The sequence below is a fragment of the Paenibacillus antarcticus genome, assembly GCF_001637225.1.
Lineage (GTDB): Bacteria > Bacillota > Bacilli > Paenibacillales > Paenibacillaceae > Paenibacillus_AQ > Paenibacillus_AQ antarcticus.
The window spans coordinates 115,343-173,013 of the sequence record NZ_LVJI01000015.1; the positions used below are offsets into that span (position 1 = coordinate 115,343).

At 41.9% G+C, this 57,671-nt stretch carries 56 protein-coding genes and 1 pseudogene (2 of these 57 running past the window's edge); 12 read left to right on the forward strand and 45 right to left on the reverse strand.

Annotation, left to right across the window (positions count from 1 at the left end; all coding sequences use genetic code 11):
* Nucleotides 1-160 carry the beginning of a Gfo/Idh/MocA family protein gene (locus PBAT_RS10510; protein ID WP_068649286.1) on the reverse strand. The gene continues 923 nt to the left of window position 1, outside the view, so only the first 160 of its 1,083 coding nucleotides appear in the window; it begins with the start codon at nt 158-160; the stop codon falls past the left edge of the window.
* The gene (locus PBAT_RS10515; RefSeq protein WP_068649289.1) at nt 153-923 is read right to left on the reverse strand and encodes a sugar phosphate isomerase/epimerase family protein; all 771 of its coding nucleotides are present in this window, start codon (nt 921-923) and stop codon (nt 153-155) included. The genes PBAT_RS10510 and PBAT_RS10515 overlap by 8 nt, the downstream gene beginning before the upstream one ends.
* Nucleotides 924-1,183: 260 nt before the next feature.
* Between PBAT_RS10515 and PBAT_RS10520 the strand changes: the two genes are divergently transcribed.
* Nucleotides 1,184-2,011, forward strand: coding sequence for an AraC family transcriptional regulator (locus PBAT_RS10520; RefSeq protein ID WP_068649291.1), 828 nt, complete (start codon nt 1,184-1,186; stop codon nt 2,009-2,011).
* Nucleotides 2,012-2,150: 139 nt separating this feature from the next.
* On the opposite strand, the gene PBAT_RS10525 is transcribed toward PBAT_RS10520, so the two are convergent.
* Nucleotides 2,151-2,468: a hypothetical protein gene (locus PBAT_RS10525; RefSeq protein WP_068649294.1), complete on the reverse strand. Its 318-nt coding sequence runs from the start codon at nt 2,466-2,468 to the stop codon at nt 2,151-2,153.
* Between the two features lie 152 nt (nt 2,469-2,620).
* Between PBAT_RS10525 and PBAT_RS10530 the strand changes: the two genes are divergently transcribed.
* Together PBAT_RS10530 and msrB are read left to right on the forward strand one after the other, a co-directional pair.
* On the forward strand, nt 2,621-3,235 hold the full coding sequence (locus PBAT_RS10530) for a TVP38/TMEM64 family protein (RefSeq protein WP_068649296.1): 615 nt from the start codon (nt 2,621-2,623) through the stop codon (nt 3,233-3,235).
* A 100-nt stretch (nt 3,236-3,335) separates the two neighbouring features.
* Nucleotides 3,336-4,304: a peptide-methionine (R)-S-oxide reductase MsrB gene (gene msrB, locus PBAT_RS10535; protein WP_068649297.1), complete on the forward strand. Its 969-nt coding sequence runs from the start codon at nt 3,336-3,338 to the stop codon at nt 4,302-4,304.
* A 99-nt stretch (nt 4,305-4,403) separates the two neighbouring features.
* On the opposite strand, the gene PBAT_RS10540 is transcribed toward msrB, so the two are convergent.
* Nucleotides 4,404-4,703, reverse strand: a complete 300-nt coding sequence (locus PBAT_RS10540; protein ID WP_068649299.1) for a hypothetical protein — start codon at nt 4,701-4,703, stop codon at nt 4,404-4,406.
* Nucleotides 4,704-4,880: 177 nt separating this feature from the next.
* On the reverse strand, nt 4,881-5,576 hold the full coding sequence (locus tag PBAT_RS10545) for a YitT family protein (RefSeq protein ID WP_068649301.1): 696 nt from the start codon (nt 5,574-5,576) through the stop codon (nt 4,881-4,883).
* A gap of 517 nt (nt 5,577-6,093) precedes the next feature.
* Here PBAT_RS10545 and hmpA point away from each other — a divergent pair.
* Nucleotides 6,094-7,299, forward strand: a complete 1,206-nt coding sequence (gene hmpA / locus PBAT_RS10550) for an NO-inducible flavohemoprotein (RefSeq protein ID WP_068649303.1) — start codon at nt 6,094-6,096, stop codon at nt 7,297-7,299.
* 100 nt (nt 7,300-7,399) lie between these two features.
* Here the strand turns inward: hmpA and PBAT_RS10555 are convergent, their stop codons facing one another.
* Nucleotides 7,400-7,897: a Crp/Fnr family transcriptional regulator gene (locus tag PBAT_RS10555; protein WP_068649305.1), complete on the reverse strand. Its 498-nt coding sequence runs from the start codon at nt 7,895-7,897 to the stop codon at nt 7,400-7,402.
* Nucleotides 7,898-8,180: 283 nt separating this feature from the next.
* Nucleotides 8,181-9,500: an NtaA/DmoA family FMN-dependent monooxygenase gene (locus tag PBAT_RS10560; RefSeq protein ID WP_068649307.1), complete on the reverse strand. Its 1,320-nt coding sequence runs from the start codon at nt 9,498-9,500 to the stop codon at nt 8,181-8,183.
* 311 nt (nt 9,501-9,811) lie between these two features.
* Here PBAT_RS10560 and PBAT_RS10565 point away from each other — a divergent pair, with 311 nt between their 5' ends.
* Genes PBAT_RS10565 through PBAT_RS10575 form a run of 3 tightly spaced genes read left to right on the forward strand, consistent with a single transcriptional unit; the run spans nt 9,812 to nt 11,947 of the window.
* Nucleotides 9,812-10,180: a YhjD family protein gene (locus PBAT_RS10565; RefSeq protein ID WP_068649309.1), complete on the forward strand. Its 369-nt coding sequence runs from the start codon at nt 9,812-9,814 to the stop codon at nt 10,178-10,180.
* A 1-nt stretch (nt 10,181) separates the two neighbouring features.
* Nucleotides 10,182-11,450, forward strand: coding sequence for a DNA polymerase IV (locus tag PBAT_RS10570; RefSeq protein ID WP_068649311.1), 1,269 nt, complete (start codon nt 10,182-10,184; stop codon nt 11,448-11,450).
* Entirely contained in the window at nt 11,447-11,947 is a 501-nt protein-coding gene (locus tag PBAT_RS10575; protein ID WP_068649313.1) for a YhjD family protein, read from the forward strand. The genes PBAT_RS10570 and PBAT_RS10575 overlap by 4 nt, the downstream gene beginning before the upstream one ends.
* 18 nt (nt 11,948-11,965) lie before the next feature.
* Here the strand turns inward: PBAT_RS10575 and PBAT_RS25950 are convergent, their stop codons facing one another.
* The 7 genes and pseudogenes from PBAT_RS25950 to PBAT_RS10610 all read right to left on the reverse strand — a co-directional run bounded on the left by PBAT_RS25950 (nt 11,966) and on the right by PBAT_RS10610 (nt 19,975).
* Nucleotides 11,966-12,928, reverse strand: a complete 963-nt coding sequence (locus PBAT_RS25950) for a HAMP domain-containing sensor histidine kinase (protein ID WP_420848760.1) — start codon at nt 12,926-12,928, stop codon at nt 11,966-11,968.
* A 117-nt stretch (nt 12,929-13,045) separates the two neighbouring features.
* A pseudogene (locus PBAT_RS10585) lies at nt 13,046-13,743 on the reverse strand (response regulator).
* 378 nt (nt 13,744-14,121) lie between these two features.
* A complete protein-coding gene (locus tag PBAT_RS10590; RefSeq protein ID WP_068649315.1) occupies nt 14,122-14,715 on the reverse strand; it encodes a class I SAM-dependent methyltransferase in 594 nt (197 codons plus the stop codon).
* Between the two features lie 167 nt (nt 14,716-14,882).
* A complete protein-coding gene (locus PBAT_RS10595) occupies nt 14,883-15,170 on the reverse strand; it encodes a stage VI sporulation protein F (protein ID WP_068649317.1) in 288 nt (95 codons plus the stop codon).
* Nucleotides 15,171-15,233: 63 nt separating this feature from the next.
* Complete coding sequence (recG, locus tag PBAT_RS10600; protein WP_068649627.1) at nt 15,234-17,285, reverse strand: ATP-dependent DNA helicase RecG; 2,052 nt, start codon at nt 17,283-17,285, stop codon at nt 15,234-15,236.
* Nucleotides 17,286-17,305: 20 nt separating this feature from the next.
* A complete protein-coding gene (locus tag PBAT_RS10605; protein ID WP_149466369.1) occupies nt 17,306-18,163 on the reverse strand; it encodes a DegV family protein in 858 nt (285 codons plus the stop codon).
* 36 nt (nt 18,164-18,199) lie between these two features.
* Nucleotides 18,200-19,975: a DAK2 domain-containing protein gene (locus PBAT_RS10610; RefSeq protein ID WP_149466370.1), complete on the reverse strand. Its 1,776-nt coding sequence runs from the start codon at nt 19,973-19,975 to the stop codon at nt 18,200-18,202.
* 354 nt (nt 19,976-20,329) lie between these two features.
* On the opposite strand from PBAT_RS10610, the gene rpmB reads away from it, so the two are divergent.
* On the forward strand, nt 20,330-20,518 hold the full coding sequence (gene rpmB / locus PBAT_RS10615) for a 50S ribosomal protein L28 (RefSeq protein ID WP_068537487.1): 189 nt from the start codon (nt 20,330-20,332) through the stop codon (nt 20,516-20,518).
* 144 nt (nt 20,519-20,662) lie between these two features.
* Here rpmB and spoVM read toward each other — a convergent pair whose 3' ends face one another.
* The 18 genes from spoVM to PBAT_RS10705 all read right to left on the reverse strand — a co-directional run bounded on the left by spoVM (nt 20,663) and on the right by PBAT_RS10705 (nt 41,547).
* On the reverse strand, nt 20,663-20,743 hold the full coding sequence (spoVM, locus tag PBAT_RS10620) for a stage V sporulation protein SpoVM (protein ID WP_068537489.1): 81 nt from the start codon (nt 20,741-20,743) through the stop codon (nt 20,663-20,665).
* Nucleotides 20,744-20,911: 168 nt separating this feature from the next.
* Nucleotides 20,912-21,574 (reverse strand): ribulose-phosphate 3-epimerase, encoded by a 663-nt coding sequence (gene rpe, locus PBAT_RS10625; RefSeq protein WP_068649321.1) that lies wholly within the window; start codon nt 21,572-21,574, stop codon nt 20,912-20,914.
* 5 nt (nt 21,575-21,579) lie between these two features.
* Nucleotides 21,580-22,503, reverse strand: a complete 924-nt coding sequence (rsgA, locus tag PBAT_RS10630) for a ribosome small subunit-dependent GTPase A (RefSeq protein ID WP_068649322.1) — start codon at nt 22,501-22,503, stop codon at nt 21,580-21,582.
* 49 nt (nt 22,504-22,552) lie between these two features.
* Complete coding sequence (pknB, locus tag PBAT_RS10635) at nt 22,553-24,781, reverse strand: Stk1 family PASTA domain-containing Ser/Thr kinase (protein ID WP_068649323.1); 2,229 nt, start codon at nt 24,779-24,781, stop codon at nt 22,553-22,555.
* Complete coding sequence (locus PBAT_RS10640) at nt 24,778-25,554, reverse strand: Stp1/IreP family PP2C-type Ser/Thr phosphatase (protein WP_068649324.1); 777 nt, start codon at nt 25,552-25,554, stop codon at nt 24,778-24,780. The genes pknB and PBAT_RS10640 overlap by 4 nt, the downstream gene beginning before the upstream one ends.
* 7 nt (nt 25,555-25,561) lie before the next feature.
* Complete coding sequence (rlmN, locus tag PBAT_RS10645; protein WP_068649325.1) at nt 25,562-26,602, reverse strand: dual-specificity RNA methyltransferase RlmN; 1,041 nt, start codon at nt 26,600-26,602, stop codon at nt 25,562-25,564.
* Between the two features lie 154 nt (nt 26,603-26,756).
* A complete protein-coding gene (gene rsmB, locus PBAT_RS10650) occupies nt 26,757-28,139 on the reverse strand; it encodes a 16S rRNA (cytosine(967)-C(5))-methyltransferase RsmB (RefSeq protein WP_084402963.1) in 1,383 nt (460 codons plus the stop codon).
* Nucleotides 28,136-29,074 carry a methionyl-tRNA formyltransferase gene (gene fmt / locus PBAT_RS10655; protein ID WP_068649326.1) on the reverse strand — a complete coding sequence of 313 codons (939 nt, stop codon included), beginning with the start codon at nt 29,072-29,074 and terminating at the stop codon, nt 28,136-28,138. The genes rsmB and fmt overlap by 4 nt, the downstream gene beginning before the upstream one ends.
* A 7-nt stretch (nt 29,075-29,081) precedes the next feature.
* On the reverse strand, nt 29,082-29,564 hold the full coding sequence (gene def, locus PBAT_RS10660) for a peptide deformylase (RefSeq protein WP_068649327.1): 483 nt from the start codon (nt 29,562-29,564) through the stop codon (nt 29,082-29,084).
* Nucleotides 29,565-29,632: 68 nt separating this feature from the next.
* Complete coding sequence (gene priA, locus PBAT_RS10665; protein ID WP_068649328.1) at nt 29,633-32,173, reverse strand: primosomal protein N'; 2,541 nt, start codon at nt 32,171-32,173, stop codon at nt 29,633-29,635.
* On the reverse strand, nt 32,173-33,393 hold the full coding sequence (coaBC, locus tag PBAT_RS10670; protein WP_068649329.1) for a bifunctional phosphopantothenoylcysteine decarboxylase/phosphopantothenate--cysteine ligase CoaBC: 1,221 nt from the start codon (nt 33,391-33,393) through the stop codon (nt 32,173-32,175). The genes priA and coaBC overlap by 1 nt, the downstream gene beginning before the upstream one ends.
* A 269-nt stretch (nt 33,394-33,662) precedes the next feature.
* Nucleotides 33,663-33,878: a DNA-directed RNA polymerase subunit omega gene (gene rpoZ, locus PBAT_RS10675; RefSeq protein ID WP_068589634.1), complete on the reverse strand. Its 216-nt coding sequence runs from the start codon at nt 33,876-33,878 to the stop codon at nt 33,663-33,665.
* 60 nt (nt 33,879-33,938) lie between these two features.
* Nucleotides 33,939-34,511 carry a guanylate kinase gene (gene gmk / locus PBAT_RS10680; protein WP_068649632.1) on the reverse strand — a complete coding sequence of 191 codons (573 nt, stop codon included), beginning with the start codon at nt 34,509-34,511 and terminating at the stop codon, nt 33,939-33,941.
* 13 nt (nt 34,512-34,524) lie between these two features.
* On the reverse strand, nt 34,525-34,785 hold the full coding sequence (remA, locus tag PBAT_RS10685) for an extracellular matrix/biofilm regulator RemA (RefSeq protein WP_006209218.1): 261 nt from the start codon (nt 34,783-34,785) through the stop codon (nt 34,525-34,527).
* Nucleotides 34,786-34,841: 56 nt separating this feature from the next.
* A complete protein-coding gene (locus tag PBAT_RS10690; protein ID WP_068649330.1) occupies nt 34,842-35,738 on the reverse strand; it encodes a YicC/YloC family endoribonuclease in 897 nt (298 codons plus the stop codon).
* Nucleotides 35,739-35,773: 35 nt separating this feature from the next.
* The gene (locus tag PBAT_RS10695) at nt 35,774-37,645 is read right to left on the reverse strand and encodes a bifunctional homocysteine S-methyltransferase/methylenetetrahydrofolate reductase (RefSeq protein ID WP_068649331.1); all 1,872 of its coding nucleotides are present in this window, start codon (nt 37,643-37,645) and stop codon (nt 35,774-35,776) included.
* Nucleotides 37,646-37,833: 188 nt separating this feature from the next.
* Entirely contained in the window at nt 37,834-38,670 is an 837-nt protein-coding gene (dapF, locus tag PBAT_RS10700; RefSeq protein ID WP_068649333.1) for a diaminopimelate epimerase, read from the reverse strand.
* A gap of 78 nt (nt 38,671-38,748) precedes the next feature.
* Complete coding sequence (locus PBAT_RS10705; protein WP_068649336.1) at nt 38,749-41,547, reverse strand: calcium-translocating P-type ATPase, SERCA-type; 2,799 nt, start codon at nt 41,545-41,547, stop codon at nt 38,749-38,751.
* Nucleotides 41,548-41,774: 227 nt separating this feature from the next.
* Here PBAT_RS10705 and PBAT_RS10710 point away from each other — a divergent pair, with 227 nt between their 5' ends.
* Complete coding sequence (locus tag PBAT_RS10710) at nt 41,775-43,541, forward strand: Rqc2 family fibronectin-binding protein (RefSeq protein WP_068649338.1); 1,767 nt, start codon at nt 41,775-41,777, stop codon at nt 43,539-43,541.
* A gap of 162 nt (nt 43,542-43,703) precedes the next feature.
* On the opposite strand, the gene PBAT_RS10715 is transcribed toward PBAT_RS10710, so the two are convergent.
* The 8 genes from PBAT_RS10715 to PBAT_RS10750 form a co-directional block, all read right to left on the reverse strand.
* A complete protein-coding gene (locus PBAT_RS10715) occupies nt 43,704-44,552 on the reverse strand; it encodes a PHP domain-containing protein (RefSeq protein WP_068649340.1) in 849 nt (282 codons plus the stop codon).
* Nucleotides 44,553-44,602: 50 nt separating this feature from the next.
* Complete coding sequence (locus PBAT_RS10720) at nt 44,603-45,493, reverse strand: selenium metabolism-associated LysR family transcriptional regulator (protein ID WP_068649342.1); 891 nt, start codon at nt 45,491-45,493, stop codon at nt 44,603-44,605.
* 125 nt (nt 45,494-45,618) lie between these two features.
* On the reverse strand, nt 45,619-46,056 hold the full coding sequence (locus PBAT_RS10725; RefSeq protein WP_068649344.1) for a hypothetical protein: 438 nt from the start codon (nt 46,054-46,056) through the stop codon (nt 45,619-45,621).
* Between the two features lie 284 nt (nt 46,057-46,340).
* Nucleotides 46,341-46,604, reverse strand: a complete 264-nt coding sequence (locus PBAT_RS10730; RefSeq protein WP_068589610.1) for a YlbG family protein — start codon at nt 46,602-46,604, stop codon at nt 46,341-46,343.
* Nucleotides 46,605-46,637: 33 nt separating this feature from the next.
* On the reverse strand, nt 46,638-47,072 hold the full coding sequence (locus PBAT_RS10735) for a YlbF/YmcA family competence regulator (protein ID WP_068649346.1): 435 nt from the start codon (nt 47,070-47,072) through the stop codon (nt 46,638-46,640).
* Nucleotides 47,073-47,185: 113 nt separating this feature from the next.
* Complete coding sequence (locus PBAT_RS10740; protein ID WP_068649347.1) at nt 47,186-48,889, reverse strand: helicase-associated domain-containing protein; 1,704 nt, start codon at nt 48,887-48,889, stop codon at nt 47,186-47,188.
* A complete protein-coding gene (locus PBAT_RS10745) occupies nt 48,886-50,619 on the reverse strand; it encodes a DNA repair helicase XPB (protein WP_068649349.1) in 1,734 nt (577 codons plus the stop codon). Before PBAT_RS10745 ends, PBAT_RS10740 begins: the two co-directional genes overlap by 4 nt.
* Before the next feature lie 155 nt (nt 50,620-50,774).
* Nucleotides 50,775-51,944, reverse strand: a complete 1,170-nt coding sequence (locus tag PBAT_RS10750) for an amidohydrolase (RefSeq protein ID WP_246168270.1) — start codon at nt 51,942-51,944, stop codon at nt 50,775-50,777.
* A gap of 182 nt (nt 51,945-52,126) precedes the next feature.
* Between PBAT_RS10750 and PBAT_RS10755 the strand changes: the two genes are divergently transcribed.
* Nucleotides 52,127-52,474: a YugN family protein gene (locus PBAT_RS10755; protein ID WP_068649353.1), complete on the forward strand. Its 348-nt coding sequence runs from the start codon at nt 52,127-52,129 to the stop codon at nt 52,472-52,474.
* Between the two features lie 15 nt (nt 52,475-52,489).
* Entirely contained in the window at nt 52,490-53,704 is a 1,215-nt protein-coding gene (ftsW, locus tag PBAT_RS10760) for a putative lipid II flippase FtsW (protein ID WP_068649355.1), read from the forward strand.
* A 27-nt stretch (nt 53,705-53,731) separates the two neighbouring features.
* Here ftsW and PBAT_RS10765 read toward each other — a convergent pair whose 3' ends face one another.
* The gene (locus PBAT_RS10765) at nt 53,732-54,118 is read right to left on the reverse strand and encodes an Asp23/Gls24 family envelope stress response protein (RefSeq protein WP_068589589.1); all 387 of its coding nucleotides are present in this window, start codon (nt 54,116-54,118) and stop codon (nt 53,732-53,734) included.
* 151 nt (nt 54,119-54,269) lie between these two features.
* Here PBAT_RS10765 and cax point away from each other — a divergent pair, with 151 nt between their 5' ends.
* Nucleotides 54,270-55,340 (forward strand): calcium/proton exchanger, encoded by a 1,071-nt coding sequence (cax, locus tag PBAT_RS10770; protein WP_068649357.1) that lies wholly within the window; start codon nt 54,270-54,272, stop codon nt 55,338-55,340.
* An 89-nt stretch (nt 55,341-55,429) separates the two neighbouring features.
* Here cax and PBAT_RS10775 read toward each other — a convergent pair whose 3' ends face one another.
* From PBAT_RS10775 to PBAT_RS10790, 4 genes are all read right to left on the reverse strand, one after another.
* A complete protein-coding gene (locus tag PBAT_RS10775) occupies nt 55,430-55,717 on the reverse strand; it encodes an Fpa/YlaN family protein (protein ID WP_068589585.1) in 288 nt (95 codons plus the stop codon).
* Nucleotides 55,718-55,848: 131 nt separating this feature from the next.
* Entirely contained in the window at nt 55,849-56,094 is a 246-nt protein-coding gene (locus tag PBAT_RS10780) for an HPr family phosphocarrier protein (RefSeq protein WP_068649359.1), read from the reverse strand.
* Nucleotides 56,095-56,183: 89 nt separating this feature from the next.
* Nucleotides 56,184-57,299 carry an aminopeptidase gene (locus PBAT_RS10785; RefSeq protein ID WP_068649361.1) on the reverse strand — a complete coding sequence of 372 codons (1,116 nt, stop codon included), beginning with the start codon at nt 57,297-57,299 and terminating at the stop codon, nt 56,184-56,186.
* A gap of 116 nt (nt 57,300-57,415) precedes the next feature.
* On the reverse strand, nt 57,416-57,671 hold the 3' end of the coding sequence (locus tag PBAT_RS10790; RefSeq protein WP_068649363.1) for a hypothetical protein. It continues 578 nt past the right edge of the window; 256 of the gene's 834 nt are visible here — the last part of the coding sequence; its start codon lies beyond the right edge, outside the window; it ends in the stop codon at nt 57,416-57,418.

Sequence of the window (57,671 nt, forward strand, 5' to 3'; positions counted from 1 at the left end):
CTTCAACGCCATATTTCACAGCTGCTTCTTCTGCACGTTCTTGAACGATGTCACAAAAAGCCACCATTTCTCCATTGGATTGTTTCGCAAGGCTCGGCATATGTTTCCCAGTAGCAATACCACCACAACCAATAATTCCAATTCTTAGTGTTTTAGACATTTATAAGTCCTCCATTTTTTGCGTAATTTTTTATCCATTCCATACTCGTAGCAATACTTTCAAGAGGTGGATTCTGACAAACATCTTGTTCTACCACAATCCATTCCACGCCTACTTCATCCGCAGCTTCAGCAATTGCTGCTAGATTCACTTCTCCTTGACCAAATGAAACCGTCTGTGGTGATCCATCTTCTAATTTCTTCACATCTTTCCAGTGAACGATGGGTAAACGACCTGCATAGTTATGAATGTATTCAACTGGGTTATACCCAGCAAAGTATACCCAACACGTATCCATTTCAACTTCAAGTAATGAAGCAGGTACTTGTTCATACATCGCATCAAACACAGTCTTACCGTTACCATAAGATTCAGTTAACTCGAAATCATGATTATGGTACAGGAGCACCATATCCTGTTCCTTACATTTCTCACCAAGTACCTTAAGGTTAGCAAACACTTCATCCCATTTACGTTGTTCTTCCGACAAATAAGGCACGATAATATATTTATTACCAATTTCTTTATTATAAGCAATAATCGAATCTAAGTCTTCTAACAAACTCGCATATTGCGTATGTGTTCCAATAGCCACGAGACCATTCTCATCAAGTAACTTTTTCACTTCAACACTACTATGTCCAAAGAAATCATGAAATTCCACACCTTTGTACCCTAGTCCTGCAACCGTTTTCAATGTTCCTTCGAAGTCATGCTCCATTTGCTCGCGAACTGTATACAATTGTAATCCTAATTGCAACATTGACTGTTTCCTCCTTCAATTTCCCACGATATGTAATTCCCTTAGAATCAGATTAGGTGAAGCAATATCAATCTGTATAGATTTAACTAAAATTTGTTCTCCCCAAGTTCAATTATTTGTAAGAAAACTATGAATATGAGGTCTCTTCTTTAGTTCAATCTATCTAGTTACATGGTATTCCAAATTTATTTATATTAAAATGAATAATATGATCCAAACATGAACAATCTGGTCATAATTTTTAAAAAGGAGCCTGAAAGATGATCAATGTAGACTCGTGTCAAGTATATGTGGCCGGCTTCTCCTTCCATAAAAAACCTTTCTACACTTCACAACTAGACGTAAATGGTATAAACACCTATCTCATGCGCTTCCAAACCGATGGACGCTGTCGCGCTAGATACGATGGTCAGTTAGGTCTGATTGAGTCAGGAGACTTACTGCTGTATTCTCCCTCTGAGCCCTATGAATTAAAAATAGATAAAGAAATCAATTCACTCGGCGAATTAACAATTGAAAGTGGGGATTACCATATTTTTTTCGGGGGGCCCTGGATAGACAAATGGTGGAATGCTCAAGCTCGACCTACTCGTATGAAATTACCTCTTAACGAAGGTTTCTTGATTCTTTTTCGACAGATCGCACTTGAGCAACGCCGAATGGAGAATCCATACCCCGAGATTTCAGGATATTATATGAAGATTCTGTGCCTAGAACTAGATCGTCAGCTCAAAGAACAACCAACAACGACGCACAAAAGTTATTTAGCCTATCAAATTAAACATTACATTGAAGAGAATGCCTCGCATATGTTCAAATTAGATGATGTAGCAAGCCACGTTGGCATCAGCGTTTCCCGTGCTGTTCATCTATTCAAGGAAACATTCGATACTAGCATTATGCAATACACGATTGACGTGAAGTTAGATATGGCACGAGAACGCATTATATTCAGCCCTATGTCACTTGAGAATGTAGCAGAAACTTCAGGATTCGCCAATTACACATACTTCTATCGTGTCTTCAGAGCACGTTTTGGCATGTCTCCGAAGCAATTCCGCATCGCTAATCGTGAACAACTGAAGTAGTGAGTAATCGATTGATGTGTTCACCAATAAACAAGTGGCGCTCCGAAGCATAACTTCAGGAACGCCACTTGTTTTCAACTTCTTGTTATACATCTTCTATGTGATCTGAGACCGATTAATAATACGAAATATAATAACATCAAGCCCTGCGACTTATTGCTTCCGTAACAACACAAGCAAGATCATCATTTCCGAAAAGCGAGAGCACACCTAGCAGTGTCTCATCCGGAATATCTCCTGCTTCTTCTTTGGATACTGTGAGCCCCAGAACGTGTATCAATCGTTCATTGTTAGTTTGATGAGGATAAGCTTCTCTATACAACGCTTCAGGATCTAGGTTGTGGTTAATACACCACTGAGCAAAGACCAGAATCATCATATCCTCGTCTTGTCGATAACTTTGTATAACCTGTTCTTCGACGGATAGTTCCTTGTATTTATCGTAATCTTCGTCCATTTGTCTCAACCTTTCTACAACAAAATAAATCATTATGCTTTTCTATATTATAGCAAACCATTGTAATTAAGAAGATTTTAAAGTTGGCTATCATTTTATTCCACTAAATTTGGTATGATACACTTTGAAACCTTTTCAAGAGAGGACTTCTTATGAAGAAGCTACTGTTACCGCTTGTCTATGTACTCCTATTGGGAGTAGCATTTATGTACAAAGACACCATTTGGGACTGGGTAAACAATAATGACTCACCGACCTTTTTGATTCTCATGGCGACTTTGTTAGCCCTTTTTCCCATCATTCCATATAAAGTAGTCATCGCCGCTTTGGGATATGCTTATGGCACCGTGTGGGCTACTCTAATCGCCTGGTTAGGAACCACACTTGCCGCAGTACTTGTGTATGCCATCGTGAGATACGCATTTCGCGAACAAGGACGACGTTATCTGAGCCAAAGACGTTCTATTCAATCCTTCACTAGTATGATGGAGTCTCACCCTTTTATGGCTATTATCGTCGCACGTCTATTACCTATCGTCCCACAGATGGTTGTGAATGTATTTGCGGGTGTTGCATCTATTTCCTTCTGGACATTTACTCTCGCCACCATCCTTGGCAAAATTCCAGCCATACTACTTTACGCCTATTTGGGCGGCAATCTAGTTGCAAGACCTTATGTATCCGCAGCCCTTATATTGGGATACCTGCTCCTTGTTTGTATCGTACTCCTTGTATATAGACAGAGGAACAAGTCTAAAATCAGCTGAACAAAAGGCCCCACTATCCACTTTCTTGGTTTTTGGAAACCAAATGATTTATAATAGAAGTGACCTATATCATTTATAGTCAAAGAAACGGAGTGATAACATGAGCAATTCTCAATCAACTATACATGAAAAGGCTACTTTTGCAGGTGGATGTTTCTGGTGCATGGTAAGCCCGTTCGAGGAACTTCCAGGCATCATTAAAGTCGTCTCTGGATATACAGGTGGACACACAGAGAATCCTACATATGAAGAAGTATGTACGCATACAACTGGACATGTAGAAGCCGTTGAAATAACTTACAATCCTAGCGTTTTCCCATATGACAAATTACTTGAATTGTTCTGGCAACAGATCGACCCTACTGATGCAGGTGGACAATTCCATGATAGAGGTAGCTCCTATGCAACTGCCATCTTCTATCATACCGAGGAACAACGTATACAGGCTGAACAATCTAAATCGGCATTAGGACAGAGTCAACGTTTCGATAAACCGATAGTAACGCCAATCCTGCCTGCTAGTCCTTTCTATGAGGCGGAAGGTTATCACCAAGGTTACCACAAGAAGAATCCAGGTCATTATAAACGTTATCGCAAAGGTTCAGGACGTGAAGATTACCTCGAAAGCGTGTGGTCAACACCCGTGAATAAAGATGAGCTTAAACAGCGTTTAACTCCTATCCAATATCAAGTTACACAACAAAACGGTACAGAACCTGCGTTCAGCAATGAGTTCTGGGACCATCATGGAGAAGGAATTTACGTCGACATTGTCTCTGGTGAAGCTCTGTTCAGCTCACTTGATAAGTTCGATTCGGGTTGCGGTTGGCCAAGTTTCACACGCCCTCTTCGTGAGTATACGGTTCGAGAATTGGTCGATTCCAGCCACTTTATGGTTCGTACAGAGGTTCGTAGTAAAGAGGGAGATTCTCACCTAGGACATGTATTCAATGATGGACCAGGACCGAACGGTCTTCGTTATTGTATTAACTCTGCAGCGCTTCGCTTTATCCCCATCGAGGAGCTAGAAGAAGAAGGATATCCTGAGTATCGTTCGTTGTTTAAATAATATGTCGTAAACATGCAAGAGGCAGCTTCTCATATCATAAGAGAAGCTGCCTTTTTGATATATTCAGAAAAGTATACAATGCCATTTATGAGAAATTCATTACATGAGTAATACGATAACCAATAATTCAAATAAGACGAGTGGCAGAATCACATTGTTATAATAAGGATTGTAAGCTCGTGACATTGAAGGAGCTGCTGGAACACTTAGGAATAACATGCCCCCTTCAACATTCATGAGTACTCCCTCATAGGTACAACCATTGATCGTTTGTACACGAATCTTTCGATGTACACATCCCTTGATCTGTTGATGAATATGTTCTCTAACTTGTCGGAATTGTTGCGTCATATTAGGATCGGCCTGAAAAAGAATATGCTGAGCCGGAGCATTCTCCATCGTTCTTACCTCCATTTATTGAGCATTCATATAGCACAGCATATGCACATGCCCATTCATCCGTTCTTAGACAGCAAAAACCACTAAGTTTCAACAACTTAGTGGTTTTCATGGATTGGACACGACCGCCCTTGGAATACTTATATTATGAAAAAGGCCTTCCATCGTACCACATCATTAATGTGCACTTTGCATAACCTGTACAGTCTTCGACTTAACGGGTTGAGGTGAAATCCCTTTAGGTAATACGGGGTTCGTTGCAGTCTTCTTAGCACCATAACTGACAGTCAACGTAATCATTTGCCCAGCAATACTAACAGCCAGAATCGTATACAACGTCTCTCTTAACGGCATATAGAATAGGCAAAGCAATAGAACAATACCATCAAACAGGAAGAACACTGTACCAAGCTTTATCCCAGTCCAACGACTGACAAGAAGCGACAGTATGTCATCCCCACCACTTGCACCACCAACGCGTAGTACAATACCAGTAGCAAATCCCGTCAGTATTCCTGACAAGAGTGCGGCGATGAATAAATTATGCTGTAGATCGATAACGATAACAGAATAGCGCTCTAATAACGCATAAAAAATCGAAAAGGATGTTGTTGCGATCATCGTACTCACAAGGAACTTACGTCCCTTTAGAAACAGCGCAATCGCCATTACAGGAATATCCAATGCCAGTATGCTCAATGCTGGCGGCAAACCTAGTACGTACTTCCCTAGTAGGGCAAGGCCGACAAATCCACCTTCTGTTAAATGATTCTGAAAATTAATGTGATAATACGTAAAAGCTAATAAAAATGTTCCAAATAATAGTACAGCGATATGTTGTAACGTAGAAATCAGTTGTTCTCTTTTCCTCATACAAGTTCCCTCTTTATCGTAGTTTGTTTGTCATTAATGAGACAACCTTCTACGTGGAGAAAACTTATATGACACGGTCCTTCGCATACTTAGTTTCCTTCTTTCGCAGAGGTTGTCATGAATTATCCGACGGTTCTCTACGAGAGACGCTAAGTGTATGAGTGATCATAACGTTTCCAGATCGTCCTTTGGGGAATGTTCCTTCGGGGACACATGGTATCCTGATCCTTTCTCTTTAGGGATGTGTTCTATTTTTATTATATCACCATCCAGAGCGTTTCTGAACCTCTAATTTCAAAACCAAGATATCCCTTCGTTTAACAGAGCACTTTGTATCCAATCTCTTCCCCTTGTGCAGGATAATAAAGTAGATCGTGAGTAATATCATTGCAATATTCATTTCGTTCACATTTTATCAACTTTTATTGTGACGAAAAACACACTCTAGCTTTCATGTCTCTTATATGCTTTATGAGAAGCAAATATAATATTAGAATGTAAGAAAGAGGTCATGTATATGTTAAACCAACATACTATTGAGATTATTAAATCAACCGTCCCTGTATTGCAAGTTCATGGGCAGACTATCACCACCGCTTTCTACAAAATGTTGTTTGAGAACCATCCGGAACTTTTGAATATATTCAATCATGCTAACCAGCGTGAAGGTAAACAACAAGCCGCTCTTGCTAATGCTGTGCTTGCTGCGGCTGCAAATATTGATAAATTAGAGAACATTCTACCTGTAGTTAAACAGATCTCCGAGAAACACCGTGCACTCGGCGTATTACCTGAACATTATCCAATTGTTGGCGAAACACTATTAGCTGCTATTTCTCAGGTACTTGGCGATGCTGCCACTCCTGAAATAATAGATGCTTGGGCTCAAGCCTATGGCGTCATCGCTGATGCTTTTATCGGTATTGAAACAGATATGTATCATAACGTAGCTGATGCGCCAGGCGGCTGGAGTGGATTCAGAAACTTTGTCGTAAGCCAGAAAATAAAAGAGAGTGAACTTATCACCTCCTTCTACCTTTCTCCTCAAGACGGAGGCGCAATATCCGCTTATTTGCCAGGACAATATATTACCTTACGCGTTCAGCCAGAAGGTGAAGAATACACTCACATTCGTCACTACAGTTTATCTGCCGCAGCAGGACAACCCTATTATCGTATCACTGTCAAGCGAGAAGACGGAGCCGCGAATAAACCAGCAGGCATTGTATCCACATACCTACATGAAGCCGTTGATGTTGGTACTGTAGTAGAAGTGAGCGCCCCAGCTGGAGACTTCACTCTAGATCAAAGTACAGACATTCCAGTAGTTCTTATCAGTGGGGGTGTTGGATTAACTCCAATGGTGAGCATGTTGGAGACATTAGCTACAGAACAGCCCGGGCGTGAAGTAACGTATATTCATGCTGCCATCAACGGAAGACTACATGCAATGAAGGGATTAATTGAGGAACTAAGTCAATCTCTTCCTCATCTGACATCCTATGTGTGCTATGAATCTCCTGAGGCAGAGGACACTTCACATAAATCGGGTTACATTGATCTACCATGGCTTCAGGAAGTTGCAAATCCAAACTCTGATTTCTATTTCTGTGGTCCTACCCCTTTTATGAAGACTATATTTAAAGCACTACAGGAGTGGCCAATACCGCAGGAAAGAATCCATTTTGAATTCTTCGGTCCAGCCGGTAGCTTAGAAGAATAATAAAGAGTTAACTACAATTTCAGAATAGAATGTATTCATAAAAGGTCTGTTCCACCAGGTGTATACTACCTGAGGAACAGACCCTTATTTGAGTAGTTCATTATTTCAATCGCATCAAACGATTGATCGTCTCTCTTCGCACACCAATCAATTGACCGATCTCTTCTTGTGTCAGCAGTTCTGTTACATCTACTCCATGCGAGTAATCGTGTAGCCATTCGCTTAATAATTCTAGACGCTCAGCAGGGGTACCGACGGTCAGATGATCTACTCGTTGCTGCATAAATCGTAATTTCTCCTGGAGTAAAAGTGCAATTTCCATTGGTTTTGTAGGATCTTCCACGAGTTGGCTATACCATTCCTTTGCAGGTATCACTTCTACCTCACTTTGCATCAATGCAATAGCAGTACCATGTGCTTCCTTAGCCGTTATGAGCGAGTGATGTGGGACAGTCTCACCCGAATACAAAATGTTGAATAGCACCATATTCCCGTTCTCGTGTAGGCGAGTCACCTTAAAAAGCCCTCGCTTAATGTGATATAGATATTCACCACTATCTCCTTGTCGGAACAAAATCTCACCTTTATGTACAATCATCTGTACCCTCCATTATGTATAGACTTTTAATAAGCCGTTGTTATGCTCTGATTCTATTATATCTGAAATGATGGATCTCTTCCAAAAAATCCTCAACAGACCAAACTATAACAACAAAAATGGAGTATCCACTTTTGCAATTCAAATGATGTTATTGGAATTGTAGTAAGAATCAGTACCGTTTTTTTAGCTACATAGAACTAAGAAAGCATCTCCTCAGTATCTGGAGATGCTTTCTTAGTTCTAATGAAGCTAACGGAAATGGTCGAGTTTAGTTTATACTCTATAATCGGAGTCCATATTGATAGGACACTCCCATATGTTCACGTAAAGTAGTCCCTTCGTAATCTTTATGGAACAGGCCACGCTTTTGTAGAATCGGTATGACATAATCTACGAAATCGGAAACACCGTCAAAGCTGGCATCTGGCTGGATTGCAAAACCATCACAGGCTCCTGAAACATACCATTCCTCCATAAAATCGGCTACCTGCTCAGGAGTTCCCGCAATTACTGGGTGATAATTAATAACTCCATGTGCCAAAACATCGCGAATGGTCATACCTCGCATCACCAATTCTAATGCCCGTGGAGACCGAGGGTCCTGTGGGTTTGCCTTAGCATACTTCCGTAATTCTGGCGATAAAGGGCGATCTATATCGTCAAATGACAACGGCACACCGAGCATCGCCCCCAAATAACTCACTTTACCAGTCAAATCGGTATAGCCATCAAGCTGTTTTCGACGTTCGATTGCTTCATCTTCAGTTGACGCAATCGAAGGGATAAAACCTGGTAACACTTTTACTTCATCAGGGTTACGCCCAAATTTTACTGCGCTCTGACGCACCATTTCTCGGTAAGCTTTAGCCGAGGGAATATCGTAAGGACTAGCATACACGCCGGAAGCGTAAAGACCTGCAAGCTCTAGTCCCTCCTGCCCCCCACCTGCTTGGAAAATGACCGGCTGTCCCTGTTCAGATGGAGGAATCGGTAATGGACCATGAGAAGACAAGTATTTCCCACCTAAATTAATGGGTTTAATCTTATTCATATTAGCGTAAATACCCTTTTCCACGTCTAGTGTCATTGCGCCTTCTTCCCAACTGCCCCATAATGCTTGAACCAGCTGAATAAACTCGTGCGCCCTCTCGTATCTTTCCGTACGGCTCGCAACTTGACTACCAAAGTTTGCCGCAGCTGCTTGATTTGAAGTAGTTACTGCGTTCCATCCTGCACGGCCATGACTTATGACATCTAATGCTTTAAACTGCCGGGCTACGTTATAAGGATCATTAAATGTAGTGGACAAGGTTGCCACGAGTCCAATTCGCTCTGTCTCTCTTGCGATTACTGTTAATGCCAACATAGGATCCATGGGGCTTTGGGGTGGTCGATTAGTTAAGTCAACACCCAGTGCCGGTGTATCTGCCATAAATAACATTTGGATCTTTCCTCGTTCAGCAGTTTGTGCTAGTTTCACGTAGCTATCCATATTCGTATAAGCCGTCGGATCACCACCTGGCATTCTCCATGCACCCGAATCTATCCCAAACCCTGCACCTAACTGCATGGCTATTTGCATGTTTGTTCTGTTTCTCATTAGCTATGTCTCCAATCTACTATTGTTTTAGAACCAACAGTATCTATTGAGCTATTTAATTGTACGCAATCAAATTATGCGCTAACTATATCAAGTTCTCTAAGAAAAATCAAAGCCGATTTATTCCAATTCTAATGACGGTATATCCGATTCTGTAATTCGTATGCATTTGCGAATCGGTGGAGACAGAGCTATCCTATCTATCCTTCAAACGATGGACATCTTCCAAAAAATACACTTGCATAACGAACGTCCGTTCGGTGTATAATAAAACAAGAATATATGTTCCCATTATAATGGTGGTGTGAAATATGAGTATTAATCCAAGTATAGAAACAGCAGAGGATATTCAAATCATTAAGGACTACACCCTGCTCCCTATATTGTTAGATATGTTAGCACGGGATATGGATCATTTAACGATCTACAAAGATAAAATCATATACCATTATGTTATTTGTCAGCTGAGAGATGTTGAACAATCCATATATCCCATATTACAAAGCCTCAGGAACAGAATGAAGCAACGACATATTACTATTTTGAATACAGAAATGAATACACTCGGCATTGAGGTTGAATATAAAGTTCGTGGTTATATTCATCATTTCAATATGTTACGCGGTCTAATAAAGGCAGAATTATTCACTATGCTTATGAGCTTACGTGGGGGCGATTAATATGCGCGAGCAACGTGAACGGGTTATTTTTCTGGCGGATTGCCAAAGTTTCTACGCTAGTGTGGAGAAAGTAGAGCATCCTCAATACAAGGATAGACCTGTTGCTGTAGCTGGTGATCCCGCGCGTCGCTCAGGTATTATTCTAGCCGCCTGTCCTATAGCCAAGAGTTATGGAGTCACTACAGCAGAACGATTAGGTGAAGCACTGAACAAATGCCCTGATCTGGTCATCATGCGTCCCAGAATGCAACATTATATCGATGTTTCGCTTATGATCACACAAATTTACAAGGAGTATACCGACCTCGTAGAGATATTTTCCATAGATGAGCAATTCCTTGATGTCTCCGGAAGTCTACGTATGTTCGGAGATCCTACAACGATGGCCCAATCCATACAACAGAAAGTTCTTAAACAGACAGGCGTGAATGTACGGGTAGGTATTAGCTCCAATAAGATGCTTTCCAAGATCGCAACTGACATTTGGGCAAAAAAGAACGAAAGTGGCATATTCACCTTACCTAAATCAGACATCGAAACACTATTATGGCCACAACCCGTAAACAAAATGTTCGGCGTAGGATCTCGCATGACCTCACACTTCTTACGTCTAGGGATGCACACCATTGGTGATATTGCGAGAACGCCCTTGCCACGTTTGAAAGAACAATTTCGAGCGCGCTTCGGGAAACAAAGTAACATTCAAGCGGAGGTCATGTGGAGAACAGCTAACGGCTTAGATGACTCCCCTGTGACACCAGGTACTTTTAATACAGCACCAAAGTCCGTCGGTCATATGATCACATTGCATAAAGACTATATTGAAATGGATCACGTGAATACGATACTTCTAGAGCTCACAGAAGAGGTCTGCCGCGACTGTCGTCGCAAAGGTTATATGGGTTCCGTCATTTCAGTAAGTTGCATGTGTAGCCCTTACGAAGATCCTACAGGTTTCTCTCGACAGATGAAGATGCTCGATCCAACCAATAACACGAACGTCGTCTTTGAAGCCGCCAAAACACTCTTTTATCGTTACTGGGATACCCTTCCTGTGCGTCGAATTGGCCTAACACTTAGTAACTTTGCATCTGATCAGGAATATCAATTGACTTTATTTGAAGATCAGATCAAATTACGGTCTTTAGATAAAGTCACAGATAAGATAAAAGATCGATACGGCAGTGCGGCTATTATAAGAGCATCTTCACTAACTTCTTCGGGCCAGGCATTAGAAAGATCACAAAAAATCGGAGGTCATTATAAATGAGTAAAAAACTAGAGGGCAATGGATTGTGGGAATCCAGTCGTATGATGCTACCTCAACACAAAGAACAATCGTTAGCCTTGTCTATTCACAATGACACCTCTTCTAAGCCTCAAGAACCTCTAACAAGAAAGGAAATGGACATGATGCGCGAATACATCCTTCTTCCTGTCGCACTCCACATTGTTGAGAAAAAGATCCTCGAAGTAGAGATGTCACCTCAGATGCTTAAGTTACTCTACTCCACAGCCGCCAAAGTGCTTGCTAACCACATACGAGAGGATATGCAGAAATCCAAAAAGGTTCTTTTCGAAAGAAATATCCGCGTATTTGAAGACATCAAGAATGATTCCGAACTCACCTATCGCTATATTTGTCGGGGAGTTGAGAATCAATTTACGATGACTAAAGATTATATGCGAGCTGAGGTCAGCGTGAGGATTGGAAGATATGTGAGAAAACTTGCGATAGATATGAAAGAGACGGGCATAGATAGATGAGTTTAGTAACGTTACATCTTAGAGTGGGTGGATCTTTTTAATCTCCATATAAAACTTGTAATGACCCTCATCATGCTCCAACCAAATTCGTCCGCCATGCAGTTCGACAATATGTTTAGCAATCGAAAGTCCTAGTCCTGAACCAGTCGGTGTATTGTACTCGTATCGGAATGGCTCCGTCTTATAGAAACGCTCAAATAATTGATGCTCTTGTTCAAGAGAGATCGGTTTACCCACATTTTCAATGGATAAAATGACCTGCTCTTCCTGTACATGAGCGGTAAGATGAACCTTGATTTCCCCAGGACGAATAGAGAATTTCAGGGCATTCATTAATAGGTTATCAATCGCTCTGACCATTTTTTCAATATCCATGTGAACGAGTAAGGGCATAGGAGAGATATCTTGTAAAATGGTGATCTGCTGCTCATTGGCAACGGGTTCGAATTCGGAAATGATTTGCTTCACTAAATTATGGTAGTCGACTTCCTGAAAAGATAATCGGATATCACCATCAGTCAGCCTTGTGTATTCAAATAAGTCATCAATCAGTTTCTTTAGCTGTTGCGTTTTGTTATAGGCATTATTAATAAAGCGTGCTCGCTCGGCTTCATTCTGACATTTAGGTGTCTTTAGTAAATCTAGATAGCCGATAATACTAGTCAATGGTGTTCGTAAATCATGAGAAACGTAGGTGATGAGCTCCATTTTCGATTGTTCAATTTGGCGTTCTTTTTCCAATTGCTGCTGTAATTGTTCAGCCATATGATTGATATTGTGTGCAACACTTCCCAACTCATCCTGCCTAGACAAAGGAATACGATATTCCAGATCCCCTCCTGCGATCGACTGCAATCCGTCCGTGATGACCCGGAAGTATCGGAGGATAGGGATGGTTAGCAGAACAGAAAAAAGAAGAAAATGAACAATACCAAATAAAACACAAATGATGATATTTGAAAATAAATATCGGGGAAAAATCGGAGCAAAATTTCAGTAATGATAATGTTGGTAATCGTGGCGAGGAAAAGGCTAAGTATATATGCCCAGAGCATTTGAACACGAATGCTTCGTTTGCCATTCAATACAGACCAAATTTTATTTATCAATCTTATATCCCACTCCCCAAACGGTCTTAATATACTGAGGATCTCGCGGTTTGATTTCAATTTTCTCATGGATATTCCGAATATGTACCATCACAGTGTTTTCGGAGTAAAAAGCCGTTTGGTCCTTCCAGACCTTTTGATAAATATTATCAATATTGAATACTTGCCCACGATATGTGGCTAACAAGACTAGAATGGAAAATTCAATCGGAGTTAAAGATACCTCTGGCCATGGACAGTAATCGTATGCTGGTTCTTATTAATAATAAGATCATCAATAACAATTTCAGATGAGTCTGAGATATCGCTTGAGGTAATAAATTGCTGCCTTCTTAACTGAGCTTTCACCCTAGCGATTAACTCTAGTGGATTAAACGGTTTGGTTACATAATCATCCGCCCCTGTCGATAGCCCTGTGATTTTGTCCAGAGGTTCTTCTTTAGCTGAAAGCATAATAATCGGGATATCAGATTCCTCTCTGATCCGCAGACAGGCATTAATTCCATCCAAATTCGGCATCATCACATCCAGAATGATCAAATGGATCTTCTCATGTTGCAGGATCTCCAGAGCCTGCACACCGTCTTCAGCTTCCACAACGAGATAACCTTCATTACGTAAATATATATGAAGGACATCCCGAATTTCAGGATCATCATCCACAACTAAGATGTTCATTCGTATCATAGGCAGTATCCTCCACGTATTTTTTATAGCAGATAGCATGAGTTTAACGATCACAACGATAATAATGACTAGGGTACGGAGCAACAGCATCCTGATGCTATATTCATAAATTAGAGGACCCACTTCTTGTACATGATCTCCTAAATAACGTCCCTCTATGAAAAATAACAATGTCCATACCAATCCTATCGCGCAGGAAATCTAGACACACCGTCGATAGCTCATGTTACCTAACCCTATGAGAGATAAGGAATGACATGTCTCACGATGGGGAAAAGCAACTGATACAAAGAGCTAAACTCGCTATTTTTCACATATAACGTAATAAGCATGATAATAATAAAGGGCTACCATAACAACGCTTTATATTCAGCCATTTCACCTTTCATCCGCTGAGGTTTCTTTCTGACAGACATAAATAAATGCTGGTGGAACGTTCATAGGTACAAACAGAATCTCCTTTATTTCAAAGTTATCGCTTAGCTGTTGTTTCATCTGTAACGAATATTGAAACGCAACAAAGAGCCCACCAGGATTAAGTGATAATCGAATTTGTTCGATTAAGCGGTCTCTCAAGGGCTTGGGGAAGTTATAAAAAGGTAGTCCACTTATAACACATTCAAGTTGAACGAGATCTTCTTGTTCCAAGACAGATTGAAGTTCACATCCATCCGTATAACATGTGAATTTGGGGAATTCATGTTGCAATTTCTTTTGCAAATAGGGATCTTTTTCAAAAAGAACAACTTTAGCACCTTCACGGACGGCTGCTTGGATATATTTCGTGATTGCCCCTGTACCCGCACCTAGTTCAGCAACGGCATGTACTTGGTCCCACGGGACAGCATCAATCATTTTTCGGGCTAAATATCTGGAGCTCGGAGTTACACTGCCGATTTGTCCTGGCGAATGTATAAACCGGGAAATGAATAAAATTTTTTCTTGAACTTTCGATTGTATATTTAATAACATATCATGTTGCCTCCCTTATTGAACACTTCTTATGCTATCTAATACATCTGCAGATAAAGTGAGGGAGATTCTGAATTTATTCTGAAGATTTGCTTGGCCTAGGGGTTATTCACACACAAAATAACCCCCGGGGCATCCCCCCGAGGGCTCTACATTCTAAGTATGAACTACCGAAACATACCCCATAGCTTAATCAGATGAAAGGTATTATTAGGATCAATACGCTGGCTTAAGACAAAACGGACAATTTGTTCTTCTTCAGCAGATGTAAACTTCTCGTTCAATACACTTCCTATGGACTTTACTAATCGCTGTACCTTAGGACCATTTTGTAAATCCTGTTTAGTAATGCCATCCAGGAGCCCTTTGACACGCTCTTTCAATGCTGGATTCTTCATCTTAAGCTTAATCCGCTCTACTAACTGCGGGCTGATTCCATACTGCTGATAACCCAAAGATAGGCACCTCCCGTCAATTCAACCTTTCCCAGTATATGACGACAGGGTTGTCCAATGTGCCTAATCCATCAGATTTTCTTGGAAAACCTCTTCTTGTTGTAGGTAATTCCGAAGTGGCTCATACGAGGTGGATGTCCAAAAGGAAGCATCGCCCACTAATACAGACACATCATCTCGTGCCTGTTCCAACACGGCGAAATCACTCACCATGTCCGCGAGTCTGAATTCGGGTAATCCACTTTGTTTCGTGCCGAAGAAATCTCCAGGCCCACGTAGATCAAGATCCCGGCGAGACACTTCGAATCCGTCATCGGTCTCCGTCATAACCTGCATTCGTTCTTGTCCAATCTCAGACTTGGGATCAGCAATTAATATACAGAATGACGCATGCTTCCCGCGTCCTACACGACCGCGTAGCTGATGCAACTGAGAGAGTCCGAACCGATCAGCATCCATAATGATCATAAGCGTAGCATTAGGTACATCAACCCCAACTTCTACGACCGTAGTTGATACAAGCAATTGCACTTCATTATTATTAAAAGCCTGCATGATTTCTTCTTTCTCCGCCGGTGTCATTCGACCATGTAGTATGCCCACACGATAGGAGGGAAAGGCTTGTTGCATTTGAACATGAAGATCAATCACATTCTGCACGTCGATCTTCTCTGATTCCTCAATTAACGGACAGATCAGATACGTCTGCCGACCTTGATCTACTTCTTTAGAGATAAAGCCAAGCACCCGGTCCATCAGACTATGCTTCACCCAGTACGTAGTAATCGGTATACGACCCTTAGGGCGCTCCGTAATTGTAGAGACATCCATATCACCAAATGCTGTAATCGCTAGCGTACGAGGGATCGGTGTCGCTGTCATCGTCAATACATCTGGGTTATAGCCTTTACGACGTAACACGCTACGTTGATTCACTCCGAAGCGATGTTGCTCGTCTGTGACGACCAATCCAAGATTTCGGAAGAATACCTCATCTTGAATCAAAGCATGTGTCCCTACGACGACATCGATCATTCCCATTTGTAATGATGCCAGAAGTTCCTTACGTTTACGTCCCGTCACACTACCTGTTAGTAGTCCAACTGAGATTCCAAAAGGTTCGAACAAACGGACAAGTGATCGCAAATGTTGCTCCGCCAATATCTCGGTAGGTACCATCAATGCGCCTTGGAATCCTGAACGCACCGAAGCATAAAGCGCAATAGCTGCGATAATGGTTTTACCTGATCCAACATCACCTTGAAGCAATCGATTCATACAATACGTTGCTCGCATATCACGCAAGATTTCGAGTTCCACTTTCTTCTGAGCATCGGTTAGTTCAAAAGGAAGACTTCTTACAAATTCGCGTACCACAGCGTTCTCCACAGTATGTACTACGCCATCCATTCGCCCTCTGGTCACCGCTCGGTAAGCCTGCATCTTCAACTGGAACAGGAACAACTCCTCATACACCATCCGCTGTCTGCCTCGCTGCCCTTCCTTGGTATCCTCCGGAAGATGAATAATAGAAATAGCCTGCTTACGCGGCAACATTTTATACTTTTGCAAGATGTCCTGTGGGAGTATCTCTGGAATCAAGTCGCCATATTGCTGTAGCGCCTGCGCTATAATTTTACGGATCCACGTCTGCGTGATTTTAGCCCCTATAGAATAGACCGGTTGTAGTGTACCGCCTCGCTTCACGCCTTGATCTGGGAACTCCGAATCTGACACAGTCAGCTGCATCCGCTGTTGTTCCCACTTACCATTCAATATAATCTCACGACCTGCTGTTAATTGATCACGTAGAAATGTACGGTTGAACCATGTCGCTGTAAACATACGCTCTTCAGCTATCATCTTACAGCTTAAGCGTGACTTACTTCCATATCGCTGCATGACAGGTATCCCTACCACCTTAGCTTGTATGGTGATCTTATCTCCGCTCTTCACTTCACTTAAAGAACGAAGACGGTAGTCCTCATAACGATAGGGATAATACTCCAGTAAATCTTTGACCGTAAAAATACCAAAAGCGTGAAGCTCTCCTTCTTTAAGAGAACTCACGCCACGAACCTGTTTAACTGAAATTCCATTCAACTGAAGACTCATATTCATCATCTACACCTCATTTAAGCGGGCCATATAAATACAGCAATAGTCCCTGTTCCCACATGACTTCCTACGACAGAACCCACGTTCGTTAGCACGACTTCTTCCAACTTGTAATGAGCTGAGAGTTCTTCCAAGAAAGACTCTGCCGAAGCAGGATTGGCTGTATGCCCCACCGCCACATTTATTGTTTCAATATTACCTAAGTCTTGTTGAAATAGTTCGATCATTCGTGCTATAGCCTTTTTACGGCCCCTTACCTTCTCAACGGGATATATAATGCCTTCTTGGTCAATAGAGAGAATCGGCTTAATGTTAAGTAACGTGCCAAACAAAGCTGCAGCTTTACCGATTCTTCCTCCCTTTTGCAAATATTCTAACGTATCTACAAGGAAATAAAGCTTACGACTCTTACGCATTTGTTCCACGGCTACAACAATATCATCTACCGCTATGCCTTGATGAGCAAGACGTGCAGCATGTACAACCAGTAAACCAAAACCATAAGAAGCCGATAGGGAATCTACAACAGTAAGATCCACATTCTCATTCATCATAGATTTAGCGATAAGAGCAGATTGATAGGTACCGCTTAATGCAGAAGAAATATGAATAGAAAGAATAGATGCATCTGGATGTTCTTGTTGAATTTGCTCGTACACCCGTACATAATCCGCAGGAGAAGGCTGAGATGTTGTTGGCAACTGCTCAGCCTGACCTAACCGTTCATAAAATTCTTTGGCCGAAATCTCCACTCCGTCTAGAAACGACTCGTCTCCAAACTGCAAACGAAGTGGAACAACGTAAATACCATGACTCTTCGCTAACTCTTCTGGAATATCAGATGTGCTATCCGTGACAATAACGGTATGTGTCAAAGAAATCCCCCCTCTTACATGTAACATTACGAATATTTAAGACTCTACTGAGAATAGATAATAATAAATAGGCTGTCCGCCCTCATGAATCTCTACTTCAGCTTTAGGATACTTCTCTTCTAACCAAGCACTCAATTGTGCTGTCATTTCAGGATCAGCCTCTTCACCTGTAAGCACAGTCACAATCTCGTCATTATTCACCAGCATTTGGGAAAGCAAGCTTTGGCAGGTGTCGAGTAACGTTGCGTTAGCCGTTATAATTTTTGAATTCTGAATACCAATATATTGTCCTGCCTTAATCTCTAACTCATCAATGACCGTATCTCTAATCGCATGAGTAACCTGACCCGACTTCACATGTGCAATAGCTGCTAACATATTCTCGGTATTCACATCTGTACTTTCTTCTTCTAAAAAGGCAAAAGCCGCAGCCATTCCTTGAGGTATACTCTTACTTGGAATAACCGTTACACTGCGTTCTCCCTCCAATAATTCCCGAGCTTGCTGCGCAGCCAGTACAATGTTGGAATTATTCGGTAGAATATAAATATGTTGCGCAGAGATCGCTGAAATCGCATTCACAAAATCCTCAGTGCTTGAGTTCATGGTTTGTCCACCAGAAAGAATAGCATCTACACCCAAGCTTGTGAAAATATCGGAGATACCTTGTCCAGAAGACACCGCAATAAATCCATAAGGCGCTATTTCATCAGCAGGAGGTTCAGCTGATGCTGGTGTTGGAACTTCCGCATTCATAGGAATATCAGCAAATATTTCCGCCATCGGAGAAACATCTACACCTGATGAAAGTAAATCACGATGCTGTTCACGCATATTCAGGATATGAATTTGCGTTATTTCTCCATATTTCAAAGCCAGATTCAGAACTTCACCCGGAGTCTTAGAATGCACATGAACTTTAATAATTTCGTCATCAGGAATAACGATGATAGAGTCTCCATTTATTGACAACAACTTTCGGAATTGCTCTTCATCAAATAGAACTCCTTGTGCCTCCCCAAGCTGACGGTTAATGAAGAATTCCATATCATATAGAAACTCAATATCTTCCGTCTCTAATCGAGATTGCGCACTCATAGGAATATCCAAGCCTCGTTTAGCTACCTGAATCGGTGCTTGGTTGACATCTGGAGCTTTTCTTGAAGACAATTGCTCCACTGATTTCAGACCAGTTCCATACTTTAAATGTTGTAGAAATCCTTCATAAATGTAAACCAGACCCTGTCCACCCGAATCTACCACGCCTACCTGCTTAAGAATTGGCAATAGTTCTGGCGTCTGGGATAGTGTTTCTTTCGCTTGCATAAGTACTTGTTCCATCAACTCTATGATATCAGTAGTCCGTCTGGCGAAGTGTACAGCATGCTTAGCCGATTCCTTGGCTACCGTGAGGATTGTACCCTCCACAGGCTTAACTACGGCCTTATATGCCGTCTCAACGCCTACCTGTAAGGCTGCAGCGAATTGTTGCGTGTTCAGTTCTTGATATGGTGCTGCATAACGTCCAAACCCACGGAACAACTGAGATAGAATAACGCCTGAATTACCTCGAGCTCCCATGAGGAGTCCTTTAGACAATACACCCGAAATATGTCCTATAGATTCAGAATTATTCTTCTTTAACTCAATCACACCTGCAGTCATCGTCAAATTCATGTTTGTTCCCGTATCTCCATCTGGTACCGGAAATACGTTAAGGGTATTGACATGCTCTGCATGTTGCTGTAATTGTTCCGCTCCGAGCAAGACCATCGCGGCAAAATCTATTCCATTCAAAGTACGCATAATCAAGTGAGAGATCCCCTTCCTATCTTAATACACCAACAACTGGCATCTTTATTTATATTTTATTTTATAATACTACATCACAATCGAATTTACGTTCTTTCATTCATCAATCAAAGATCAACAAATTTTTTTCGAAGTGTGAACCCCCTCGGGTCTATGTTGTCAAATCAAGTGAAAACCCTATCACACCAGCATAATTCACTCGTATCTATACGTTTAATATAGACTATATAATATTGTACTATAAGAACCAAAAGAAATAAATGTTTTTAGGATGGTTGACTAAGCATTTTTTGCTGTGATAGAATATATAAGTATTGTTTTATGCAGGTGTATTGGAACAAGGAGGTGTAATCTATGTCTCGCAAATGTTATATAACAGGTAAAAAACCAGGCACTGGTAACCATGTATCTCACGCCAACAACCGCAATCGTCGTACTTGGGGCGTTAACGTTCAAAAAGTTCGTATTTTGGTGGATGGTAAACTAAAACGCGTCTACGTTAGTACTCGTGCTTTGAAGTCAGGTAAAGTCACTCGCGCCTAATATCTACAACAGCATATAAGCAAAAAGCACCTTGTTTTCATCAGGTGCTTTTTTCATTCCTCAGACCGTGTGTATTTTGATTCTATCCTAAGCCGCGGTCCGAGGTTTTTTTTCATTGGACGGCATGCCAGAGAACGATAGCGGTCAATTCTTGTGAAATGTGTTAAGAATGGCTTTGACAAACCCTCCCAAAAACCTTGGTAACTTGAATGTGTAAAATTTCATGTCTCACCCTCCCCATCATTCTCATGCCTTCCGATATTGATCCACTGAGCCTTCACTGTGACTGACAACAAAAAAGGCTACATGAGAATTCTGCTCATGTAACCATATTTATGCGAGGACAGCGTACCCTATGACTCATAGTCATAATGGACAAAGGTGAAATTACTCTTACTTCCCTTCGATGCTAGCTCTAATCTGAGAAATCGCTAGGGCTCTGTTGCTTTGGCCATACACAGCACTACCAGCAACCAATACATCTGCACCTGCTTCTACAACCAATGGAGCTGTATCTACGGTAACTCCACCATCAACCTGTATATAAACATCAAATAATGAAGCTTCATTTAGAGATTGACGTACCTCACGTATTTTGTGAAGTGTACGAGGGATGAATGACTGTCCTCCAAACCCAGGATTCACCGTCATGATCAGGACCAAATCAAGATCTGGTAATACTTCCTCTAAGACAGACACGGGAGTCCCAGGATTAATAGCAACCCCTGCGAGAACGCCCATTTCCTTTATCATATGCACAACCCGGTGCAAATGTGTACAAGCTTCGGCATGTACAGTAATGACCTTCGCACCCGCCTTCACGAAATCGGCAATATAACGTTCAGGTTGTTCGATCATTAGATGTACATCAAGTGGAAGCGTAGTATAGTGCTGAATGGCACTAACAATGGGAGGACCTAACGTAATGTTAGGGACAAAATGCCCGTCCATCACATCAACGTGGATCCAATCTGCCCCACCTGCTTCAACTTCGGCAATCTCCATTCCTAACTTAGCAAAATCTGCAGACAATATGGATGGCGCAATTTTGATCATTTCTGTCAATACCTCCGCTTTTTATCTTTCATCTCTGCATAGAAATGAACATAATTATCATAGCGTATCTGTGCAATTTCACCTTTATCCTTAGCCTCAATCACCTTACACCCTGGCTCATGTAAATGACTACATCCCCTGAACTTACACTCTGCAGCGTAAGGCTCGAACTCCCTGAAACAAGCGGATAAGTCACCCACTTCCATCTCCAAGAAGTCTAGTTGACTAAACCCAGGCGTATCTGCAACAAATGCGCCATTATCCAATTCTATGAGCTCAACATGCCGGGTTGTATGTTTACCTCTTCCTAGCTTCATGCTAATCTCATTCGTCTCTAGGTTAAGACTTGGCATTAATGCATTCAGAAGAGATGATTTACCCACGCCTGATTGTCCAGAGAATACGCAAATGTGACCAGCAAGACGTTCGCGCAATTGCTCTTGGCCCCTCCCCGTAAGGGTACTCGTCACAATAACCTCGTATCCAATTCGTTCGTAGAGTTCTTGTACATACGTAATAGGATCATTCTTAGCAATCTCTTCACCCTCTAGCAAGTCCTGCTTCGTCAGACAAATCAACGTATCGAGTCCAGAGTTCTCGATATGCACTAGGAACTTATCCAAAAGTGGTAAATTCAAATCCGGCTCACGTAGAGAAAATAACAACACTGCAAACTGAACGTTGGCAATCGGGGGCCGAATCAATTCAGAATGGCGTGGCATGATTTCATTCACAGTACCTTCATTATGATCCGATAAGGAATACACGACATGATCTCCTACCAAAGGAGATATTCCTCTATTTCTAAATACGCCACGAGCTCTACATTGAATCGCTGGTTGCCCTTCCGTAGTTACCGCCTTGCCATTTTCAATCGGCTTAACGTAATAATATCCGCTCAGCGCTTTTACGATTACACCATCTGGCATACATGAATGGCCTCACTTTCCAAAGAACTATGGATGGTTACACGAAATATCAGGGTTTAGCAGAAGTCACTACCATCCCTTTACTATTACCGTTATTAGCGTTTTTTCCGTTATTACCCTTATTAGAATTATCCTGTTTATGTTTGTTAGCTTTATCTTTACCAGAAGTATTCAAGGCCGTTGTATCCACATCTTCTGGATTGTCAGGATTGTCAGGATTCTCATTTGGATCCGGCAGCACATCTGGTACATCCGTTGGCAAGACTGGATCTATCTGAGGAAGAACTACCTCTGGAACGGAACCATTCTTAACATCTCTATAAGAGATATGATGCGTATCAAATAATTCTCCATCACGATAGAGGTATACAACAGCATCCTTTTCAGGACCTAGTACTAAATCAATAGAGAGTACTTGCGTTGTATTAATGGTTCTTGTACCCCAATCCTTCTTTTCACTATCTTCATATCGCGCATCAGAATATTCAATACGGATTTTGCTCTTTTTGCCCTCTTCAGCGGGTGCGACAGGCACATTAAACGTATAATTCAATGCATCTTTTGGATACCCTGTACTCACAGTAATATCTACTTTATCGCCCACAGAAATAGGTAGGTTGGCATCAAAAGGCCACTGCTTCATTACTTTTCCTTTTTCCACCTTGAAATCCGAGGACTCCTCGACAAGACCTAGCAATAAGCCGGCTTCCTTAAGTATACTTTCGGCTTGTTTCTGTGACTTTCCTACCAAATCCGGCATTTTAATGGTTTCCTCACCCTGACTGACCGTTAGAACTATTTGAGCTGTATCCATATCATCAATTGGGGTATTAGCTTCTGGATCTTGTCCTATAACCGTGCCAGAAGGTTGATCGCTGAACTCAGATTTTTCGGTAATGTTCGTTCCTTTAATCCCAAGGTCAGTCAGTATTTTTGATGCATCCTCAAAGGTTTTGTCCTTAAGAGAAGGCATAGGAACCAAAGGTTTCGCAATGCTTACAGAAAGCCGAATGGAGGAACCTTCCTTAACCACAGTTCCCTCCTTCTTACTCTGTTCATACACCATACCTTCGTCAAAACCTTCTTTATACTTGCGTATTATAGGATCCTCAATGACAAGCCCAAGTGCTTTTAATTCAGCAATAGCCTTTTCTTCTTGCACATTAACAACATTCGTAATGGTTACATCAGGAACAACTAGTATTGTTTTTACATACCAGATCACACCGACCATACTTATCAATATAAATAAAGTTAATGAAATCCAAAGTGTAGGCCTAACCCACTTCTTCTTTTGTCCACTATTTACAGGCTTCTCGCCTTCATCATCCTCATCAAATAGAGTCGACTTGTTTCGTTTGTTAGAAACAGCCCCCCTTGATACTGGCTTAATCGCAGGCATAGCGCGGGTCTGATCCACGTCCACTTCAGAGAACTGTATTCTAGGCTCATTGCGCCTCTCAGGAAGTAAACAAGTCTCCAAATCCTTTAACATCTCTTTGGCAGATTGATATCGTTCCTGAGGATTCTTACGCATCGATCTAAGAATAACATTCTCTACACTTTGTGGAATAAGTGGATTCGAATCCCGAGGATCATCGAAATCCTCTTGCAAATGTTTCAAGGCAACACTAATCGGACTTTCCCCCAAGAAGGGTAATGTTGCAGTCAGCATTTGATATAATACAATCCCCAAAGAATACAGGTCTGACTTCTCACCTGTATTCACCCCTTTTGCATGTTCAGGGGAAAAGTAATGAACGGATCCGATAACAGAGCCTGTCTGAGTAATCGTTGTCGATGTTACCGCACGAGCGATTCCAAAATCAGTTACCTTCACGCGACCATTCCGACCGATAAGAATATTATGAGGCTTGATGTCCCTATGAATGATTTGATTCTGATGTGCATGATCGAGCGCATCACAAATTTGCGATGCAATCCTTACAGATTCTTCCACCTGCAAGGGTGCCCGCTCTTTTATAATCTCGTTCAAATTATATCCTTCAATATATTCCATAACGATATAATGAATTTCATCTTCTTGCCCTACATCGTAAATACTCACAACGTTTGGATGTGAAAGAGAGGCGGCAGATTGTGCCTCCCGACGGAAACGCCGAATAAACTCTTCATCATGCACGAACTGTTGGCGTAATACTTTAATGGCCACGTTCCGACCCAGCAGAATATCATGGGCTTTGTATACGAGTGCCATCCCACCCCCGCCGATTCGCTCTATAATCTCATAACGACCACCCAATTCGTGTCCGATCATGAATCCCACTCCTTTATACTTGCCACTAGAACTTCATCATCAAGTTCAAACAGGGCGACAGTGATATTATCCTCGCCTCCTGCTAGAAGTGCTAGTTGCAATAGACGATCTGCTCGTTCCCCAAGCGTTATTTCTTGTATCCCAGCGATTTGTCCTAAGTGTTGACAACTCACTCTATTGCTAAGACCATCACTACATAGAAGCAATACTTCCCCCTGTGCAAGTGTAACCGGATCGAAATCGACAGTAACTTCTGGATCTGTCCCCAATGCTCTAGTAAGCACATTTCGTCTTGGATGAGTTTCTAATTCGGCCTGGGTGATCTGTCCACTTTTGTATAGTTCATTAACAAGTGTATGATCTTCCGTCAGTTGAATAGCTTTACTTCCACTCACTTTGTAAGCACGACTATCTCCAATATGTCCAATCCATCCCGAACATCCATCCAATAACAAAGCAACAACCGTTGTTCCCATATTGCGATAATCTTCGTTGTTCGCAGCTTCTCGATGTATAATATCATTTGCATGTAAAATTGCATCGCTAAGTGCTGCACGTAAGCCTTCGGAGGACATGCCCTTCTCAAGAGCAGATAAATCAGTAAATATTGTATCCACTGCAAGTTGGCTTGCCTTGTCCCCCGCTTGATGTCCACCCATGCCATCCGCAACAATTCCAAGCGTATACCCTGAATCTGTATAACATACCCTCACAGAATCCTCATTTACCGAACGCACGCGTCCGATATGGCTAACATGAATATGATTGATCAAAGTTATCTCACCTCAACTCCATATGCTTGGCCCGTAGCTGTCCACAGGCGGCCGCGATATCGTGGCCCTGTTCCCGCCGAATGGTTACATTCACTCCATTTTCTGCAAGAATACGTTGAAATTGAAAAATATCACTACGTGAAGTTCGTACATATTTACGCTCAGGTACATGGTTGACTGGAATTAGATTCACATGACACAACATATCTTTGAGAACACCTGCAAGCTCCTGAGCATGCTCAGGCTGATCATTGACGCCTCCAATTAAGGCATACTCAAAAGATATTCTACGACCTGTCTTAGCTTGATAATATCTTAAAGACTCCATCACGTCATCAAATGGAAAACGTCGATTAACTGGCATTAGCTTCGAGCGCAACTTATCATTTGGTGCATGAATAGAAATCGCAAGATTAATTTGTGTATTCTCATCAGCAAATTTATATATGTTCGGAACAATCCCGCTTGTTGAAACGGTAATGTGCCGTTGACCAATATTTAGACCTTTCTCATGAATCATAATCCGTAGAAATTTCATTGTAGCATCATAATTCTCAAATGGTTCTCCAGTACCCATAATAACAATACTACTGACACGCTCATTTTTAGCATCTAATATTTTTTGAGCTTGGACGACTTGAGCCACGATCTCACCAGCAGTCAAATCCCGCTTCAACCCACCTAAAGTAGAAGCACAGAAGGTACAACCCACTCGGCAACCCACTTGAGTCGTTACGCAAACACTGTTACCGTAATTATGTTTCATAACAACGGTCTCAATCGCATGATCATCATGTAGTCCGAATAAGAATTTAACGGTTCCATCCTTGGACTCGAACTTTGTTATTTCAGAAAGGGTTACGAATTGGAATTGATCCTCCAACTTTTGGCGTAACTCTTTGGATAAGTTACTCATGTCTTGAAAATTACTAACTCTCTTTACATACACCCAATCAAAAATTTGCCCTGCGCGGAATGCTGGTTCATTGTTCTCTTTAGCCCACTCTTGAAGATCGTCTAAGTTGTAATCATATATAAAGGGTTTCATTTTTATCCCACCTGCTTTTTTATTCAATATACATATTGATATACATATCGTTTCTCATTCTTCCTATTTTAACACAAATAAATGGAACATTAAAAGAGAAAACCCGCTAAACCTTGGGGCTAGCGGGTTTAAATAAAGCTAAAACCATCAAATACTAAGAAATTCGTTGCATCCGTGCAATGAAAAACCCGTCACTTCTAAAGTGTTGAGGTAATATTTGTATGCCTTGACCCTGAGATCCAGTCATTTTGTGTAATTCAGACCAAGATGATGGCTCGTCAACAGGAAGCCCGAATTCCGGATGATTATCCAAGAAACGACTGATCATCTCTTCATTCTCCTGTGGTTCGATCGTGCATGTGCTATACACCAGAATGCCTCCCACTTTTAACAATGGTGAGATCTTCTCTAACATTTCATATTGTAAGCTCGCGATCTCTTCAATATCTGCGGGCGTTTTGGTCCATTTCAGATCAGGCTTCCGACGTATCACGCCAAGTCCTGAGCAAGGAGCGTCCAACAAAATGCGGTCGAAGGATGCTTCAGCATATTTATCTCCCAAATTCAATGCATCCCCCACGGTCGTTTGAATAGAATCAAGACCCAAACGTTCCGCCTGTTCCCGAATAAGTTTCTCTTTATGCGGATATTGATCGTTAGCAATGACCACACCATCATCTTTCATTAATTCAGCGATATGCACTGACTTACCACCTGGTGCAGCACAACAGTCTAATATTCGCATACCAGGCTTCGATCCGACCGCTTCACCAACGAGCATGGAACTTTCATCTTGAACGGATAAGAACCCATCACGATACCAGTCTGTTAAAGCCATATTCCCACCACTTCTAACGAGAATACCAACTGACGTTAGGGGAGACGGAATTACTTCCATACCTTGATCTATCATGTCTTGAAGTAACTTCTCGCGACTGATCATCGTTGTGTTAACACGCACACTAATAGAAGGTGGTTCATTGTTCGAAGCGCAGATAGCCTCTGCTGTTTGTTCCCCGTATTGCTTGATCCAGCGCTTCACCAACCACCTTGGATGCGACTGTTCTAACGAAATTCTTTCAAGGGGGGTAAGTCCTTCTGGCAAGATTAAATCATCCTTACCGCGAATTACACTTCGCAACACACCATTGACCATACCTGAGATCCCTTGATGTCCTCTACTCTTAGCGATATTAACCGCTTCATTCACGACAGCGTGAGGTGGGATGCGGTCCAAGTACATCAATTGGTATAAGCTCATACGCAATAGACTTCGTACCCAAGGCTGAAGCTTGTCCATCCCTTTACTAACAAAAGGTCTCAAGAAATAATCGAGCGTATTCAGACGAGCGATTGTACCATATACTAATTCCGTTGCTAATGCAGCGTCTTCTCGAATAAGCGAAGCTCTCTGTAGTCCTGCATTCAACTGCAGATTGCTATAAGCTCCTTCTTGTTCCACCCGAGTCAGTACATCCATCGCCAACTCACGAGCTGTGAGTTTATGCCCTTTGGCCGGCTTACGATCGTTACTCATGATAGCACCGTTCCTTCAACCATACTAGTTCCTCGAATGAATGCATCGACTTCCAGCACTTTTTTTCCACTTGGCTGCACTTTAGTAAGCCAAATAGAACCGTCGCCTGTCTTCACTTCTATTCCACGTTCATTTAACTGAAGAACGGTACCAGCCAGAATTGAATCATGAGATGAGGTTTCTGGAGATGGCGTAGCCGCCCATATTTTGAAAACTTCATCTTCCCACATTGTGAAAGCACCTGAGAATGGAACTAATCCTCGAACCTGATTATATATATCACGAGCGCTACGATTCCAATCGATTTGCTCATCTTCACGCTTAAGGTTAGGCGAATAGGTTGCTTCGTCATCATTCTGTGGAATTCTAGTCACTTCTCCTTCGAGAAGATGAGGTAGTTGTCTTTGAAGTAATGTTGCTCCTACTTCACTAAGCTTCTCAAATATCGTCCCTGAAGTATCTTCTTCCTCAATAGCGATTTCTACCTGCGCTATCATATCTCCTGTATCTAACCCTTCAGCCATATACATAAGAGTAATACCCGTTACTGTCTCTCCATTTATAATGGAGCGCTGTATAGGTGCTCCACCTCTGTACTTGGGCAACAGAGAACCGTGGATATTAACACATCCACGGAAAGGAAGGTCTAATACTGCTTTGGGCAAGATCTGCCCATAAGCAGCAGTTACAATTAAATCAGGCTTATAAGCTGCGAGTTCAGCAACTGCTTCAGGACTACGCATACGCTGTGGCTGTAGTACAGGCAATCCGTATTCAAGAGCAACTTCCTTCACAGGCGTCGGAGTAAGTACCCGCTTACGTCCCTGTGGACGATCGGGCTGAGTCACAACTGCGACAACATTGTACCCATTTTCAAGTAACATTCGCAAGCTGGGAACTGCAAAGGCAGGTGTACCCATAAATACGATATTCATGAAGCCGTCATTCCTTTCCAAGTCGTTCTGGAATTTGTTCGTACACCTTCTCAGCAATATCAGTAAAGATTACACCATTCAAGTGATCAATCTCATGCAAGAAGCAACGCGCTAGTAGCCCGCTTCCTGTAATCGTTATTTCCTTACCGTCTTGGTCAAGGCCTTTGACTGTCACTGTCTCTGCACGTCGAACATCCCCATTGATTCCAGGAATACTCAGACATCCTTCAGGACCGAACTGTTCTCCTTCGGATGAGACCAACTCAGGATTGATCATCTTGATCAGACCATTCTCGTCTCCTACATCCACTACAATTAAACGTTTCAGAATACCAACTTGAGGGGCTGCAAGACCTACACCTTCTGCGTCGTACATCGTATCAGCCATATCATTCAATAATTTCTGAACATTCGGTGTAATTTTAATTACCTCTTTAGCGATTTGATGAAGCACTTCATCAGGTTCTAACACAATAATTCGAATTGCCATTGGTCTTAACACCTTCCTTAACAAAAGTCTCATGTATAATCATACGATTCATACTTACTTTATGTTCCTCACATTAGCATTTGTGGATCAATATCTATGCTAATCTGAAAATTCTTATCGTGAAGCGAATCTTCTATCTGTGCCGCCGAATCTAAGACAAGCCCGATCGCATCGATGTTCCCACGCCATTTTATCATACATTGGAATCTGTATCTATTTTTAATCCTAGGAATGGGTGAAGCAACCGGTCCAAGTACATCTAGTGCATCTGGTGTTAGTCGATCGAGATTGCCGAACCATCCACGTTGTCTGGCCTTTCCTTGTAAGGTTGAAGCCATATTCTCAGCCATCCTCAACAGTAGCGGCAGTTGTTCATGTGACATCGTCACAAGAATCAATCGACAATAGGGTGGATAATGAAGTACACGGCGATGATCGAACTCTTCTCTTACAAATGAGCTATAATCGTGACCACTCGCATGTATAATAGAATAGTGCTCAGGTGTATAGGACTGAATGAGTACCTCGCCCGGTAAATGGTGTCGTCCTGCACGACCAGCAACCTGAGTTAACAGTTGAAATGTTTTCTCAGCAGCACGGAAATCAGGTAAATTTAATGCAGAATCTGCGGTAATAACACCTACGAGTGTAACATCCGGGAAATCCAAGCCCTTAGCCACCATTTGAGTTCCTAGAAGTACATCCGCTTGTCTATCGCCGAACTGCTTCAGTAACTTTTCATGGGAACCCTTCTCTGTTGTCGTATCCACATCCATCCGAATGACACGAATACCGGGAAACAACTTCGCTAACTCTTCTTCCACACGCTGAGTACCTGTACCGAAATACCGAATATGCTCGCTACCACACTCTGGGCACACTTGAGGAACGGGTTCCGCATAACCACAGTAATGGCAACGTAAATTATTCGACTTCTGATGAAACGTAAGTGAAATATCACATTCTGAACATCCAGCTACATACCCACAACCACGGCACATCACAAAAGTGGAATATCCACGGCGATTTAGTAACAGTACCATCTGTTCTTTCTTCTCTAATCGTGAAACGATAGCAGCATGCAAAGATCGACTAAACATCGACCGATTGCCTTCACGCAATTCCTCACGCATATCAACAATTTCAACATCAGGTAATTTATTTCCCAATGCACGTGTTGGCATTTCAAGTAACCAAGGTGAGAAGTCCGGATTCGATTGAGATTTAGCAGCATGATAAGTCTCCAAAGAAGGTGTTGCAGAACCTAGAATCACCACAGCCCCAGAGCCTTGCGCACGACGTACGGCAACATTTCTGGCATGATATTTCGGACTCTCTTCTTGCTTGTAAGAGGATTCATGTTCTTCATCCATGATGATTAACCCCAAATTTGTAAAAGGAGCAAACACCGCAGACCTAGCTCCTACCACAACCGAAGCCTTACCTTCACGGATTTTACGCCATTCATCATACCGTTCTCCAGCGGATAATCGGCTGTGCATAACAGCAACCAAATCACCGAAGCGTCCTTTGAAACGTTCCACCATTTGTGGTGTCAATGAAATCTCAGGTACGAGAACAATAGCCTGTCTGTCTTGTTCCAAACAACGTTGTATGCTTTGCAAATAGACTTCAGTCTTACCACTACCAGTCACCCCATGAAGAAGAAACACACCATGCTTATAAGAATTCAATGGATACATGATTTGATCATAAGCGCGTCGTTGTTCTTCGTTCAGAGTCAGTGGCGTTGTCGGTTTGAAATGCCTACCCTTATAGGGGTCTCGCAACACTTCATAATCATCAAGCGTTACATACCCTTTATCAGCTAGACTCTTCACCGTTCCTGAAGATACCTGAAGAGCAGACATGATTGTTTTCATAGCAACTGGGAGAAAGTCCTTCGAGTCCACAATAAATTGAAGTACTTCCTTCTGGCGAATAGCTTTGGCTGGGAATTGATCAATAATTTCTTGAGCATCCTCGCTACTGATTGCTAAATTAACGCCCTTGAGCGTTTTTTTCTGCATCTTGTCCTTAATCGACTGATTCTCTTGCAGAACCCCTCGCTTTAACAAGGATTTCAAAGCCACTGCGCATTCTGGAAAAGCCCTACTGAGTTGTTGTGTCGTCACGCTACCCTTTTGATCAATGAACGCAATAATGTCCTGTTCTTCTTTATTCACAGATGACACTTCCGCAAAGAGCGTATCACGATATTCATTAATCTCATGTTCAGGTACATCTGAATGATTGATAGAAATATGACGTTCTGCTTTTCCCTTCAGAGCAGTAGGAATCATCACCTGTAGCGCTGTAATGAAACGGCAAGCATACTCGCGACTCATCCATTGAGCTAACTCTATCAGTTCCGGGGAGAGCGGCGGAATAATATCTAGCACTTCTTGAATCGGCTTCATTTTGAAGGTTTCCGTCTGTGACTGTGGATCTAGCGAAATTACAAATCCTTGAACGGTTCGATGTCCAAAAGGTACGCCTACCCGGCTTCCAACTTCTACCCAATCTTTCATCGACTCCGGAATCAGATAGTCGAACGGACGATCGGTTCCCCTAGCAGGAACATCGACGATGACTTTAGCTATTTGCATCAAGAGTGAACACCACATAATCGTTCTGCCATAATGGTAAGTAAACGGTAAGCAACTTCCTCTTTAGAGAGCATAGGCAATTGTTCTACCAGACCATTCTTATCGTGAATTTGCACAATATTCGTATCTGAGCGGAATCCCGCACCTTCCGTTGACACATCATTAGCAACCATTAAATCACAGTTTTTACGAACTAGCTTCTCGCGTGTGTACGTCTCTACATCATTGGTTTCCGCTGCAAAACCTATCAGGAACTGAGACTTCTTCATTTGACCAAGTTGCTCCAAAATATCTACAGTCTTCACCAATTCAAGTGTCATGGTATCACCGGACTTCTTCATCTTCTGATCTACGGCATTCCGAGGACGGTAATCGGCTACGGCAGCAGCTTTAATGAGAACATCCGTGTCTTCCCACAATTCCATAATAGCATCATACATATTTTGAGCAGACTGAACAGGAATCACATGAATACCTTTCGGAGGCGTAACATCAATATGTCCTGCCACGAGTGTTACTTCTGCTCCCATATCACGAGCTACCTTAGCAATCGCAATTCCCATTTTACCCGATGAATCATTCGTAATGTAACGAACCGGATCGATTCGCTCGATTGTCCCACCCGCGGTAACGATGATCTTTTTGCCTTCTAATAGCCTAGGCTTGTCTTGAACGACTTCAGCAAAATACTGCTCAACTACTTGTACAATACTCTCCGGTTCTTCCATACGCCCTTTTCCAACATAACCACAGGCCAATAAGCCTTCCCCAGGCTCTATAAAAGATACACCACGCGACTCAAGTATCCTCATATTCTCTATGACAGCAGGATGCTGATACATATGCACATTCATAGCAGGTGCCACCATAATTGGTGCTGTCGTGGCTAACAACGTCGTTGACAACATATCATCAGCAAGTCCATGCGCCATTTTGGCAATCATGTTGGCAGTCGCAGGCGCAATAATTACCAGATCTGCTAGATCTGCCAAGTTAATATGGGAAACGACCGAAGGTTCACGCTCGTCAAAAGTATCACTGTACACCGGATTTTTAGATAGTGACTGCAATGTGAGTTCCGTAATAAATTGTTGTGCTGAAGAAGTCATGATGACGTGGACATCTGCACCCTTTTGCACAAGTCTACTGCACAGCGTTGCCGCTTTGTAGGCTGCAATTCCACCGCTAACACCAAGCACTATTTTTTTACCGTTCAACATGTATACTCCCACCTTTCATCTAGAATACATAAGAAGAAACGGTTGTGCCTTCCTTTTTTTGTAGGAAGACATCCGTTTCTTCAAGCAAACAACGGCAATGCTACCTCTTTCAAGGAAGGTATCCGTCTTCGCGGAAATATAAGAAATAGAGTACCAAGTGTAACTTCACCTTATATTTTGAAAAAAAACAACAACCTTACGGTTGTTGGGTAACAAAACGTCATACGGATATTACAGAAACGCTAGATCATTATGCTTCTTAAACAAAATTACTTGTTGTTCTCTTCCCCAGTACCTGGTTCAATAACAATTAGATCAGCATATATTTCTTCAAGTGCAATACCAACGTTCTTATGAGATTTAGCTTCTTTAAGCGTTGTTTTTCCGCCTTCGCGCAATTGTCTTGCACGACGGGAAGAAGCTACAACCAACGAATACTTACTGTCAACTTTGTTCATCATTTCATCAATGGAAGGATATAACATGATAGGACACCTCTTCTTTTATTATGAAGTTCACTAATAGTAGTCATTTGTGAACTACTACTAACCTCTAACCTTACAATGTTCGGCAATAACAATAGATTCTATTCGCTTGCATGCCTGATCAATCTGATCGTTTACCACAGCATAATCATAATGCCCTACTAAACCGATCTCATCAACCGCAACTGAGAGTCTATGATCAATCGTTGCCTGAGTCTCCGTGCCCCGACCGCAAATACGATCTTTCAACTCATCCAATGATGGTGGAAGCAAGAAAATAAATATGCCTTCTGGAAACTTCTCTTTCACCTTAAGTGCACCCTGTACTTCAATTTCTAGAATAATATCTTTTCCACTTTGCAGTGTATCTTCTACGAAATCACGAGGTGTACCATAGTAGTTACCAACATATTCAGCATATTCAAGAAGTTGTTCATTTTCCATCATATATTTGAATTCATCATGGGACTTGAAGAAATAGTTCACACCGTTCTCTTCACCAATGCGAGGAACACGTGTCGTCGCAGACACCGAATATACCAAATTATCCATCTTACCTCGAAGCGCATTACATACAGTTCCTTTACCAACCCCTGACGGGCCGGATAATACAATTAATAATCCTTTAGACATATTACTCTCCATCTTATTCGTCATTATCATCATCTTTGCTGGATAGACGATGAGCAACCGTCTCCGGTTGTACCGCTGATAATATGACATGATCACTGTCAGTAATAATGACAGCTCTCGTCCGGCGTCCGTAGGTTGCATCGATCAGCATATGCCGGTCTCTCGCTTCCTGGATAATCCGTTTAATGGGCGCAGATTCCGGGCTAACGATTGAAATAATACGGTTAGCTGATACGATGTTCCCGAAGCCGATATTAATGAGTTTGATTGCCATATCTCAGTTCTTCCCCCTATACATTTGACACAATGCTGCCCAGAAATGCATGATGCTTATTCAATGTTAGCTGCTTGTTCTCGAATTTTCTCTAGTTCTGCTTTCATTTCAACAACACGGTTAACCAGTGGCAAATAGTTAGCTTTCGACCCAATTGTATTGATTTCCCTATTCATTTCCTGAATGAGGAAATCCAATTTACGCCCGATTGACTCACCCGAAAGAAATAAATCCTTACATTGTTTCAAATGACTTTGCATTCGAATTAATTCTTCGTCAATGTTGGACCGATCCGCAAAAAGAGCTATCTCCATTGATAACTTATGGTCATCCAGACTAAGTGAATAGTCTTGTAATTCCGTAAGCCTTTGTCTCAGCCTCATGCGATGTTCCTCCACCACATGTGGCGCAAGGGCCACCATCTCATCATGTAGAACTTGCAAACGATGTAATCGCTGTTCAACATCCTGAGCTAAATGGAGCCCTTCCTTGAAACGCATAGACTTCAGATTCTCAAGTGCCTTCCGAAGTCCTTCCTGTAGAACTTCACCCCACGCCTCCATGTCTGCTTCATCAGCGCTAGGTTGATGATCAGGGGAGTGCAGGACATCAGGAAGGGAGAGTATATCCCTTACGGTCAACTTGCCTTCCAGACCATATTGATCATGAAGGATATCAACAGCTTGCATATACGCCTTAACGGCGGAATGATTTAATGTGGCGAATGCCACATGTTCCAATTCCGCCTCTTTATTCATATAAATATCAACCCGTCCGCGCTTCACGTACTGCTGTACCGTTCTTCTCAGAACATCCTCGAAGCACGTCCATTCCCGAGGCATCCTAAGTACAACTTCGCAGTAACGATGATTTACGGATTTGATCTCTATTTCAACCTTATACCCCCCATATTGCAGGGCAGATTGACCGTATCCGGTCATACTGAATGACATCGGCACCACATCCATTATTCTATTGTAATTGATAATTATGAACGAAACAAGGGGGTTACTTCGCGACCTGACCTCTTCCAGACATACTCCGTCAATTCAACACTCATCCCATAAAACATAAATGGCGTCATAATGTAGATTCCATTAAAGTGTTTCATCGCCTCATCAATCAATTCTTTTGCAATGGTAACACCCATCGCTCTTCCTTCTTCCCCTTCAAGACCAACCATACGTGCACGAACTTCTTCAGACAATTGAATACCTGGAACTTCATTGTGTAAATATTCAGCATTACGACCACTAGCTAACGGCATAATGCCAAGAAAGATTGGCGTATCCAAATGCGCTGTAGCTTCCTTGATAGCACCGATTAATTTGGGATCATACACAGGTTGCGTCATGATATAGTCTGCACCAGCAGCAATCTTCTTTTCTAAACGCTGTACAGCTTTATCAAGATGTTTAACATTAGGATTAAATGCGGCCCCCACAACAAAGTTCGCTTTCTGTTTCAATGGTTTGCCAGAGAAAGCTATGCCATCATTAAGTTGTTTGATCATTCGTATAATCTCAAAGGAAGTTAGGTCATATACAGAACTTGACCCCGGCAAATCTCCAAACTTGGCAGGGTCTCCTGTCACCGCAAGAACATGATCGATACCAAGAGCATCAAATCCCATTAAATGAGACTGCGTACCAATCAAATTACGGTCCCTACAAGCGATATGAATCAAGGGACGCATACCTGTCTGATCTTGTATTAGATAACCTAAGGCCATGTTGCTCATTCGGGTTACTGCAAGTGAGTTATCCGCTAGTGTCAATGCATCACAACCCGCTTTCTTAAGCGATTCAGCCCCAAGCATAAATTTCTTAATATCTAAGTCACGTGGAGGATCTAGTTCAACAATGACCGTATGCCGCTGTTTAACAAGATCAACAATCGTAGGCTCACGATCTTCAGCATCATCAATCGTAAGTTCATGTACTACACGTGGCGTAGGTATCGTTAACACGATATTTTTATCAATAGGACTAGGTACATAACCCGTGAGTGCCTTGGATATCTCTTTAATATGTTCAGGTGTTGTTCCGCAGCATCCCCCAATAATTCTCACACCCAAATCGGCAAATCGCAAAGCCATGGTCCCAAAATACTCAGGCGTTGCCGTATATCGAACTTCTCCATCCACATAGTCTGCTACCCCGGCATTTGGGAATACAGATACCGGTACACTTAATTGATTCCCAAGACTTTCAACAGCCCGCATCATCCCATTGGGACCCGTACGGCAATTAAAGCCAATCACATCAGCGCCTTCTTGCTGTAAAATATGTAATGCTTCAGTCATCGTATATCCATCTAGTGTTCGCGCCACATCTTCGACAGCAAATTGGCATACGACAGGTAAATCACTGAGTTTACGTACTCGTGATAACGCAATACTCAACTCTTCAACATCGTAGAATGATTCTAATAAGATACCGTCTACGCCTTCTGCAAGAAGTGCCGTAATTTGTTGTTCAAAATATAGTTTAAGCTTCTTCGTAGATACATTCGTGCGCTTCCCTCCACGTATCGAACCCACAGCACCAAGCACATATCCGTCAGGACCGGCTGCATCCCTAGCGATTCTCACACCAGCGCGATTAATTTCTTCTACCTTGGATTCTAGTCCGTACTTAGACAATTTATCAAAATTAGCAGAGAAGGTATTTGACTCCAATACCTGTGCCCCTACCTCCACATATCGACGATGAACATCCTTAATGACTTCAGGTGCAGTTAAGTTTAATTCTTCATAAGAAATTCCCACGGGGAAGCCCATTTGATACAAAAATGTACCCATCGCCCCGTCTCCGATTAACACGTTGTTCTCCCAAGCTTTCCGCAAATCCGGTTTCATGATTGCCGTCCTCCAACCCAGATAATAGTTTCGTATAAATGTATCATAGATCCCTATTAAAGATAAGCATTCTATATGAAAAATAATTCTAGGATTTAGGAGATTAAAAGAGAAAAGCTTGTAGCCTATATCTTTCGATACTTAGGCTACAAGCTAAGGTTAACCGTATTAGGATTGAATCTAGTCACTTACACTTCTATTTTTCCTGTATACACAACGGATGCCGGCCCTGTCATATACACATGGTTATCATCTTCATTCCATTCGATGAACAGATCACCACCCTTAAGACTTATCCAGGCTGAGCGATCTGTCTTTCCATTCAGCACAGAGGAGACAAGAGTGGCACATGCACCCGTTCCACAAGCTAATGTAGGACCCGCACCACGTTCCCACACCCGCATATCCACATGATTCCGGTCTTGAACTGTTGCAAATTCCACGTTCACTTTTTTAGGAAAGAACGGATGCACCTCAAGCGGTGGCCCCCACTTACCCAAATCAATTGAGGCAGCGTCTTCAACATAAATCACACAGTGAGGGTTACCCATAGATACGGCCGTGAAATGAAACTCTTGCCCTTCCACCTCGAGTGGATAATTCACGATTGGATTAGCTTTAAGCGTCGTGGGTATTTGAACACCATCTAATACTGGCTCTCCCATATCAACGGTAACTTTATCCACATTGCCATCCTTCACTTTAAGCTGTACATGTTGTGCACCCGCTCCTAAGGTCTCGATCGTGATCTGATCCTTCGTAACATAACCATGATCATACACATACTTCGCTACACATCGAATGGCATTTCCACACTGTTCCGCCTCTGAACCATCTGAATTGATAATTCGCATCCGGAAATCCGCAACATCTGAAGGCAGTATATAGACAAGTCCGTCAGCACCAATACCAAAGAATCTATGACATAAATTAACAGCTAGCTCCGAAGCATTATGAGGTAGTTCCTGTTCCCCGTATACAACAATAAAGTCATTACCTAATCCGTGCATTTTTGTAAATTCCATTTGCATCTCGCTCCTCTACAGCATCTACATCTACTGTAAAATAGCATACCGTACCGCCCTCGCTAGAATCTATTGATTTTATGCTGAAATCTTTGTACTTTTTGCCACGATTCGTTGATTTCCACCCGTTCTTTTCTTTCTTCCTCCCCAGACACTACCTGCCCCCATCAAGAACGTAGGAATGCCAGCTGCGACAATCGTAAGGGCCCATTCACGTAATCCGAGTGGAACGGTCTTGAATATAGGTTGAAGGGGTTCAATATAGAACACACCCAACATAAGAAGAACGGAAGAGAGAACAGCCAGAACCAAATATTTATTCTGAAATGGATTGCGGTGGAATACAGAACGTGAACTACGGCAATCGAACACATGGAACAACTGCGCCATAACTAGTGTAGCAAATGCGACGGACTGTGCTTTCAAGAGCTGACCAGGTTGATCTGGAGCGACACGTAAAGTGAGCCAAAAGGCAGCCAGCGTACAAATTCCGATTAGAAAACCGCGGCTAATAATTTTCCAACCCAGACGACGAGCAAATATGTTTTCTTTAGCACCTCGTGGTTTGTGCTCCATCAGGTCTTTCTCTGGTTGATCAACGCCTAATGCCATCGCTGGTAACCCATCTGTAACGAGATTAACCCATAATATCTGAATGGGTAGCAATGGCAGTGGTAGTGCAAGCATCATTGCGAAGAACATCGTCAAGATTTCCCCCACATTCGAAGCGAGCAGGTACCGAATGAACTTACGAATATTCTCATAGATGTTACGCCCTTCTTCAATCGCAGATACAATCGTAGAGAAATTGTCATCACTAAGAATTAAAGAAGAAGCTTCCTTCGTTACATCTGTTCCTGTGATACCCATCGCGATACCGATATCCGCTGCCTTGATGGCAGGCGCATCATTCACGCCATCGCCCGTCATGGCAACCACATGCCCTTTGCGCTGTAACGATTTGACGATACGAAGTTTATGTTCTGGAGATACGCGAGCATAAACATAGATTTGATCGACCTTAGCATCAAGTTGATCATCACTAAGTCGTGATAACTCCTGTCCAGATAGAGCTAGCCCTCCCCTAGGCAGAATGCCAAGTTGATGAGCAATCGCTTCCGCTGTCGTTCCATGGTCTCCTGTAATCATAACGGTCTTAATTCCTGCACGACGACACGTGGTGATTGCGTCTTTCACTTCGCGTCGGGGCGGATCTATCATTCCAGCAAGTCCTACAAAGACCAATTGTGATTCCGCTTCCGACTCACTGGACACCCTTTCTTGCGGACGTAATTCCCGAAACGCTGTACCGAGAACCCGTAATGCACCAGAAGCCATTTCTTCATTAGCATTTAATACCTGCTTACGCATCATACCTGTGAACGGAATAACATTTCCTCCCCACAGAATATGAGAACATTGATTCAGAAGTACATCTGGTGCTCCTTTGGTGTATAAGAGTCTTCCTCCCTGATGCGTCACAATAACAGACATGAGCTTACGTTCCGAGTCAAAGGGGAATTCTTGCTCCCGTTGATATACGCTACCAAGCGAATGCGGTGACATTCCCATTTTGGATGAAAGAGCCACTAGCGCACCTTCGGTTGGATCTCCCTTCAAATCCCATGTAGAAGTCGTCCCATTCTCCTCTTTTATCTTTTTCTTCCCACGTGTCTCATCCGTTACATTCTCTACAATCACAGAGTTGTTACACAATGCACTAATCTGAAGTAAACGGCGTAAACTTTGGTCATTCTTAAGGTCAACAGGACGTTTCCCTTCTAGTATCTGTCCTATCGGAGCGTAACCATCCCCTGTAACTTCCAATGATCTACCACCAACCCAGATAGACGTAACCGTCATCTTATTCTGAGTTAATGTTCCCGTCTTATCCGAGCAGATCACAGATGCACAGCCAAGTGTCTCCACCGACGGTAGCTTACGAACGATCGCTTTACGCTTAATCATCCGCTGCACACCAAGTGCCAATGCTACAGTCACAATAGCCGGTAACCCTTCAGGAATGGCAGCAACGGCTAAACTAACGCCTGCTAGCAACATACTCATGGCAGGCTGTCCGTGTAGAATACCTGCAGCAACGACCATAATGGTCAAGGCCAATGAGAGAATAATTAGAATTTTACCAAGTTGCTCTAATCGATGTTGTAGAGGCGTTTCCATGGATTCAGTATTTTGGATCAAATCAGCGATTTTACCCATTTCGGTGTTCATACCAGTCCGCACAACGATTCCTTTGGCTGTACCTCTGGTCATCATTGTACCCATGAACCCGATATTCTTCTGATCTCCGAGTGGCACATCCTCTTCACTTATGATTTGACAATGCTTCGTAACTGGTAAAGATTCACCTGTCAGTGCAGATTCTTCAATACTACAGCTGCTCGTCTCAATCCAACGCACATCGGCTGGGACCCGATCACCACTTTCCATGACAACCACATCACCAGGCACAAGTAAGCGAGTTGAGATAACGTCTAATTTGCCTCCTCGCAATACTTTTGCGCTTGGCGCAGATAACTGTTTGAGTGCGCGAAGTGAACGTTCTGCTCGAAACTCCTGAATAAATCCCAAAACGCCATTTAAGAGAATGATAGCAATGATCGTAACCGCGTCTAAATACTCACCTAGTAATCCAGATAATAGCGTTGCCCCCATTAATACAACGACCATAAAATCTTTAAATTGATTCAAAAAAAGAATAATGGGGGAGATTCGTTTCCCTTCGGTTAACTCATTCAAACCATGCTTCTTCCTTGACTCTTCCGCTTCCTCTTCCGTGAGGCCTTGCTGCGGCTGAACACCCATGACATGCTGTAGTTCTTCCGCATCCATCTGATGCCATTTTTTTAATTCCATGCTTTTACGTTCCCTCCCGGTCTATCTGCAGTTTTTAGCGGCGTAACAGCTTTTCCACCTGGTATAAGGTAATAATATTCGGACAGGACCTAAAATATCACAGGGTCTCCTCTTAAGTTTTTGTCCAAACTATGGCATCATAGAGAAAGTAAGATTTAATGAACCACTATAAACAAAACTTAAATGATGGAATCATGCTGAAACATGATAGATGGGAGATATAGATTATGGCATTAGACGGTATTGTCACACGGGCGATTGTACAAGAGCTACAAGTATATATTGGTGCTCGCATTAACAAAATATATCAACCGAACAGCCGAGATATTCTTTTCACTCTGCGTTCTAGACAAGGGAATTCTAAGTTATTACTCTCAGTCAATCCGACTTATCCACGCGTACAAATTACATCGAGTAGCTTTCTGAACCCACAAGAAGCGCCTATGTTCTGTATGCTTATGCGGAAACACTGTGAGAGCGGCACGATAGAAGATATCCAGCAAGTAGGGATGGAACGCGTTATACATATCTCTATTCGCCAACGTGACGAACTTGGAGATGTGTCATTAAAGAAGATTATTATTGAACTCATGGGCCGACACAGCAACATCATTCTCATGGATGCTTCAACCGGTACCATCTTAGATGGGATCCATCATGTCACGCCTGCGATCAGTAGCTTTCGCATAGTCATGCCTGGTGTCGCTTATACAGAACCTCCAGAACAGAATAAGCTGAATCCACTTGAAATTGATCAAGCTACATTCACGGAGTCATACAAAGACAAAGAGACGGATCAAGAGCCTATTTCTTGGATTGTCGACTCATTCAGTGGTCTAAGTCCATTAATTGCACAAGAAATCGTATTTCGTGCGCGTCAAGAGGCAGCTGGTGTAGACCAAGAATCAGGAACCGATGCAACTATACTTTGGCAAGCCTTTTCCCAAGTTATGGATGCCGTGAGACGTCACGAGTATAATCCCGTTATTGGAGCAAACGCCAAAGGAAAACTCGTATTCTCCGCCATTCCCCTTACAATGCTCGATAGCGACGTAACCACATACCATTCCATCAGTGAATGTATGGAGGAGTATTACGGAGATAAGGCAGAACGAGATACTGTGAAGCAGAAGGTAAGTGATCTACTTCGTTTTCTTAATAATGAACGGACTAAGAATATTAAAAAGCTCGATCATCTAAATGCGGATTTAATCGAAGCAGGAGACGCCGATCAATATCGCATCTGGGGTGAGCTTATCTTCGCCTCCCTGTATATGATCAATAAAGGGGACTCCACCGCTCAGTTGGTTAATTTCTATGATGAAGAACAATCGACAATTGAAATTCCGCTTGATCCTCTACTCAGCCCTACTGATAACGCTCAACGCTATTTCAAGAAATATAATAAATACAAAAATAGTCTTGTCGTCATCGATGAACAGTTGCATAAGACCCGCGAAGAGATTCGATATATGGAAGAGTTATTACAACAACTTGCGTATGCTTCAATGAATGATATCGAGGAAATCCGTGAAGAATTGATCCAACAACAATACTTGCGAGATCGAAGTAAGAAAACAAATAAGAAGAAGGTCAAGAAAAAGACCGATCGTCCTACGCTACATGTGTTTACATCTTCTGAAGGCATCGATATCTATGTTGGTAAAAATAATCTACAAAATGAATATGTCACTAACCGTTTGGCTAGCCCAAATGACACTTGGTTGCACACCAAAGATATCCCTGGATCACACGTTGTTATTCGCAGCGAAGAATTCGGAGAAGCCACTCTAGAGGAGGCAGCACAGCTTGCTGCTTATTTCAGCCAAGCCAAAGAATCTAGTAGTGTGCCTGTCGACACGACATTAATCCGGCATGTACGTAAACCAAGTGGATCAAAACCTGGTTTTGTGATTTATGATCATCAAAAGACATTGTTCGTCACACCGGATGAGCGACGAATTAAAGCATTGGCAAGCATCATTAAGAATTAAAACAATTTAAATTCCGATCGCTCTTGTCCACATTTTTTTGGGACGAAGCTGTCATATAAGCAAAAAAGCCACTCCATTGTTCTCGAGTGGCTTTTTTGCTTATATACTTGCCCAAACCGAACATACATTTAGTTTAGTAGAAGCAAGGTTAGCTCATTTTCATTAAATCCTGTTCAATTGTTCCAATACATTTATTGGAACCGTTACGCTTCCAATATCGCCATGAAATACCACACCTTGCCTTACACCATGGAAGTCGGATCCACCTGTCACGATCAGATCGTATTCCTCTGCCATAGCAAGATAGCGGGCTTCTTCCTCTTGTCCATGGTCTGAATGATAGACTTCAATTCCAGCAGGATTAGCAGTCTCAATAATCTCTCGAACAAGTACATCATCTTTATACAATCCTGGATGGGCAATGACCGGTGCCCCTCCCGCTTCCCTAATCCAACGACAGGCATCTTCTGGCGAGATACGTGTCTCCGATATGAACGCTCGCGCTCCTTCTGCTAAATAACGATCGAACGCATCACGCATATCTGAAGCATATCCTTTCTCAACTAGCACATCCGCTATATGCGGTCGACCAATGCTCTCATCAGGCAATAACGGACGACCTAAACCTATAACCACATCATCTAAGGTGATGTCTATATCTAATTCCTGAAGTTTAGCTATGATTTTCCCGTTGCGTAACTGCCGAGTCTCACGCAGCTTCCCAAGCCTCAATCGGAACTTAGCATCCTTATAGTCCACATAATAACCTAGTATATGAATATCTTTACCGCTAGCACGGGTACTAATCTCAACACCTGGCACAACAACAATCCCGTATTGTTCACCCGCAACCATAGCCTCTTCCACGCCGGCCACCGTATCATGATCAGTTATACTTAAAGCCGAGAGCCCTCTTTCTTTTGCCAGCTGAACATTTACCTTTGGTGCTTGCATACCATCCGAAGCTTGGGTATGCGTATGAAGATCACATCGTTTGTGCTGTTGGTTCATCGTCTCACCTTCTCCTTCATAATCATGATCTGCAAATAGGAATTCAATTATTATTTTTGTTGCCGTAAGAAAGAAAGGAATGTAACAGCTGAAATGGGTAGTAGCGTTGATTTCAGATGTATCGCATAGAACTTCCTTTTGAACTCTACATCTCTGATATCAATAATCTTAACCAGCCCTAATGCTGTTTCATGTTTCACTGATGATGGGGACAACATCGTAATCCCAAGACCCGCTTCAACAGCTGACTTCACGGCTCCTGTACTCCCAAGCTCCATCACCGCCTTAATATCACCAGGATTATATCCTTGCAGGACCAATTGATCTTCCATGACTTGACGCGTTCCAGATCCCTGTTCACGTAACACAAACGGATAATGTAGCACCTCTTCTAGGTTTACTTCATCCTTCTCAGCCAACGGATGCGCAGTCGGAACGATAAGTTTCAACTCATCTTGCATGACAGGATCAATAACCATGTCCGGGTGCTGGATCGGTGCTTCAATAAGTCCAAAATTAAGCTGGTGCTTACAAATTTCCTCTATTATTTGAGTCGTATTCATCACTTTCATCATGATATTAATTTGAGGATATTGCTGCCCGAAAGGCCCAAGTAACCTCGGAAGCGCATATTCACCAATCGTTAAGCTCGCCCCAAGCTGTAGTCTTCCCTCTAACTTATGAGCAAATGACGACATCGCCACATCTGCCTCTCTTGCTATATCAATGCTCTTTTGAGCATAAGGAAAAAGGGTCTTCCCGGATTCAGATAATTCAATTTTTTTGGTGGATCGAATTAGTAATTTTGTCCCGAAATAATCTTCTAGCGCTTGCACCTGCATCGTTACAGCAGGTTGCGTCATATGAAGCACTTGTGCCGCTGAGGAAAAGCTCCCACGTTCAGCAACGGTATGGAATATATGAAGCTGATGAAAATTCATAGTTTGCCGCCCCCTTCTTCGTGATACTATTGTAACGTAAACATCCAGAATCACACAAAAAAAACATGCAGTTCACAGGCTGCATGTCGCATATTAGGTAAAACACAATCTATATATATCCTACTTCATTTTCTTTTACGGGTGTTCTTGACCAATGTCATTCTACGACTATGTCTTAACCAAGAGTAATATGATTTCAAATCTCTTAATTCAATCGTCTCTGACATTTTCCCTAAGTACGTGACAATGATCATCTTATGTAGCGCATTCCCTATAAGGTCAACTTCTCTTTCTAGCTTGTTAAATTCAGCTACAACAACAATATCTTCATCAATCAAATATACATCTTGTTCATTGCGATAATAAGGTGTTATCCTGTGCTGCTTTAAGCATTCCCACATCCATGCTGCAATCTTATTGATATCATCCTCTCCATCTTGAACTCGATCCATATATCGAATTCTCGCATGGCTAGTGATGACGATGTCGGCTATCCGTTTATCACCAAGAACCACATAAAATGGTTCATACGTGCTGAAACGTTCCATTTCCTTGTCGCGCATGCGGTATCACTCTCCACCGTATAGGTCTTTATATCTAGTTAATTATGTATATATACCTAGTTACTATATTACATTATATACCTTTGAATCACAAGCAAGCTACCATTCAGAAAAAACAACTATGCCGACCATTAGAGTGGGTATCCGTCTCTATGGAGTTATAAAAAGTACGTATCAAATAAAAACTTATACATTCTTATATCCATACAAAAAAACGGCCCTCTACAGGGGCCGTATATCTTTATAGATAGAAATAATATGATAGACTCGCTTATTTAATGACTTTAAAGACCGTAATAGCTCGTTTTATCCGGGATATCACTGCTATACTCCGTCTGGATTTCATTACGATATGAACGTTCAATCTTACGTACATAGGAAAGCCGACGAATGTTCTTAGATACTTCTTCAGCACGGTCAGCATTTACATACATCGCTACATAGTGCATTTTTTTGGATATATAATGAACCGTTCCGTATTTCTCCAGATTCCGGGCCGCTTTTAAATCATTTACCCATATAATATAACCTGTTCGTTCCGCAAACATCTTCTTTCCACCTCTCTTTCTACAACTTCTTACCTAACCACAGCCACATGCACCACCGCTACTACAACCCTTAGGCTGAGGGTCATTACTAGGAACTTTGATGGTATCCGATACCGAGAAAGCAATGGTCTCCGACATCTGATGTAGCATATCATCAAGTCTCTTCTCTGCTCTTTGGAAGTTCCGAACTTCCTCATACATTTCAAGTTCCAATTCCACCGCACTCACAGCATCTTTAGCTGCATGATAATCAGGATGGAAATGCCCAAAACGTTGTGTTTCATCAAATAATTCTTTCTTAGCTTCTAACTGCTTAACCAAAGACTGAATGCCCTCGTGAGCATCAACTTGCCGCTTCCAATATAGATAATCTGACACATCGACAGACTGATTAATCAAATCGCCTAATTCATATGCGTACATCAACACTTGCGCCATGTCGACTGTTTGTAATTCTGATACGCTCATGAACTTCACCCTCTACTCTATAAAAAGTTCTACTTATCTTTCGTAGACTATTCCATCATATCATATCAATCACATCTTATGAAGCGTTTTCCATATCGTGTCACTTGGTTTTATTAGGTGAAATTAGGCACAATCAACCTCAGTTCCTTCCAATCACTTGGTGACAGTTGAATTCGTTCATATTGCATCATCACAGGGTTATACACTTCTCCTGAAATCACATAAGGATTATGAGTTACATGTAACGGAATAAAATCCACTTCTTGAGCACCAAGAGATACCTTTACCTTTGTCTTCCACAAGAGTGCTTGTTCCATCATTTGAAGTCCCGTAGAGAAGTGGTAGCTTCTAAATTCTCTGGTCCACATCATCGGAATTTGCTCAATTCCCGGAAAGAATGATTCGGGTAAAGGCATATCATTTTCAATATGAACTAAATGAACAGGAGCAATCTCCTTAATAAAGTTTTTTCTGACATCCCATGTTTCTTTCACTTGTTGTTCTGAGAAATAATCCATCCGTGTTTCTATTCCCGATGAAGACGAGATTATCTCTGAATGATTCGTATCTTTATCCCATTGCCTAAGTGTCAATGAAATATGTTCCGGCACGCCTGTCTCTGAATATTCAGCCATGAAATTCAAGATTTCATCAATCCTCACACCTCTTTTTACAGCTCGCGTAATACTTTCCTTCGTAAGTCTGTATATGGACATGCGGTCACTCTTACCTATATCGGTGAACATCATTAATTTCCAACGTAATACATAGGGAACATCCGGCAATACAATAATGTCAAAATCAGGTTGTACATAGTATCTACTCGTAATAGCATCATCCGATGTTGAGAAATCCCATCTATCATCATGAAACACATTCAACACTATATCAGCTGAAATACTCCAACGGAAGCAAATACGATCGCCTGACACCATCCCAACATCCACCCAACCGAAACCAGCGAGAGCACGCAACCAAGCTTTAGCACGTATCCTCATCTCATCACGCTGAGAGCTATTTACCATCTGTTCCTGAATCATCCAATCTAACAGCCGCTCTACCTCAACCCACTGACCTGAGAGAAATACAGGTTGACGGATTAAACAGCACCAATGCTGCATTTCAGGATGATACGCCCCGTATCTCTCGATTATTATTTCAACAATGACACTTGTCATTTGTTCCGTATTCATGTTTAGCCACATATTCAACGATTTCTCTTGTACAACAATCTGCTTGGGTTCCTTCGTGACCAGTTTTAAATAGTAAAGTAAATCTAAGATAATCGCGACTTGTAAAGGAACATGTTCAGCGTCAGTTATTTGTAATGGAAGCTCATTCAAATCCTCTTCTTTAAGATTTAATCTCTCTATTAACTTTTGAATACTTTTTTTATGTACTATCCCTTTTGTTGTAAGTGGTAGTTGATCTATTGCAACAAATACTATCGTATGAAATAGGTCCAGGACGAGCCCCGGTTTAGCCTCATTCATGATTTGCACTTCTTCTTTCACTTCTATTAAATTATGTGTGTATAGCATATGGTGAAGTGGCTGTAACTGATCTATTGGAATGTAATACAACTGCTCCCCCCAAGAACGTTTTTGGACATGTATATATCCCTTTTTCCTAAGGACTAGGAAAGAAAGAAGGTGTTCCGCCCCACTACATCCATTTAATCGCAACCTCATAAAGTTAGCATCATTAAATGACTGACCTGCAAAACACGCATATATTCTTCTCAATATCTTTTGCTCGCAAGCACTTAATGATGAAATATCAGCGACCTTTTTAATATTGGGTTGATCTCTGTTCATTGGAGGATATGCCCTCCCTTTATATATCTATCTTTCATATTTATTGACGTTAACATATCAGGATCTGGTTGAACCTGAATCGCATATTCATATCCTTGTTCAATAAGAAACATCTGCCGTTGGATCGCAAAATCTTCCTCTTTACTATCTTTAGTCACTAATGTATAGAAATAGGCTCTATTATCTGCCGACTTGGGACGTAATATTCTTCCAAGCCTCTGAGCCTCTTCTTGACGCGACCCAAAGCTTCCTGACACTTCTATAGCCACAGATGCATCAGGTAGGTCTACGGCGAAGTTAGCGACCTTAGAGACGACAAGAATTCGAACCTCACCTCTTCTAAAAGAATCATATAAACCATTTCGCTCTTGCTGTGACATTTTCCCGCTAATCAATGGTGCCCCAATAGATGCTGAAATCCATTCAAGCTGATCTAAATATTGCCCGATCACAAGAACACACGACTGCGGATGTTGTTGTAAAATACGGCTAATAACCGTTAATTTGGCTGGGTTCTCTGCAGCAATCCTAAATTTATGTTTACCTTCGGCACAGTGATACTTATCCTTAAGATCAATACTCATAGGTACTCTAATCTCGACACAGTCAACCTTTGCAATCCAACCCTTTAATTCCAGTTGTCTCCAAGGCATATCATAACGTTTTGGCCCAACTAATGAGAAGACATCTTGTTCGCAACCATCCTCACGAACCAATGTCGCTGTTAAGCCTAACCGACGTGTAGCCTGAATCTCTGCCGTCGCACGAAATACGGGTGCAGGTAAAAGATGAACCTCATCATATATAATAAGACCCCATTGCCGTTCATTAAAAAGTTTCATATGTTCAAATTCACTATCTTTCGTCCGACGGTGTGTAAGAATTTGATATGTCGCTACCGTGACAGGCTTAACTTCTTTTCTCTGTCCGGAATATTCACCAATTTCAGATGCGACAAGCGTCGTCTTTAATGCTATTTCATCCATCCATTGTCGAACAGACGTGGTGTTGGACGTTAAGATTAATGTCTCACATTGTAATCTTTCCATAACAGCCATTCCGATCACAGTCTTCCCACCACCACATGGAAGTACAACTACTCCACTGCCTCCACTACCAGGTAAGCCTTCAAATGCTTTGACCGCATCCTTCTGATAATCTCGCAATTGAAACGATTCTTTAGCCCCCGCTTCTTTCCATGAAAAAGATAATCGTTGACCATCATCGTAACCAGCCAGATCGATAACCGGATAACCTAGCCTTGTTAACTCTTGTTTCATCCATCCACGACGTGCGCCATGAAAAGCCATTTCAGTCATAGATATTCTTCGCATACCAAGCAAGAGCATTCCAACCCTCTGAATGACTTCATCCATTAGTTGGGTATCTGCACTTTTCAGAATGAGTTGATAAGGGACATTGGGATCTACTTCAAGCGTCAGCTTTCCATATCGACTGACCAGATCACGAATATCCTGTATCAATCCTAATGGAACATCCCAGCGTGACATCGAGTGAAGACTATCCACAACCCTTGTCGCAGACCACCCGAGTGCAGCAGCATTCCATAAAGAAAGTGGCGTAATTCTGTACGTATGAAATGAAGAAGGACTCTTCACTAACTCTGCGTAAAAGGAAAGCTGTTCACGTGCCTCCTCAAATGCGCAATGGCCACATTCGAGTAACACCATCCGATCATGTTGTACAATACATGGCTTGCTGTTATCCATAACTACCTCCCTCTCTAATCGCGAAGAAGCCCATCTCCATAACGTGCTAGAGATGAACTTCTTGTTATAGCTTTTCCCAAATTAGAGAGGATCATGCAATATAAAACAAACAGAACCTTATCACTAGTAGCCTCCGTTTGTTTTGCATTCATCATTTATAGCGTATGTGACTCAACCATAGCTACTAACATTTTGAGCCCGTCAAGCATTGCTGTTTCATCAAAGTCAAAGAGAGCATGATGGTGGGGATAATCCATTCCTCTATCTTTGTTACCTGCTCCAATAAACATGAAGCATCCTGGAACTTGTTGTACATAATATGCGAAATCCTCTGCGGGCATAAGTTTAGGTAATATCTGAACACATTCAGTTGCATACATTTTCAATGCTACATTAAAGAAACGTTCTACTTCGTTAGCATCATTAACTAGCGGAGGATATCCCATGACATAGTCAATCGTTGCTTCTGCACCATAGGCTTGAGCCGTGAGAGCTGCCATCGATTCAATCCTTTGTCGAATATGCCCCCTCGTTTCTTCATCAAAGGTTCGAACGGTGCCTGAAATTTGACACTTCTCTGCAATCACGTTCTGGGCAGTCCCCCCTTTAATCGTTCCTACGGTTACAACAGCTGGTAGAAGCGGATCAACAGAACGACTGACGATACTTTGCAATTGCATAACAAGGGCTGAACCCGCTACGATACTATCAATGGTCACATGAGGAATTCCCCCATGACCACCCTTTCCAATAATATCAATAAAGAATTCATCGGCAGCCGCCATAAACGGGCCAGCAGCACTACCAATGGTTCCTACTGGAAGAGGCGTCCACAAATGAAGACCATAAATAACATCTACACCTTGCAACACACCACCCTTAATCATACCTTGTGCTCCCCCAGGACAGACTTCCTCTGCTGGTTGAAATATAAATATAAGTTCTCCTCGAAGTTCACTTCGATGATCGCTAAAGTAAGTTGCCACACCCAATAGTATGGCGGTGTGACCGTCGTGACCACACGCATGCATGACGCCTTTCACTTCTGAAGTATACTCACATTGCTTCTCATCATGAATCGGTAGCGCATCCATATCTGCACGCAATGCAATCTTCCTTCCAGGCAGTTCTCCTTTAAGAGAAGCAACAACTCCATAACCCCCTCCGAAGTTCGTCTGTACTTCTATGCCAAGCATTCGTAATGTCGTAGCCACGAACTCAGCTGTATTCTTTTCTTGATATGACAACTCTGGGTGACGGTGTAAATGCCTTCTCCACGCGATCATTTTAAGCTGTATTTCATTTAAAAGCCGTTCTTCGATCATTATAATCCGCTCCATTTCGGGATGTAGAGTCCAAATTCCATCCTTATCTTGTTTCTATTGTATCAGAAATGGCTTATCGAGTGGGCATTCACCACGATACACTCTTGCTTGCAGAAGTTCCCGAAACATAATATCATGAATAAAGAACTTTAGAGGTTAACGAATAAGGAGATGAATAAGCGATGATTATTGAGAATTCAGGACTAGACGGGCTAAAGTGTGACCTAGCTTATATGGATGAATCAGCAGAGAAATCAGGATTTTTCCGGTGGCAATGGGAATATTATCGCGCTACATACGAATATAAAATTGAGGATGCGCATAACAAGGAAGAATATTTCGTTCGTATTAATACGCGCGCGATTGAGGGTAAATTAGAGAAACCAGATACGATTCTAGCAGTAGAAGCCGTATATATGGGCAGGGGAACTTTCCCTCATGGGCTGGATTACGAAACACCGATTCCTGGGCCGATCCAAGCGATTGCGAATAAAAAATTAAGCCAATTCAAAGCAATACTTGAAGCCTAATATGGTATTACAGTTATGAAGGAAAACAAGCCCCAGCCTACTAAGGGGACGCCCGATTTCCAGTTACTCATCCTTACTTTACTACTCGTGGGATTTGGCATCGTCATGGTGTATAGTTCGAGCATAGCTATTGCCTATGCCAAACATAACAATGATGCTCTGTATTTCACGAAGCGTCAATTCATATCCGTAAGTATCGGTATCATTCTTATGTTTATCACGATGAATATTCCCTATCAGAAATACAAAAAATTGTTCATACCATTTTTTATTATCACGATTGTAATGCTCGCTTTAGTACCTTATCTTGGTCAATTAGTAAATGGGGCACGCAGCTGGTACCGGATCGGACCGCTCAGTATCCAACCCACTGAATTCGCTAAGCTTGCAACCATACTCTATCTTGCAGCTCTGATCACCAAGAAAGGTGAGCGACTGCGTGATCTCAAAAAAGGTTTTATTCCTGTTATGTTGATTGCCGGAGGTGTTGCGGGTCTCATCATGATGCAACCTGATTTTGGTTCTTGTATGATTCTGGTCGGTACCTGTGGCCTTATTATCTACGCAGGTGGAGCTAGTATGAAGCATATTATGGGCTCTATCGGATTATTTGTTCTAGGGGCTGGTATCGTACTTGGTATGAGTTCACTCATAGACTCTCTTTCTCACTCAGATACGCCAACTACTGCCACTCAGAACTATAAGAAGGATCGTATAACCGTTTTCTTAGATCCATTTAAAGACGAGGAAGGTGCAGGATACAATCTAATTCAATCCTTAACAGCAATTGGACAAGGTGGGGTCACAGGATCTGGATTTGGTCAAAGTATTCAGAAACTTCATTATCTCCCGAACTCCTACAATGACTTTATCTTCGCTGTCATTGGTGAGGAATTTGGATTTATCGGTACTGCATTCTTTCTTCTATTCTACTTATACTTCATTTGGCGGGGCATATTAATTTCTCTTCGATGTCCCGACCCATTCGGAACGTTAGTAGGCATAGGAGTCATGGGACTCATATCCATTCAAGCTTTTATTAATATCGGCGGGGTTACTCAGACCATACCGTTAACAGGAGTTACCCTACCCTTCATAAGTTACGGGGGTTCATCTACGCTTGTTATGTTAATGAGTATGGGCGTTCTATTGAGTATTTCCCGTGAGAGCAACAAACCTATGAAACAGGAATATATTAAATCACAAAAAGACTATCGGGCAACCCGATAGTCTTTTTGTGTATAATTGAATCCATCATTATTTAGTTCGAATAACTAAATCCTCAATCTCATCATCTTTGAAGGCAACACCTTCGACTTTAACATTCACTTCAACCACTTGTAGACCTGACATACTCTCTACAGCTTCACGCACATTTTGCTGCAACATACGACATACTTCATGTATAGGTGTCTCATAGAGCACGATAATACGTAAATCAATAGCTGCTTCTAGCTGACCTACTTCAACCGTAACTCCTTTTTGAACATTTTTCCCACTAAGACGTTTAGCCCATCCTTCGGATAGCCCTCCAGACATTGCAGCAATACCCGGTGTTTCCAGTGCTGCCATGCCGGCAATTTTCGAGACGACATCATTCGAAATTCGTATATTTCCTACTTCCACTCGAAGTTGTTCCGTCATGCCCATCCCTCCTTATACCTCATTATTCGTAATTGTAAATCCAAAAGGATCTAAATGCAAATAGTCATTCAGAAAAAATGTTTACAGTAAGTCATTAAGTGGGTATATTTTATATGAATTTGAAAATACATAACTATAGAGGTGTTTAATAATGAAAAAAAGGATTACTCCGTCCCTGCTTGTCATCACATTTATTTTAAGTGCAATAGGACATTATGTGGGTTGGGATCCTACACTCCAATTCATATTGTCAGCCATTGCCGTCATTTTCGTTGCGGGCTTTCTTGGTAAAGCCACCGAAAATGTTGCTCATTATGCAGGTCAGCGACTCGGAGGATTCCTAAATGCTACGTTCGGTAATGCTGCTGAACTTATCATTGCGATTTTTCTAGTACGAGAGGGACTTTTCGATATGGTAAAAGCCAGCTTAACTGGTTCTATCATTGGTAACCTACTATTAGTCCTTGGGCTGAGTCTCTTCGCAGGAGGAATGAAATTCAAAGTACAGAATTTCAACGTGACACTCGCTGGACTTAACGGTTCTCTCATGATCGTCGCTGTTATTGCCCTGTTTATTCCTGCTGTTTTCTTAAACACTCACGCCATTACGGCGAGCGAGACAACTACGCTCAGCTTAGTGGTAGCGGGTATCCTTATCTTTGCTTACATCGCTTGGCTACTATTCTCAATGATTACACACAAAAAGTATTTAGCCGATGTTGCAGATGCATCTCAAGAAGAACTTGCGCATGAACACGTAGCACATTGGTCTAAGCGTAAATCCATCGTGTTTCTTATATTAGCCACGGTCATGGTCGCGTTTGTAAGTGAATGGATGGTGGGCACGCTTGATTCAGTAACCGCTCGTTTTGGCCTTAGTGAGATATTTGTAGGTGCTTTCTTAGTAGCTATTATAGGAAATGCAGCCGAACATAGCGCAGCAATCATGCTAGCTATGAAGAACAAGATCGGTGCTTCTGTTGAAATAGCTGTGGGGAGTAGCTTACAGATTGCTTTATTCGTAGCACCTGTACTTATATTCATCAGTTATTTCACAGGTAATACCATGGATATTGTGTTTACAACCATTGAATTAGTGGCCATTGGGGTCTCTGTATTCATTGCTAAGTCTATTATCCAAGACGGATCAACCAACTGGTACGAAGGGCTTCTACTTTTAGTCATTTATGTTATTTTGGGCGTATCCTTTTATCTAGTTTAGATCATTATTTGGAAATCAGAAAAATGCATGCCAGATTATCGGCATGCATTTTTTTTGAAAAAATTCTATGTATGCCTGCGGTTCACAGGCTACTCTTTGTTGTTCATTGCCTCGTAAAGAATGGCAAGGTTACGCTCAAGCTGACTAACCAACTGTCTTCCCGCAAATTCCTCTAATAAACCTATGCGTACCGCGAAATCAACTTCTTTAGAGAAGCCATACATTTGGGTATCTAGCACTTCCTCATAGAGAGGGCAGTAACGCGTTGCTAAATTCTCCATTTGTACTTCAATAAGCTTTTGAATTTTATCTGCATCTTCTTGTAGAAGATTGATCGCTTTGAGATTCAAATGTTCCTGTAAATCAGACGAAGTCATGTCTCTTCCCCCTATGTCCAAAAGTCACAGCTTTAATTCTAATCTTAATATTAGACGATAATACCCATCAATACAAGAACCCAGAAAAAAAAGCACCCTCACTTGTAGAAGTAAGGGTGCTTTCACTCACATTAATCAGTGATAACGACGATTTGCAAACCATGTTTTGCAAAAACTTCTGTCATTGTTACTTTTGCTTCTTCAGCATCCGTACCATGAATATGTAATTCATAGTCCTTATGGCTGACAAGTGTAGTAAATAAGCCCAAAATACTCTTAACATCGATGTACTTATTGTCTGCTTGAAGTACGATGGAAGAACTGAACTTACCTGCTGTTTGAGCAATTTCTACAACTGCTGCATTGTTACTGGACATAGAAGATCCCTCCGTAACTTATATTATTTATGGTTATTAACTCCATAATGATACCTTGAATCCGCTTTCTGATGCAAGTCATTTATGTGTTATTTCAATTGATCCGGGTTCAACCCCTGAAGCTCAGGAATAACAAACAATCCATCCTTACGAATCAGGATATCATCGAAGTAAATCTCACCACCACCGTAATCAGGACGTTGAATCAGCACCAAATCCCAATGAATCGATGAGTTGTTCCCATTATTGGTAACATCGTAAGCTTGGCCAGGTGTAAAGTGTAGACTTCCTGCAATTTTCTCATCGAATAGAATATCTTTCATAGGATGAAGAATGTATGGATTAAAACCAATTGCAAATTCACCGATATAACGTGCACCTTCATCCGAATCCAAGATGTCGTTAAGACGTGCAGTTTCATTACTTGTTGCTTCAACAATTTTTCCGTCTTTAAATGTAAACTTAATATTTTCAAAAGAAATGCCATTATATACAGTCGGTGTATTGTAACTAATTGTTCCGTTCACCGAGTTACGTACAGGCGCGCTATACACTTCACCATCAGGAATATTCTTTTCACCCGAACATTTCTCTGCACCAATTTCTTTGATAGAGAATGTAAGGTCAGTACCTGGACTTGTAATACGCACTTTGTCCGTTTTTCTCATAAGCTCTGCAAGGGGATCTTGAGCAACATCCATCTTGGCATAATCAAGATTACACACGTCAAAGTAGAAGTCTTCAAATGCTTCTGTACTTTTGTTCGCCAACTGCGCCATACTTGCATTTGGGTAGCGAAGAACAACCCATTTGGTATGGTTAACCCGTTGTTGACTATGTACCTTATGACTATAAATGGAATTATAGAGTTTCATTTTCTCCTCTGGCACATCAGACATATCATTCACATTTTCACCAGCACGAATACCGATGTAACAGTCCATTTTCTTCATACGTTCCAAATCAAGCTCAGCCCATGTCTCCATTTGTTCCGAGGATGCATGAGTAAACATTGTCCGTTGTACTGATTTATCTGTCAGTTCAACGAAAGAGTTACCACCTTTGTTAGCTACCTCTTCAATAATAGCTTTTAGAAGGTCTCTTTCAGTACCAATCATTTCTATTAATACATTTTCACCAGGTTGTACATTCACAGAATATCCAACCAAATTCTTTGCTAATTTTTGAATTCTAGGATCTTTCATACTCCATTTTCCTCCTTAAAATCTATCCATATCTATTTGAACAACGGTTAATTCTTAAACCATTGTACCATGATCGAAGTGCCAAGTCAGCAGGATATGGACTGTCTACACGAGGTTTATAATTGAAAAGTAACATCATTCACCACGGTTTCACTCTGTTCATTCCCTTCAAGATCCAGATAGGACATCTTACTTTCCGAAGTTAGCCTTAATGGAAGGTCACTTCTACTATCAATCGTCATATGGTAAACAGTACCCACCTTGGCCTGTTTCAACATCGTCTGTAACTGCTTATCTCCTTGTTGCCAAATTGACTCAAGCTCAGAACGAACTTTCAAAGAATACGTTGTTTGTTGCTTGTCCAGTTCCTCT

Coding starts and splice junctions, on each gene's coding strand:
- rpoZ (WP_068589634.1), bottom strand. CDS start 33,878: ATGTTATATCCTTCCATTGATGAAATGATGAACAAAGTTGACAGTAAG.
- hmpA (WP_068649303.1), top strand. CDS start 6,094: ATGTTAAACCAACATACTATTGAGATTATTAAATCAACCGTCCCTGTA.
- PBAT_RS10785 (WP_068649361.1), bottom strand. CDS start 57,299: ATGAAAGATCCTAGAATTCAAAAATTAGCAAAGAATTTGGTTGGATAT.
- coaBC (WP_068649329.1), bottom strand. CDS start 33,393: ATGTTGAACGGTAAAAAAATAGTGCTTGGTGTTAGCGGTGGAATTGCA.
- rlmN (WP_068649325.1), bottom strand. CDS start 26,602: ATGAAACCCTTTATATATGATTACAACTTAGACGATCTTCAAGAGTGG.
- PBAT_RS10780 (WP_068649359.1), bottom strand. CDS start 56,094: ATGTCCAGTAACAATGCAGCAGTTGTAGAAATTGCTCAAACAGCAGGT.
- PBAT_RS10540 (WP_068649299.1), bottom strand. CDS start 4,703: ATGGAGAATGCTCCGGCTCAGCATATTCTTTTTCAGGCCGATCCTAAT.
- PBAT_RS10730 (WP_068589610.1), bottom strand. CDS start 46,604: ATGTTTGCGGAACGAACAGGTTATATTATATGGGTAAATGATTTAAAA.
- PBAT_RS10525 (WP_068649294.1), bottom strand. CDS start 2,468: ATGGACGAAGATTACGATAAATACAAGGAACTATCCGTCGAAGAACAG.
- PBAT_RS10570 (WP_068649311.1), top strand. CDS start 10,182: ATGCGCGAGCAACGTGAACGGGTTATTTTTCTGGCGGATTGCCAAAGT.
- PBAT_RS10725 (WP_068649344.1), bottom strand. CDS start 46,056: ATGCGCGACAAGGAAATGGAACGTTTCAGCACGTATGAACCATTTTAT.
- PBAT_RS10545 (WP_068649301.1), bottom strand. CDS start 5,576: ATGAGGAAAAGAGAACAACTGATTTCTACGTTACAACATATCGCTGTA.
- PBAT_RS10590 (WP_068649315.1), bottom strand. CDS start 14,715: ATGTTATTAAATATACAATCGAAAGTTCAAGAAAAAATTTTATTCATT.
- rpe (WP_068649321.1), bottom strand. CDS start 21,574: ATGATCAAAATTGCGCCATCCATATTGTCTGCAGATTTTGCTAAGTTA.
- def (WP_068649327.1), bottom strand. CDS start 29,564: ATGGCAATTCGAATTATTGTGTTAGAACCTGATGAAGTGCTTCATCAA.
- remA (WP_006209218.1), bottom strand. CDS start 34,785: ATGGCAATCAAACTCATTAATATCGGCTTCGGGAACATCGTATCAGCT.
- cax (WP_068649357.1), top strand. CDS start 54,270: ATGAAAAAAAGGATTACTCCGTCCCTGCTTGTCATCACATTTATTTTA.
- PBAT_RS10750 (WP_246168270.1), bottom strand. CDS start 51,944: ATGATCGAAGAACGGCTTTTAAATGAAATACAGCTTAAAATGATCGCG.
- PBAT_RS10720 (WP_068649342.1), bottom strand. CDS start 45,493: ATGAATTTTCATCAGCTTCATATATTCCATACCGTTGCTGAACGTGGG.
- rsmB (WP_084402963.1), bottom strand. CDS start 28,139: ATGAGTAACGATCGTAAGCCGGCCAAAGGGCATAAACTCACAGCTCGT.
- rpmB (WP_068537487.1), top strand. CDS start 20,330: ATGTCTCGCAAATGTTATATAACAGGTAAAAAACCAGGCACTGGTAAC.
- PBAT_RS10735 (WP_068649346.1), bottom strand. CDS start 47,072: ATGAGCGTATCAGAATTACAAACAGTCGACATGGCGCAAGTGTTGATG.
- PBAT_RS10715 (WP_068649340.1), bottom strand. CDS start 44,552: ATGAACCAACAGCACAAACGATGTGATCTTCATACGCATACCCAAGCT.
- PBAT_RS10695 (WP_068649331.1), bottom strand. CDS start 37,645: ATGAAACCGGATTTGCGGAAAGCTTGGGAGAACAACGTGTTAATCGGA.
- PBAT_RS10690 (WP_068649330.1), bottom strand. CDS start 35,738: ATGTCATTCAGTATGACCGGATACGGTCAATCTGCCCTGCAATATGGG.
- PBAT_RS10515 (WP_068649289.1), bottom strand. CDS start 923: ATGTTGCAATTAGGATTACAATTGTATACAGTTCGCGAGCAAATGGAG.
- PBAT_RS10765 (WP_068589589.1), bottom strand. CDS start 54,118: ATGACGGAACAACTTCGAGTGGAAGTAGGAAATATACGAATTTCGAAT.
- PBAT_RS10565 (WP_068649309.1), top strand. CDS start 9,812: ATGAGTATTAATCCAAGTATAGAAACAGCAGAGGATATTCAAATCATT.
- priA (WP_068649328.1), bottom strand. CDS start 32,173: ATGCAAATAGCTAAAGTCATCGTCGATGTTCCTGCTAGGGGAACCGAT.
- PBAT_RS10775 (WP_068589585.1), bottom strand. CDS start 55,717: ATGACTTCGTCTGATTTACAGGAACATTTGAATCTCAAAGCGATCAAT.
- PBAT_RS10755 (WP_068649353.1), top strand. CDS start 52,127: ATGATTATTGAGAATTCAGGACTAGACGGGCTAAAGTGTGACCTAGCT.
- PBAT_RS10560 (WP_068649307.1), bottom strand. CDS start 9,500: ATGAGAAACAGAACAAACATGCAAATAGCCATGCAGTTAGGTGCAGGG.
- spoVM (WP_068537489.1), bottom strand. CDS start 20,743: ATGAAATTTTACACATTCAAGTTACCAAGGTTTTTGGGAGGGTTTGTC.
- fmt (WP_068649326.1), bottom strand. CDS start 29,074: ATGAATATCGTATTTATGGGTACACCTGCCTTTGCAGTTCCCAGCTTG.
- PBAT_RS10530 (WP_068649296.1), top strand. CDS start 2,621: ATGAAGAAGCTACTGTTACCGCTTGTCTATGTACTCCTATTGGGAGTA.
- pknB (WP_068649323.1), bottom strand. CDS start 24,781: ATGATCGGACACGAATTGGGTGGTCGTTATGAGATTATAGAGCGAATC.
- rsgA (WP_068649322.1), bottom strand. CDS start 22,503: ATGCCAGATGGTGTAATCGTAAAAGCGCTGAGCGGATATTATTACGTT.
- dapF (WP_068649333.1), bottom strand. CDS start 38,670: ATGGAATTTACAAAAATGCACGGATTAGGTAATGACTTTATTGTTGTA.
- PBAT_RS10555 (WP_068649305.1), bottom strand. CDS start 7,897: ATGATTGTACATAAAGGTGAGATTTTGTTCCGACAAGGAGATAGTGGT.
- PBAT_RS10520 (WP_068649291.1), top strand. CDS start 1,184: ATGATCAATGTAGACTCGTGTCAAGTATATGTGGCCGGCTTCTCCTTC.
- ftsW (WP_068649355.1), top strand. CDS start 52,490: ATGAAGGAAAACAAGCCCCAGCCTACTAAGGGGACGCCCGATTTCCAG.
- PBAT_RS10740 (WP_068649347.1), bottom strand. CDS start 48,889: ATGAACAGAGATCAACCCAATATTAAAAAGGTCGCTGATATTTCATCA.
- msrB (WP_068649297.1), top strand. CDS start 3,336: ATGAGCAATTCTCAATCAACTATACATGAAAAGGCTACTTTTGCAGGT.
- PBAT_RS10710 (WP_068649338.1), top strand. CDS start 41,775: ATGGCATTAGACGGTATTGTCACACGGGCGATTGTACAAGAGCTACAA.
- gmk (WP_068649632.1), bottom strand. CDS start 34,511: ATGTCTAAAGGATTATTAATTGTATTATCCGGCCCGTCAGGGGTTGGT.
- PBAT_RS10705 (WP_068649336.1), bottom strand. CDS start 41,547: ATGGAATTAAAAAAATGGCATCAGATGGATGCGGAAGAACTACAGCAT.
- recG (WP_068649627.1), bottom strand. CDS start 17,285: ATGAGTCTTCAGTTGAATGGAATTTCAGTTAAACAGGTTCGTGGCGTG.
- PBAT_RS10575 (WP_068649313.1), top strand. CDS start 11,447: ATGAGTAAAAAACTAGAGGGCAATGGATTGTGGGAATCCAGTCGTATG.
- PBAT_RS10745 (WP_068649349.1), bottom strand. CDS start 50,619: ATGGATAACAGCAAGCCATGTATTGTACAACATGATCGGATGGTGTTA.